Annotated in this window: 57 protein-coding genes (2 of these 57 cut by a window edge); 26 read left to right on the top strand and 31 right to left on the bottom strand. The window is 67.3% G+C overall.

The window, feature by feature from the left end; genetic code table 11:
- The 3 genes in view from A5760_RS02085 to A5760_RS02075 are tightly spaced (at most 15 nt apart) and all read left to right on the top strand, a layout consistent with a single transcriptional unit that may run on beyond the window.
- On the top strand, positions 1-493 hold the final stretch of the coding sequence (locus A5760_RS02085) for a glycoside hydrolase family 57 protein (RefSeq protein ID WP_064877430.1). 1100 nt of this gene lie to the left of the window's left edge; the window shows 493 of its 1593 coding nt (coding positions 1101-1593); its start codon lies beyond the left edge, outside the window; its stop codon occupies positions 491-493.
- A gap of 13 nt (positions 494-506) precedes the next feature.
- The gene (locus tag A5760_RS02080) at positions 507-1751 is read left to right on the top strand and encodes a glycosyltransferase family 4 protein (RefSeq protein WP_064877429.1); all 1245 of its coding nucleotides are present in this window, start codon (positions 507-509) and stop codon (positions 1749-1751) included.
- 15 nt (positions 1752-1766) lie between these two features.
- Positions 1767-3122 carry a TIGR01777 family oxidoreductase gene (locus A5760_RS02075; protein ID WP_064877428.1) on the top strand — a complete coding sequence of 452 codons (1356 nt, stop codon included), beginning with the start codon at positions 1767-1769 and terminating at the stop codon, positions 3120-3122.
- A 7-nt stretch (positions 3123-3129) separates the two neighbouring features.
- On the opposite strand, the gene A5760_RS02070 is transcribed toward A5760_RS02075, so the two are convergent.
- From A5760_RS02070 to A5760_RS02060, 3 genes are read right to left on the bottom strand one after another with little or no spacing between them, the layout of a single operon-like run.
- Complete coding sequence (locus A5760_RS02070) at positions 3130-4209, bottom strand: NAD-dependent epimerase/dehydratase family protein (protein ID WP_064877427.1); 1080 nt, start codon at positions 4207-4209, stop codon at positions 3130-3132.
- A 24-nt stretch (positions 4210-4233) separates the two neighbouring features.
- Positions 4234-4917: a hypothetical protein gene (locus tag A5760_RS02065; RefSeq protein ID WP_064877425.1), complete on the bottom strand. Its 684-nt coding sequence runs from the start codon at positions 4915-4917 to the stop codon at positions 4234-4236.
- A gap of 46 nt (positions 4918-4963) precedes the next feature.
- A complete protein-coding gene (locus tag A5760_RS02060) occupies positions 4964-5680 on the bottom strand; it encodes a hypothetical protein (protein ID WP_064877424.1) in 717 nt (238 codons plus the stop codon).
- Between the two features lie 296 nt (positions 5681-5976).
- On the opposite strand from A5760_RS02060, the gene A5760_RS02055 reads away from it, so the two are divergent.
- Complete coding sequence (locus A5760_RS02055) at positions 5977-6468, top strand: STAS domain-containing protein (RefSeq protein WP_082279294.1); 492 nt, start codon at positions 5977-5979, stop codon at positions 6466-6468.
- A 157-nt stretch (positions 6469-6625) separates the two neighbouring features.
- Here the strand turns inward: A5760_RS02055 and A5760_RS27150 are convergent, their stop codons facing one another.
- Positions 6626-6793 carry a MarR family transcriptional regulator gene (locus A5760_RS27150; protein ID WP_231122519.1) on the bottom strand — a complete coding sequence of 56 codons (168 nt, stop codon included), beginning with the start codon at positions 6791-6793 and terminating at the stop codon, positions 6626-6628.
- Between the two features lie 186 nt (positions 6794-6979).
- On the opposite strand from A5760_RS27150, the gene A5760_RS02050 reads away from it, so the two are divergent.
- The 10 genes from A5760_RS02050 (at position 6980) to A5760_RS02005 (ending at position 15876) form a co-directional block, all read left to right on the top strand.
- Complete coding sequence (locus tag A5760_RS02050; protein ID WP_064877423.1) at positions 6980-8101, top strand: polyprenyl synthetase family protein; 1122 nt, start codon at positions 6980-6982, stop codon at positions 8099-8101.
- A gap of 28 nt (positions 8102-8129) precedes the next feature.
- Complete coding sequence (gene crtI, locus A5760_RS02045; RefSeq protein WP_064877422.1) at positions 8130-9650, top strand: phytoene desaturase family protein; 1521 nt, start codon at positions 8130-8132, stop codon at positions 9648-9650.
- The gene (locus A5760_RS02040) at positions 9647-10600 is read left to right on the top strand and encodes a phytoene/squalene synthase family protein (RefSeq protein ID WP_064877420.1); all 954 of its coding nucleotides are present in this window, start codon (positions 9647-9649) and stop codon (positions 10598-10600) included. The genes crtI and A5760_RS02040 overlap by 4 nt, the downstream gene beginning before the upstream one ends.
- A complete protein-coding gene (locus A5760_RS02035) occupies positions 10597-10920 on the top strand; it encodes a lycopene cyclase domain-containing protein (protein ID WP_064877419.1) in 324 nt (107 codons plus the stop codon). Before A5760_RS02040 ends, A5760_RS02035 begins: the two co-directional genes overlap by 4 nt.
- Positions 10917-11228 (top strand): lycopene cyclase domain-containing protein, encoded by a 312-nt coding sequence (locus A5760_RS02030; protein WP_064877417.1) that lies wholly within the window; start codon positions 10917-10919, stop codon positions 11226-11228. Before A5760_RS02035 ends, A5760_RS02030 begins: the two co-directional genes overlap by 4 nt.
- Complete coding sequence (locus A5760_RS02025) at positions 11215-11934, top strand: class I SAM-dependent methyltransferase (RefSeq protein ID WP_064877415.1); 720 nt, start codon at positions 11215-11217, stop codon at positions 11932-11934. Before A5760_RS02030 ends, A5760_RS02025 begins: the two co-directional genes overlap by 14 nt.
- Positions 11931-13457, top strand: a complete 1527-nt coding sequence (locus A5760_RS02020) for a hydroxysqualene dehydroxylase (RefSeq protein WP_064877413.1) — start codon at positions 11931-11933, stop codon at positions 13455-13457. Before A5760_RS02025 ends, A5760_RS02020 begins: the two co-directional genes overlap by 4 nt.
- Positions 13454-14464 carry a DUF5914 domain-containing protein gene (locus tag A5760_RS02015; protein ID WP_064877412.1) on the top strand — a complete coding sequence of 337 codons (1011 nt, stop codon included), beginning with the start codon at positions 13454-13456 and terminating at the stop codon, positions 14462-14464. Before A5760_RS02020 ends, A5760_RS02015 begins: the two co-directional genes overlap by 4 nt.
- Before the next feature lie 36 nt (positions 14465-14500).
- Positions 14501-14890: a DUF2784 domain-containing protein gene (locus tag A5760_RS02010; protein ID WP_064877411.1), complete on the top strand. Its 390-nt coding sequence runs from the start codon at positions 14501-14503 to the stop codon at positions 14888-14890.
- Between the two features lie 410 nt (positions 14891-15300).
- Complete coding sequence (locus tag A5760_RS02005; protein WP_064877410.1) at positions 15301-15876, top strand: MarR family winged helix-turn-helix transcriptional regulator; 576 nt, start codon at positions 15301-15303, stop codon at positions 15874-15876.
- 15 nt (positions 15877-15891) lie between these two features.
- On the opposite strand, the gene fni is transcribed toward A5760_RS02005, so the two are convergent.
- On the bottom strand, positions 15892-16938 hold the full coding sequence (fni, locus tag A5760_RS02000) for a type 2 isopentenyl-diphosphate Delta-isomerase (RefSeq protein ID WP_064877409.1): 1047 nt from the start codon (positions 16936-16938) through the stop codon (positions 15892-15894).
- Positions 16939-17081: 143 nt separating this feature from the next.
- Here fni and A5760_RS01995 point away from each other — a divergent pair, with 143 nt between their 5' ends.
- The 3 genes from A5760_RS01995 to A5760_RS01985 are packed head-to-tail and all read left to right on the top strand — an operon-like array spanning position 17082 to position 20995.
- Positions 17082-19187 (top strand): MMPL family transporter, encoded by a 2106-nt coding sequence (locus A5760_RS01995; protein ID WP_196771948.1) that lies wholly within the window; start codon positions 17082-17084, stop codon positions 19185-19187.
- Positions 19184-19663 (top strand): TspO/MBR family protein, encoded by a 480-nt coding sequence (locus tag A5760_RS01990; RefSeq protein WP_064877407.1) that lies wholly within the window; start codon positions 19184-19186, stop codon positions 19661-19663. Before A5760_RS01995 ends, A5760_RS01990 begins: the two co-directional genes overlap by 4 nt.
- Positions 19664-19666: 3 nt before the next feature.
- Positions 19667-20995 (top strand): cryptochrome/photolyase family protein, encoded by a 1329-nt coding sequence (locus tag A5760_RS01985; RefSeq protein ID WP_064877406.1) that lies wholly within the window; start codon positions 19667-19669, stop codon positions 20993-20995.
- 63 nt (positions 20996-21058) lie between these two features.
- Here A5760_RS01985 and A5760_RS01980 read toward each other — a convergent pair whose 3' ends face one another.
- Complete coding sequence (locus A5760_RS01980) at positions 21059-21796, bottom strand: acyltransferase (protein ID WP_064877405.1); 738 nt, start codon at positions 21794-21796, stop codon at positions 21059-21061.
- A 196-nt stretch (positions 21797-21992) separates the two neighbouring features.
- Between A5760_RS01980 and A5760_RS01975 the strand changes: the two genes are divergently transcribed.
- Positions 21993-23255: a PQQ-binding-like beta-propeller repeat protein gene (locus A5760_RS01975; protein ID WP_196771947.1), complete on the top strand. Its 1263-nt coding sequence runs from the start codon at positions 21993-21995 to the stop codon at positions 23253-23255.
- Between the two features lie 60 nt (positions 23256-23315).
- Positions 23316-23663, top strand: coding sequence for a hypothetical protein (locus tag A5760_RS01970; RefSeq protein WP_196771956.1), 348 nt, complete (start codon positions 23316-23318; stop codon positions 23661-23663).
- A gap of 4 nt (positions 23664-23667) precedes the next feature.
- Here A5760_RS01970 and A5760_RS01965 read toward each other — a convergent pair whose 3' ends face one another.
- From A5760_RS01965 to ctaD, 8 genes are all read right to left on the bottom strand, one after another.
- On the bottom strand, positions 23668-24351 hold the full coding sequence (locus A5760_RS01965; RefSeq protein ID WP_064877402.1) for an esterase: 684 nt from the start codon (positions 24349-24351) through the stop codon (positions 23668-23670).
- Positions 24352-24421: 70 nt separating this feature from the next.
- Positions 24422-25603, bottom strand: a complete 1182-nt coding sequence (locus A5760_RS01960) for a THUMP-like domain-containing protein (RefSeq protein WP_196771955.1) — start codon at positions 25601-25603, stop codon at positions 24422-24424.
- 8 nt (positions 25604-25611) lie between these two features.
- Positions 25612-26583, bottom strand: coding sequence for a class I SAM-dependent methyltransferase (locus A5760_RS01955; protein WP_064877400.1), 972 nt, complete (start codon positions 26581-26583; stop codon positions 25612-25614).
- 10 nt (positions 26584-26593) lie between these two features.
- Entirely contained in the window at positions 26594-27358 is a 765-nt protein-coding gene (locus A5760_RS01950) for an enoyl-CoA hydratase (RefSeq protein ID WP_155764169.1), read from the bottom strand.
- Entirely contained in the window at positions 27355-28173 is an 819-nt protein-coding gene (locus tag A5760_RS01945; protein ID WP_064877398.1) for an NUDIX hydrolase, read from the bottom strand. Before A5760_RS01945 ends, A5760_RS01950 begins: the two co-directional genes overlap by 4 nt.
- On the bottom strand, positions 28170-29012 hold the full coding sequence (locus tag A5760_RS01940) for an ABC transporter ATP-binding protein (RefSeq protein WP_064877397.1): 843 nt from the start codon (positions 29010-29012) through the stop codon (positions 28170-28172). The genes A5760_RS01945 and A5760_RS01940 overlap by 4 nt, the downstream gene beginning before the upstream one ends.
- A gap of 60 nt (positions 29013-29072) precedes the next feature.
- Positions 29073-30311, bottom strand: a complete 1239-nt coding sequence (gene serB, locus A5760_RS01935) for a phosphoserine phosphatase SerB (RefSeq protein WP_064877396.1) — start codon at positions 30309-30311, stop codon at positions 29073-29075.
- A 24-nt stretch (positions 30312-30335) separates the two neighbouring features.
- Positions 30336-32081: a cytochrome c oxidase subunit I gene (gene ctaD / locus A5760_RS01930; protein WP_064877469.1), complete on the bottom strand. Its 1746-nt coding sequence runs from the start codon at positions 32079-32081 to the stop codon at positions 30336-30338.
- Positions 32082-32258: 177 nt separating this feature from the next.
- On the opposite strand from ctaD, the gene A5760_RS01925 reads away from it, so the two are divergent.
- The gene (locus A5760_RS01925; protein WP_064877395.1) at positions 32259-33365 is read left to right on the top strand and encodes an iron-siderophore ABC transporter substrate-binding protein; all 1107 of its coding nucleotides are present in this window, start codon (positions 32259-32261) and stop codon (positions 33363-33365) included.
- Positions 33366-33484: 119 nt separating this feature from the next.
- Positions 33485-34525 (top strand): NAD(P)-dependent alcohol dehydrogenase, encoded by a 1041-nt coding sequence (locus A5760_RS01920; protein ID WP_064877394.1) that lies wholly within the window; start codon positions 33485-33487, stop codon positions 34523-34525.
- 12 nt (positions 34526-34537) lie between these two features.
- On the opposite strand, the gene A5760_RS01915 is transcribed toward A5760_RS01920, so the two are convergent.
- The gene (locus A5760_RS01915) at positions 34538-34963 is read right to left on the bottom strand and encodes a DUF3349 domain-containing protein (RefSeq protein ID WP_064877393.1); all 426 of its coding nucleotides are present in this window, start codon (positions 34961-34963) and stop codon (positions 34538-34540) included.
- Positions 34964-35846: 883 nt separating this feature from the next.
- The gene (gene nrdF, locus A5760_RS01910) at positions 35847-36821 is read right to left on the bottom strand and encodes a class 1b ribonucleoside-diphosphate reductase subunit beta (RefSeq protein WP_196771946.1); all 975 of its coding nucleotides are present in this window, start codon (positions 36819-36821) and stop codon (positions 35847-35849) included.
- Positions 36822-37001: 180 nt separating this feature from the next.
- Here nrdF and A5760_RS01905 point away from each other — a divergent pair, with 180 nt between their 5' ends.
- Positions 37002-37448 carry an SRPBCC family protein gene (locus tag A5760_RS01905; protein WP_064877392.1) on the top strand — a complete coding sequence of 149 codons (447 nt, stop codon included), beginning with the start codon at positions 37002-37004 and terminating at the stop codon, positions 37446-37448.
- Positions 37432-37977 carry a TetR/AcrR family transcriptional regulator gene (locus A5760_RS01900; RefSeq protein ID WP_064877391.1) on the top strand — a complete coding sequence of 182 codons (546 nt, stop codon included), beginning with the start codon at positions 37432-37434 and terminating at the stop codon, positions 37975-37977. The genes A5760_RS01905 and A5760_RS01900 overlap by 17 nt, the downstream gene beginning before the upstream one ends.
- Here the strand turns inward: A5760_RS01900 and A5760_RS01895 are convergent.
- Positions 37949-38521 (bottom strand): TetR/AcrR family transcriptional regulator, encoded by a 573-nt coding sequence (locus tag A5760_RS01895; protein ID WP_064877390.1) that lies wholly within the window; start codon positions 38519-38521, stop codon positions 37949-37951. The genes A5760_RS01900 and A5760_RS01895 overlap by 29 nt on opposite strands.
- Before the next feature lie 101 nt (positions 38522-38622).
- Between A5760_RS01895 and A5760_RS01890 the strand changes: the two genes are divergently transcribed.
- Positions 38623-39543, top strand: coding sequence for an SDR family NAD(P)-dependent oxidoreductase (locus tag A5760_RS01890; protein WP_064877467.1), 921 nt, complete (start codon positions 38623-38625; stop codon positions 39541-39543).
- Here the strand turns inward: A5760_RS01890 and A5760_RS01885 are convergent.
- From A5760_RS01885 to A5760_RS01825, 13 genes are all read right to left on the bottom strand, one after another.
- Complete coding sequence (locus tag A5760_RS01885) at positions 39540-41078, bottom strand: flavin-containing monooxygenase (RefSeq protein ID WP_064877389.1); 1539 nt, start codon at positions 41076-41078, stop codon at positions 39540-39542. The genes A5760_RS01890 and A5760_RS01885 overlap by 4 nt on opposite strands.
- 154 nt (positions 41079-41232) lie before the next feature.
- Positions 41233-41961: a TetR/AcrR family transcriptional regulator gene (locus A5760_RS01880; protein WP_155764163.1), complete on the bottom strand. Its 729-nt coding sequence runs from the start codon at positions 41959-41961 to the stop codon at positions 41233-41235.
- A 41-nt stretch (positions 41962-42002) separates the two neighbouring features.
- A complete protein-coding gene (locus A5760_RS01875) occupies positions 42003-42980 on the bottom strand; it encodes a helix-turn-helix transcriptional regulator (protein ID WP_064877387.1) in 978 nt (325 codons plus the stop codon).
- Entirely contained in the window at positions 42977-43933 is a 957-nt protein-coding gene (locus A5760_RS01870) for a TIGR03619 family F420-dependent LLM class oxidoreductase (protein WP_064877386.1), read from the bottom strand. Before A5760_RS01870 ends, A5760_RS01875 begins: the two co-directional genes overlap by 4 nt.
- 190 nt (positions 43934-44123) lie before the next feature.
- Positions 44124-45047 carry an NADP-dependent oxidoreductase gene (locus tag A5760_RS01865; RefSeq protein WP_064877385.1) on the bottom strand — a complete coding sequence of 308 codons (924 nt, stop codon included), beginning with the start codon at positions 45045-45047 and terminating at the stop codon, positions 44124-44126.
- A gap of 115 nt (positions 45048-45162) precedes the next feature.
- Entirely contained in the window at positions 45163-48021 is a 2859-nt protein-coding gene (locus A5760_RS01860) for an RND family transporter (RefSeq protein WP_419538207.1), read from the bottom strand.
- Positions 48018-48461 (bottom strand): MmpS family transport accessory protein, encoded by a 444-nt coding sequence (locus A5760_RS01855; protein WP_064877383.1) that lies wholly within the window; start codon positions 48459-48461, stop codon positions 48018-48020. The genes A5760_RS01860 and A5760_RS01855 overlap by 4 nt, the downstream gene beginning before the upstream one ends.
- Before the next feature lie 109 nt (positions 48462-48570).
- Entirely contained in the window at positions 48571-49473 is a 903-nt protein-coding gene (locus A5760_RS01850) for an SAM-dependent methyltransferase (RefSeq protein WP_064877382.1), read from the bottom strand.
- Positions 49474-49694: 221 nt separating this feature from the next.
- Positions 49695-51173 (bottom strand): FAD-binding oxidoreductase, encoded by a 1479-nt coding sequence (locus A5760_RS01845; protein ID WP_196771944.1) that lies wholly within the window; start codon positions 51171-51173, stop codon positions 49695-49697.
- A 394-nt stretch (positions 51174-51567) separates the two neighbouring features.
- Entirely contained in the window at positions 51568-53733 is a 2166-nt protein-coding gene (gene nrdE, locus A5760_RS01840) for a class 1b ribonucleoside-diphosphate reductase subunit alpha (RefSeq protein WP_082279292.1), read from the bottom strand.
- Entirely contained in the window at positions 53703-54149 is a 447-nt protein-coding gene (gene nrdI, locus A5760_RS01835) for a class Ib ribonucleoside-diphosphate reductase assembly flavoprotein NrdI (protein WP_064877379.1), read from the bottom strand. Before nrdI ends, nrdE begins: the two co-directional genes overlap by 31 nt.
- 27 nt (positions 54150-54176) lie before the next feature.
- Complete coding sequence (locus A5760_RS01830) at positions 54177-54416, bottom strand: redoxin NrdH (RefSeq protein WP_064877378.1); 240 nt, start codon at positions 54414-54416, stop codon at positions 54177-54179.
- 501 nt (positions 54417-54917) lie between these two features.
- Positions 54918-55472: an NAD(P)H-dependent oxidoreductase gene (locus tag A5760_RS01825; RefSeq protein ID WP_064877377.1), complete on the bottom strand. Its 555-nt coding sequence runs from the start codon at positions 55470-55472 to the stop codon at positions 54918-54920.
- Between the two features lie 91 nt (positions 55473-55563).
- Here A5760_RS01825 and A5760_RS01820 point away from each other — a divergent pair, with 91 nt between their 5' ends.
- Both A5760_RS01820 and A5760_RS01815 read left to right on the top strand, forming a co-directional pair.
- Complete coding sequence (locus A5760_RS01820) at positions 55564-56172, top strand: TetR/AcrR family transcriptional regulator (RefSeq protein ID WP_064877376.1); 609 nt, start codon at positions 55564-55566, stop codon at positions 56170-56172.
- Positions 56173-56177: 5 nt separating this feature from the next.
- On the top strand, positions 56178-57221 hold the full coding sequence (locus A5760_RS01815) for a DNA polymerase IV (RefSeq protein WP_196771953.1): 1044 nt from the start codon (positions 56178-56180) through the stop codon (positions 57219-57221).
- On the opposite strand, the gene A5760_RS01810 is transcribed toward A5760_RS01815, so the two are convergent.
- Positions 57156-57490 carry the 3' end of an SDR family oxidoreductase gene (locus A5760_RS01810; protein ID WP_064877374.1) on the bottom strand. Its footprint extends 655 nt past the window's final position, so the window shows 335 of its 990 coding nt (coding positions 656-990); its start codon lies beyond the right edge, outside the window; its stop codon occupies positions 57156-57158. The two genes, A5760_RS01815 and A5760_RS01810, sit on opposite strands and share 66 nt — an antisense overlap.

Below are 57490 nucleotides of genomic sequence, written 5' to 3'. Positions count from 1 at the left end.
GCGCGCCCTGCCCGAGGCCGGCGTGCGGGTGGGCACGCTGAACGACGCCATCGCCGACGGCTTCGTCGGCAACCCGGTGGCCCTGCCGCCCAGCTCGTGGGGCTCGGGCAAGGACTGGCAGGTGTGGGCCGGCGACCAGGTCGCCGATCTGGTCGCGCTGAACAGCGAAGTCGTCGACATGGCGCTGAGCACCGTCGACAAGGCGCTGTCCCAGACCGCGTCGCTGGACGGGCCCATCCCCCGCGACCATGTCGCCGATCAGATCCTGCGCGAAACGCTGCTCACCGTGTCCAGCGACTGGCCGTTCATGGTGAGCAAGGATTCGGCCACCGACTACGCCCGCTACCGCGCCCACCTGCATGCGCACGCCACCCGTGAAATCGCCGACGCGCTGGCGTCGGGCCGGCGCGACACCGCGCAGCGCCTGGCGGAGGGCTGGAACCGCGCCGACGGACTGTTCGGCGCCCTCGACGCCCGCAGGTTGCCCCGATGAGGCGGGCCGCGGCGTGAAAATCCTGATGGTGTCGTGGGAATACCCGCCGGTGGTGATCGGCGGGCTCGGCCGGCACGTGCACCACCTGTCGACCGCGCTGGCCGCCGCCGGTCACGACGTCGTCGTGCTCTCGCGCCGGCCCACCGGAACCGATCCCCGCAGCCACCCGTCGTCCGACCACATCAGCGAGGGTGTCCGGGTGATCGCGGCCGCCCAGGATCCGCACGAATTCACCTTCGGCACCGACATGATGGCGTGGACGCTCGCGATGGGCCACTCCATGATCCGCGCCGGGCTGCCCCTGACAAAGCCGGGCACCAACCGCGCGTGGCGGCCCGACGTCGTGCACGCCCACGACTGGCTGGTGGCCCACCCGGCGGTCGCTCTCGCCCAATTCTACGATGCGCCAATGGTTTCCACGATCCACGCCACCGAAGCCGGCCGGCATTCCGGCTGGGTCAGCGGCGCGATCAGCCGCCAGGTGCACGCGGTCGAATCCTGGCTGGTGCGCGAATCCGACTCGCTGATCACGTGTTCGGCGTCGATGGCCGACGAGATCACCGAACTGTTCGGTCCCGGTCTGGCCGAGATCACGGTGATCTGCAACGGTATCGAGACGGCGCGGTGGCCGTTCGCGGCGCGCCGGCCGCGCACCGGGCCGGCCGAACTGCTCTACCTGGGCCGGCTGGAATACGAAAAGGGTGTGCACGACGTCATCGCCGCGCTGCCGCGGATCAGGCGCAACCACCCCGGCACCACGCTGACCATTGCCGGTGAGGGCACCCAGCAGGGCTGGCTCATCGAGCAGGCCCGTAAACACCGGGTGCTCAAGGCGATCCGGTTCGTCGGGCACCTCGAACACACCGAGCTGCTGGCCGTCCTGCATCGTGCCGACGCCGCGGTGCTGCCCAGCCACTACGAGCCGTTCGGGATCGTCGCGCTGGAGGCGGCCGCGGCCGGCACTCCCCTGGTGACGTCGGACATCGGCGGCCTGGGTGAGGCGGTGATCAACGGCCAGACCGGGGTGTCGTGCCCGCCGCGCGACGTGACCCGGCTGGCCGCGGCGGTGCGCACCGTGCTCGACGACCCGCAGGCCGCGCAGCAGCGCGCCCACGCCGCCCGCGAGCGACTCACCTCGGATTTCGATTGGCACACGGTGGCCGACAAGACCGCGCAGGTTTACCTGTCGGCCAAGCGTGGCGTGCGGCAGCCGCAGGCCCGGCTACCTATCGTCGAACACGCCTTGCCGGACCGGTAGCACTAACGTCGAGGGATGGGGCTGGAGTTTTCGAGCGTCGTGGACGCTCCCATCACCGACGTTTTCGATTGGCATGCCAGGGCGGGCGCGTTCGCCCGGCTCTCGCCGCCGTGGCAGCCGATACGGCTGGTCACCGAGGCGGCCTCACTCAAGGACGGGCGGGCCACGCTGGCGCTGCCCGGGGGTCTGCGTTGGGTCGCCGTCCATCAGCCCGACGGCTACGACCCGCCGCGGCGTTTCGTCGACGCCATCGGTGGCGAAGGCCTGGCCACGCTGCCGGCACGAATCGCCCTGCGGTGGAAGCACACCCACGAATTCGAGGACCTCGGCGGCAACCGCACCAGGGTGATCGACCGGGTCGACACCCCGGTGCCCGGATCGCTGTTGCGGCCCATGTTCGACTACCGGCACCGGCAGCTGGCCGACGATCTGGCCGCGCACCGGCTGGCCGCCGAGAACGGGCTGCGGCCTTCGACGGTCGCCGTCACCGGGTCCTCGGGACTGGTCGGTTCGGCATTGACCGCCTTCCTGCGCACCGGTGGCCATCGGGTGATCCGGCTGGTCCGGCACACGCCACGCGGTGACGGCGAGCGACAATGGAACACAGACGATCCCGACCCGCGGCTGCTCGACGGGGTCGACGCGGTGATCCATCTGGCGGGAGCATCGATCGCCGGCCGGTTCACCGATGAACACCGGCAGGCCATCCGCGACAGCAGGATTGGGCCTACTCGGCGGCTGGCCGAACTGCTGGTCCGCACCGATCCCCGGCCGGCCGTGCTGATCTCGGCGTCGGCGATCGGCTACTACGGATACGACCGGGGCGACGACACCCTGACCGAGGACAGCGATCGCGGCGACGGGTTCCTGGCCGACGTGGTGACCGACTGGGAGGAGGCGACCACGCCCGCGCAGCAGGCCGGGGTGCGGGTGGTGCGGGTGCGCACCGGCATCGTGCAATCGCCGGCCGGCGGCACGCTGAAGCTGATGCGCCCGCTGTTCAGCGCCGGCCTCGGCGGCCGGCTCGGCGACGGGCGACAATGGCTGTCCTGGATCGGGATCGACGATCTGGTGGACGTCTATCACCGTGCGATGTGGGATGCCGCACTCTCCGGTCCGGTGAACGCCGTTGCGCCGCAACCGGTTCGCAATAGCGAATACACCGCCGTCCTGGCGCGGGTGCTACACCGACCGGCCGTGCTGCCGGTGCCGGCGCTGGGCCCGCGGCTACTGCTGGGCGACCAGGGCGCCCGCGAACTGGCGTGCGCGAGCCAGCGCGTGGCACCCGCCGCGCTCGCCGCCGCCGGACACCGGTTCCGTCAGCCGAGCCTCGACGGGGCGCTACGTCACCTGTTGGGGCGCACGGGCTGACGGATCTTCAGGGCACCCGACGAACGGTCAGCGGCCCGACGGTGACATCCCGGGTGATCGCCTCGACGAACGACCGGGAATGCAGCACCGGGCTCGGCGTCCCCGAGTCGTCAAGGAAGCCGTCGATGAGGTCGGCCAGCGCCGCGAGCGATTCCCACCGCGGCGACCACCCGAGCACGTCGCGCGCCCGGGCGGTGTCGAGCAGCGGCAGCGAAAACGCCATATCGAGCCAGCCGCGATCGATGGGCTGCAGCCTGGCCCGCCACGATGCCTCCACCGCCAGCCCGAGCACGGCCGAGGGCACATGAATCGGGTGCGCCCGCAATGCCTTTGCGATGTCATCGCGCGACACCGGCGGTTCGGCGGCAAGGTTGAACGGCCCCAGCACACAACCCTCGACCGCTTTCACGCAGGCGTCGGCGACATCGTCGGCGTGCACGACGGACACGCAGAGCGAGCGATCCAACGGCAGCACGGGCAGCCAGCGCAGCCAGTGCGGATCCAGGTAGGCGGGCAGGGTGTAGCGCCGCAGGCCCGGCGCGGCGTCGCGCTGCAAAATGAATCCGGGCCGCATCCGGGTGATGCCGACACCCTCGGGATTGCGGCCCTCGTACTCGTCGAGCATGCGTTCCACCGTGGACTTCGCCCTGCTGTAGGCCGACGTTCTGATGCCCCCCGTCGACCAGGACTCGTCGACGTGCTCCCCGTACCGCCCGGCGGCGTAAGTGCCCACAGACGACATGTGCACCAGCTGAGGCACTTTGGCGTCGTGAGCCGCGCTCAACACCGCGGCGCTGCCGTTCACGGCGACCGCGTCCAGGTAGCGTCTGTTGCGGGTGGGCTGGAATCCCCACGCCAGATGGATCACACATCGTGCACCGCGAAAAACGTTGAGCAGCTGGATCGCCACGCCCGGGTCCGCGAGGTCCAGCTCATGCCATTGGACGGATCGGTACACGCCGTCCGGCGGCGGTTGTCTGCGGGTGACGCCGACGATCTCGTAATCAGTGCCGTCTTGGGCCAGCCGGCGCAGCAGGGCGGTGCCGACGTTGCCGCTGGCCCCGGTGATGACGATCCGTTTAGACACCGGCTGGTTCCTCAGAACGAACGGCTACTCTTCGGCATCTCTGCCGTCGCGGCTGTGCTGATAGGCGCGGGCGCGCAGATCGGCCAACCACCGGGGGTGCAGACTCAGGCCGGGCGGCGTGTTGAGCACCGGGTCGAACGACACGTCGTGGTCGCGTTCGGGGTCGAGGGCGGTGGTCAGCGTGATGCGGGCCAACGGTGTGAAATCGCCGCTGCCGCAGGCTTGGTCGAGTGCCACCTCGATGTTGCTGCGCGCGAGCTTCGACCGGACACTGTCCAGGGACAAACCAGGGCCGCCGATCTCGTTCGAGGTCCCGGCCCGCAGCCACCAATTGTTGCCCTGAAAGTGCAACGGCATCAGCGTGGTCAGGGTCTGGCCGTTCCACGAGGTGGCCGGCCGGAGCGCCAGCGCGCGGGACAGCGCCCCCGACCCGGATGAGACAAGCAGGATGTCCCACGGCTGGTCCGCGGGCTGGGGTGTGCGCAGCCGGAAGGCGAACCCGATGAGGTCGGGCAGCGCCCCTGGTGTGCCGGTGGCCTTCGACACGCGCGCAACAATTTCCGAGGATGCGATCGGCAAGCCCTGCGCCGCAGGGGCAATGCGTTCGATGTAGCCCTGCGCCAGCACCCCGGTCGGATGGAAGAACCGTTTGCCCCGGATCGCGGAGCCCCACTGAAACGGCAATGCCACAAGTTCCAAAACTTTCACCGGCGGCGGATTCCCATTCTGCGGCCGGGGAAACCGGTCCGCGCGATCAGGTGCGCCAGCCGATCATTCGCAGGGTGGGCGGCTGGTGCTGCGGGTTGTAGGTGTGGCTGTCGATGTAGACCTGTGCCATGACCGCCTGCCAAGACTCGATCTGGGTCGAGGATCTCCAGGTGCCCTCGACCAATCCCACGATGACGGCATTGTTGTCGTCGGTCAGCGTGTACACCGGGCCGCCGAAGTCACGGCTGTCGGACACCATGTCGGTAATGGCGAAGCGGCCATTGGCCACCGAGCTGACCGAGCCGCATCGTTGACCGGTCGCGCTGCGTAGCTGGCACACGGGCATGCCCGGCTGCGCTCGCAGACCGGGATTGGACCCCAGGTGGCGCCCCGTCGGCAGCACATCGCTGGCCGTCACCTCCGGTGCGATCGCAATGACTTCATATTCCACGGGCAGCATCGAGGTGTCCGCGGTGGAGTCCGCGTCGAGTTGGCGACGCCCCAGTACCACGGACCCGATCGACTTGCGGTCACGGTCGGTCACCATCGACATTCCGCCATCGCACTGGCCACTGGTCACCGCGACCCGCAACCGCGGCTCAACCAGTCCCACCATGCAAATCGCGTTGCCTTGCCGGATCTCCATCCCGGGGAACACCGTGCCGCCCGGATCGGCTGCCGCCTGCCCCGGCGCGGCAAAGAGCATGGTCGTAAATGCGGATGCGATCGCTAGCCGGTACCACCGGCGCCCTAGCTCTTCCATTGGGACGCATCACCCCTCACGTCCTTCAGAGGGTCTATCGCGTTTGCCACTCGACACGCGTATACCCGCCGCAAATGGGGTCAAACCGCGCCCGGCTCTGGCCGGCAAGCGAACAAGTGTTGGTCGCCAAAAGGCCAGAAAACGAATGCTTCACCTGGGCGTTTCGGCATATCGATATCGAGCGGTCACGTCGGCGTAGGCTCCCGAACAGGTTGAGTTCACAGCTGCGTCTCCAGCGGGGGGCGGTGTGCTGAGCACTATCACTCCCTTCTCACCAATATTCGATAGGCGCTCTCATGGCTGCTATTCGCTCCGCAAATTCAGCGGACCCACACGACCCCGCACGGTGCCGGTACACGGCTCATTTCGACAGGGCGCATCTGTTCGTCTATGCGCGCAATCTCGGTACGGTGCTGCGCGTCGACGGCGAGATCGACGCTTCGAATGCGAAGGACCTCACCCAAGAGATCCGAAACTTCGCCCGGCTCAAGACCCCCTTGGTCCTCGACCTCAGTCATCTGCGTTTTGTCAGTGTGGAAGGTTTTCGATCCCTCCTATTCCTCAACGATGAGCTCCGCAAGGCGCGCGTGTACTGCGGCGTCGTCGGCGGAGCGGCGGTTCGGCCCCTCTTGCGGATCGTGCACGACAACGGCTTGCCGATCGCCGGTTCGGTGCCCGAGGCCTTCCAGAACGTCGAAGACATTCTGCGAGCGCGGCGACAATTCATGTCCGAGCTGGCGCGGCCGCGGCCACCCCGCCCCCGTGCCACGCACAGCGCCGCGTCGTGATCTTGGCCTGCCCATTGCCCGGGTCAAGGTTTCGGCCCCACACCCAATTCGTCTTGGAAGCACCGCAACCCTTCGAGCAGCGCGGAAAGTACCCGGTGGCCGGCGGTCGAGTCGGCATCGGGTGGGTCGGCGAGGGCGATGCGGGTATGCGGCGTGCTCAGCGGGCTGAAGAAAGACCGGGCGTGGCCAGGCCGGACTCGTCGTTGCGCAACACCGCCTTTCGGCGGTCTGCCGGATTTTTATCGCGACGGATATGGCCGCAGTCGATCAGCCGGTCGACCAGGTAGGTGGCCGCTGAACCCGACAGCCTCAGCTGGGCGCCCACCGGGTTAATTTCATTAAATTAATGTTTAAGTTATTGAACAAGATGGTATGTCGTAGCTGTCGGCGCAAGGGGGCGTCTGACGGTCAGCGCTGTGGTTTTGCCCGCCTCATCGGCGGGTATGACGCGGGTGTTTGGCCGGACAGGACTGGGCATGCCAAGCCGTCCGGGAGGGAGCGCTTGGGCACTATGGAAGCTTTGTCGTTTTCACCGGCCACGGCGTCGCCGGTGGCGATCGGTTGGCTGAGCGCTGACGATTTCGAAGCATGGCAATCGAACGTACGGCGCATGGTTTTGGGCGATGTCGTCGATTTCATCGTCGCGCGACGCGTCGGCGAACTGGATGATGCGCGCATCGATGCCGCCGGCGACATCCTGGTGCAGTTCGTCTCCGGCGGTAAATGCCTGCGGTCGACGTTCGTGTACCTGGGCTGGCTGTGCGGCGCGCCGCCCGACGACGCGGCCCTGCGGGCCGCGGCCAGTTTCGAGTTGGTGCACGCCTTTGCGTTGCTGCAAGACGATGTCATGGACGGTTCCGACCAACGGCGCGGCCGCCCGTCGGCGCATCGGCAATTCGGCCAATGGCATCGCGAGCGCGGATTGCGCGGCTCGTCGCGACGATTCGGTGAATCCGCTGCCATTCTGCTGGGCGACCTTTGCCTCATCTGGGCCGAACAAATGCTGCGCAACAGCGGCGTCGAGCCCCGGCGTCTGCAACGCGCGTGGCCACGCTATGACGCCATGCGCACCGAGCTTGCCGTCGGGCAATTCGCCGACCTGACCAACGATGCGCGCCAGATGCCCCGGCTGGAAGTCGTGCTCGACGTGGCGCGGCGTAAGTCGGGGAACTACACGGTGCGCCGGCCGCTGGAGATCGGCGCGGCCATGGGCGGGTGCGACGATCGGACGCTGTCCCAACTGGGCCGCTATGGCGCCGCCGTCGGCGAGGCGTTCCAGCTACGCGACGACGTGCTCGGCGTTTTCGGCTCGACGGCGATGACGGGCAAGCCCAGCGCCGGCGATCTGCTGGAGCGCAAGGCGACCAGCGTCGTGGTGGCCGCCCACCAGCTGGCCGATGCGCCGGCCCGGCGCGAACTCATCGAGATCGCGGAGCGTGAAACCCTCGACGACAACGCGATCAACCGGTGGAAAGCGCTGATCGTCGAGACGGGTGCGGTGCAGCTGATCGAGGAGATGATCGGCGATCGCGTCGCTTCCGCGCGCGACCACCTCAGCGAGCTGCCGATCGACGAGCCCGTTCGCACCGCACTGGCCGAAATGGCCGGCGTCTGCACGGATCGCGCCAAATGAGCAGCACCGACCGGGCAGCCTGTTGATCATGCGGACCATCGAGGGGCGCGGAGATCACGTGGTGGTGGTCGGCGCCGGGCTGGCCGGACTTTCCGCGGCGCTGCACCTGGCCGGCCGCGGGCGCGCGGTGACGGTGGTGGAGCGCGAGCCGTGGCCGGGCGGGCGGGCCGGTCGTCTCGACATCGACGGCTACCGGATCGACACCGGGCCGACGGTGCTCACCATGCCGGGCATCATCGACGAGACGTTCGCCGTCGTGGGCGAGCGACTGCGCGACCGCATGGAGCTGTTGACGATCGACCCGGCCTACCGCGCCTTGTTCGCCGACGGCAGTGCGCTGGACGTGCACAGTGACGAGGATCGGATGGCCGACGCCGTCGCAGAGTTCGCTGGCTTCGAGCAGGCAGCGGGCTACCGGCGGCTCCGGAAGTGGTTGACGCGGCTGTATCGCACCGAATTCGACGGCTTCATCGCCGCGAACTTCGATTCCCCGCTGTCGCTGCTCACCCCGCAATTGGCGCAGCTGACCGCGATCGGCGGCTTCCGCAAGTGGGACCGGATGGTCAAGCGGTACATCAGCGACCCACGGCTGCGGCGGATCTTCACCTTCCAGTCGCTGTACGCCGGTGTGGCGCCCCGCGACGCGCTGGCGGTGTACGCGGTGATCGCCTACATGGACACCATCTCGGGTGTGGTGTTTCCGCGCGGGGGCGTGCGCGCGCTGCCCGACGCACTGGCCGCGGCCGCCGCCGACGCCGGCGTCCGATTCTGTTACGGCGCAACCGTTACCGCGCTCGAGCGCACCGGCGGCCGGGTCAGCGCGGTGGTGACCGAGCAGGCGGGGCGCATCGCCTGCGACGCGGTGGTGCTGACCACCGAGCTGCCGCAGACCTACGCGCTGCTGGGCCGCAAACCGCGTCGCGCGCTGCGGCTGCGGCCGTCACCCTCGGCGGTCGTCGCGCACTTGGGTTGTCCCGCCGTCGCATCCGGGACGGCCCACCACACCATCCTGTTCGGCGAGGCATGGGATCAGACCTTCACCGACATCGTCGACGATGGACAACTCATGCGGGACCCGTCCCTGTTGGTCACCCGGCCGACGGCCAGCGACCCGACCCTGGCCCCCGAGGGACGCGACCTGCTCTACGTGCTCGCGCCGGCGCCGAACCTGGAGCGGGGCACCATCGATTGGGCTGGTACCGGCGGAGCCTACGTCGAGGACATGATCTCGCACGTCGCCGACCGGCTGCTGCCCGGCTTGCCGCACGACGCAACGGTTTTGGGTGTCGTCACGCCGGCCGACTGGGCGCGGCAGGGCATGGCGGCCGGCAGCCCGTTCGCGCTCGCCCACACGTTCGGTCAGACGGGCCCGTTCCGGCCGGGCAACATGGTGCGCGGCATCGACAATGCGGTGCTCGCCGGGTCCTCCACGGTGCCCGGCGTCGGCGTGCCGACCACGCTGATCTCCGGGCGGCTCGCCGCCGACCGCATCACCGGCACCGCCACGCGATCGGCCGCGCACATCGACATCAAAGCGGGGCTGCCGTGATGCGCGGCGAGCTGACCGCGGCCGGAATCGACGATCCGCGGCTGCGCGACGGGTACCGGCAGTGCCGCGAACTCAACGCCGCACATGGCCGCACCTTCTTCCTGGCCACCCGGCTGCTCGCGCCCGACCAGCGGCCGCCCGTGCACGCGCTGTACGGCTTCGCCCGTTACGCCGACGACATCCTCGACGACCTCGACCCGCGGGTCGGCGCCGACGCCCGCGAACGGCGGCTGCGGCAGCTCTCGGAGCGCTTCTTCTCCGACGGAGCCCAACTGGGGGATCCGCTGGTCGCCGCGGTCACCGACACCGTGCGGCGCTACCGGATCAGCGCGGATCTGTTCGAGGACTTCCTGGCTTCGATGCGGATGGACCTCACCGTCACCGACTATCCCGACCGCAACGCCCTCAACCACTACATGCGGGGCTCCGCGGAAGCCATTGGGCTGCAAGTGCTTCCGATACTGGGCACCGTGACGCCGGTGCAGGAGGCCGCGCCGTACGCCGCGGCACTGGGGCGGGCGTTTCAGCTGACCAATTTCCTGCGTGATGTCGACGAGGACCTGCAGCGCGGCCGGGTCTACCTGCCGGCCGACGAACTGGCCGCCGACGGCGTCGACCGAGAGCTGCTGATGTGGTGCCACGCGCAGCGCCGCACCGATCCGCGGGTGCGCCGGGCCCTGATCGCCCAGCACGAAATCGCCTGGCAGACCTACCGATTCGCCGCGAACGGAATCGCCACGCTCGCCCGCCGCTCGCGGCCGTGCGTGGCGACCGCGACGGCTCTGTATTCGGAGATCTTGGACTGCATCGAAAGAAGCGACTTCGCGGTGTTCGATCACCGGGCCACCGTCGGCACGGCGCGACGGCTTCGGGTCGCCGGCGCGGGGCTGATACGGTCGTGGCGGGCGCGGAACGGCGCGCGGGGCGTTCGTCAATCGGGGGCCGCATGAGCGATCGGTGGCAATACCTGGCGGTGCTCGCCGCATGCCTGGTGATCACCGCTCCGCTGGAAATCTTCGGCCCCGGCGTCTACCGGCAGTGGCGGCGGGTCGTCAAGGCGGTCGTGCCGGTGGCCGCGGTCTTTTTGGTCTGGGATGAGATCGCGGTGGCCGCCCATGTGTGGGCCTACGACCGCAACTATCTGTGCGGCCTGAGCATCCCGTTCCGGGTGCCGATCGAAGAGGTGCTGTTCTTCCTCGTCATCCCGGTGTGCGCGTTGCTGACCTACAACGCCGTGACCACCATCCTGGAGAAGGTGCATCGCCGATGACCGGCCTCGGCTACACCCTGCCGGCCACGCTGGCGGTATTGCTGGTCTGCGCACTGGAATTGGCGGTGCTGCGGACCGGGCTCTTCCGGCGGGCGGCGTACTGGCTGTCGATGCTGATCGTGCTCGGGTTCCAGATCCCGGTGGACGGCTGGTTGACCAAACTCAGCTCCCCCATCGTCAGCTACGACGATCGGCAGCTGAGCGGCGTGCGTTTCCCGTTCGACATCCCGGTCGAAGACTTTCTGTTCGGCTTCGCGTTGGTCACCGCGGTGCTGCTGCTGTGGGAGCGGCAACGTGCGCGTCGGTGATGCGGGGCCCGGCGAGTTGGCGGCCGCGTTCGACGCCGGTGCGCCGGCCTACGATCGCCTGGTCGGCGCCAGCCCCGGCTACCACGCGCAGCTGTCCCTGTCGGCCCGGCGGATGCGGATTCCGAATCGCGGCAAGGGATTACGGCTGCTCGATGCCGGATGCGGCACGGGTGCCTCGACGGCCGCGCTGCTCGCCGTCGCGCCCGAGGCCGACATCGTCGCCGTCGACGCGTCGCGGGGCATGCTCGATGCGGCGCGCGCGAAGGACTGGCCCACCTCGGTGCGCTTCGTCTACACCCCGGTCGAACGGCTGGCCGAGCACGGGATCACCGGACCGTTCGACGGCATCCTGGCCGCCTACCTGATTCGCAACGTCGCCGACCGCGACGCACAGCTGCGCAAGTTCCGTGAGCTGTTGTGCCCGGGCGGCACGCTGGCGGTGCACGAATATTCGGTGCGCGACTCCCCCGCGTCCACCCGCATCTGGCACGCCGTGTGCTGGGGCATCATCATCCCCGCCGGGTGGTGGCGCACCCGCGACACCGGGCTGTACCGCTACCTGTGGCGCAGCGTGCTGGCGTTCGACGGCGCCGCGCGATTTCGGGCTCGGCTCGCCGACGCCGGCTTCACCGCGGTGCACAGCGAGACGATGCCCGGCTGGGAAGCCAACATCGTGCACACCTTCCTGGCGGATGCGCCGCGATGAGCGCAGACCGGCGTCGCCGAACATTCGCCGCGCCAACGGGATTGCCAGACGCCGACGCGCTGGAGACGCGCCCGCGGGTGGCCGTCGTCGGCGGCGGGATCGCCGGGCTGAGCGCCGCCACCGGGCTGGCCGAGCGCGGGGTCGCCGTCCAGGTCATCGAAAGCGAGCATTACCTGGGCGGCCGGGCGGGCGGGTGGACCGAGCGGGACGGCGGCGTCGAGCTCGCGATGAACCGCGGCTTCCACGCGTTCTTCCGGCAGTACTACAACCTGCGCGCCCTGCTGGAGAGAATCGATCCCCGATTGCGGATGCTGACTCCCGTCGAGGATTACCCACTGATCGACGGGGCGGGCCGGCGCGACAGCTTCCGCGGGCTGCCGCGCACCCCACCGTGGAACGCCGTGGTCTTCGCGGCGCGCAGCCCCACGTTCCGGCTTCGTGACTTCACCCGCATCGACGCCCGCGCGGCCGCACCGCTGGCCGCCGTATCGGTGCCCGGCACCTACCAGCGCCTGGATCAAACCGACGCCGCGACGTTCCTCGAGGACATCCGATTCCCAGAGGCCGCAAGGCATCTGGCGTTCGAGGTGTTCTCCCGCAGCTTCTTCGCGGACCCCGACAAGCTTTCCGCGGCCGAGCTGGCGACCATGTTTCACATCTACTTCCTGGGGTCCTCCGAAGGCCTGATCTTCGACGTGCCGTCGGCGAACTACGACAGCGCGCTGTGGCAGCCGTTGCGCGGCTACCTCGAAGGTCGGGGCGTGCGGTTCCGGCTCGCTACCAAGGTCCTGCGCATCGACACGGCGCCGGCGAAGACCTTCCGGGTGCACACCGATTCCGACGAACACCCCGACGTCGACGCCGTCGTATTGGCCACCGACATCGCCGGTTTGCAGCGGATCGTTGCGGCGTCCATCGACCTGGGCACCGACGACTGGCGCGCCCAGATAGCGCGGCTGCGCACCGCGCCGCCGTTCGCCGTGCACCGGTTGTGGCTCGACCGCCCGGTCGCGGCGCACCGGCCGGCGTTCTTGGGCACGGCCGGTCACGAACCGCTCGACAACATCAGCGTGCTGGAGCGCTACGAACGCGAGGCACGCGGCTGGGCCGCCGCGCACCGCGGTTCGGTCGTCGAATTACATTCGTATGCATTGCATTCCGCGCCGCCACGCGCCGCCGCGCTGCGACAACTGCACAGGGTGTATCCCGAAACCGCCGCGGCACAGATCGTCCACGAGAAGCTGCTGCATCGCAGCGACTGCCCGCTGTTCTCGCCCGGCTCCTATCCCCACCGACCCCCGATCATCACGCCCACGCCGGGCCTGCTGCTGGCCGGCGACGCCATCCGCATCGACCTGCCGGTGGCACTGATGGAGCGGGCCGCCACCACCGGCTGGTGCGCCGCCAACCAACTCCTGCAACGATGGGGTTTAGCCGGACACCCGTTGGCCACGGTACCCACCCAAGGCCGGTCACCACTGCTGCGATGGCTTGCCGCCCGCGAAAGAGCCACCCGATCATGAGGATTCGCGAACAGCTTCAGCAACGCCTGTCCGCCGTTCGGGCCAAAGGCCGGCCGCTGCAGGTGATCCCGCGCACGTCATGGGCCGATCAGCGCCCGACATATCGCGACGCACAGCCCGCCATCATCGAGGGCGCGCTGCAACGCTCCCAGCGCCAACCCACCGGCAACTGGTACGCGTTCGCCGCCAGCGACCGGCTGCCCGGCGGGCGGCCCTTCGGCACCCGCGTCGCCGGTGTCGACGTCGTCGCCTGGCGTGACGAACAGGGCCGGCTGTGCGTGGGGCCGCGTACTTGTCCCCATTTGGGCGCCGACCTCGCGACCGGCGCCGTGCACCGGGGCGCGCTGATTTGCCGCTGGCACGGGCTGACGCTGGACGGCCACACTCGCGAGTTCGGCTGGAGCCCGCTGCCCAGTCACGACGACGGGGTGCTCGCGTGGGTGCGGCTCGACACGGTGGGCAAGGAGGAACCACTGGACCGGCCGGTACTTGGGCAACGACCGACCGGCGACACCCTGAGCGCGGTCGCCCGCATGGAGGGTGTGTGCGAGCCGAGCGATATCATCGCCAACCGGCTCGATCCCTGGCACGGTGCGTGGTATCACCCGTACTCGTTCACCCGGCTCGATGTGCTCACGACGCCCACCGAAGAGGTCGACCGATTCGTGGTGGCGGTGACATTCCGGATGGGACGCCTGGGGGTGCCCGTCGTCGCGGAATTCAGTTGCCCCGAGGCACGCACCGTCGTCATGCGCATCGTGGACGGGGAGGGCACCGGCAGTGTCGTCGAAACCCACGCGACGCCAATGGGTTCGGGCCCCGACGGCCGGCCGCGCACCGCCGTCCTGGAAGCCACCATCGCGCATTCGGACCGCCCCGGCTTCGCGCTCGCCTCCCGGGTGGCGCGGATGATCACACCCTTCATGCGCTATGCGGCCACCAAACTGTGGCGCGACGACCTCGCCTACGCCGAACGCCGCTACCAGGTCCGCGCCGGACCCGGGTAACCCGGCGCGGGGCGCCGGGCGTGGAAGAATTCAACCGTGCGCAAGCCCTACGTCGCCGTCGTCGCGGTGACCGTCGGCGCTCACCTGGCGTACCTGCTGTACGTGCCAAGCGGGGGCTTCCTCGCGTTGCGCTGGCCGAGGACCATCGTGCTGCACGTGCCGGCGGTGGCCTGGGGCGTCGCGGTCGTGGCGCTCAGGCTGCGCTGCCCGCTGACGTCGGTGGAATCATGGGCGCGCCGCCGCGCGGAGATGGATCCGCTGCCCACGTCCGGATTCATCGACCGTTACGTGACGGGATACTTCGTGCCGCCCGGCCGCGCCGGCGCCGCACAGGCGCTCGCGTTCACCGCCGCCGCCATCTCATGGGGTGTATTCGCCCGCCGGGGCATTCGTCGCGGGAGCCGCGGCATGCCGACCACCGGTTGACCTCCGCCGCACCAACCACAGCACACCACCCACGAGCAGAACCGCCAGAACGATCGCGGTGGGCCACATGGCCAGCTGCGCGAGCCACAAACGTCGTTGCAGGCGCAGCACTTTGCGCTCAGCGCGCCCGAGGCGCCGGGAAGTCTCAATCACAGTCATCGTCAGACCAGATACCCGGGGCGCACTCGTTCAAACCGCCTCGCGGCGCGATGAACTGGGGCCACGATCCGCGAAGTCCCGATAGCGCACGCCGGCCGCGGCTGAGCCGCCGTGGGTGCCGTAGGCTGATGGCCACCGATTGCACCGGGAACGCTGCGGGGGCGTGTTTGCAAACGCCCGAGCGTTTCGCGGCCGCGATCAGCGGGCGGCGATAGGCTGGCCGGCGTATCTTGCGAGAAGGATGCGGGTAAGTGACCAAGCGCGCCGCTGCTGACCGGCGATTAGACCGGTCCGAACTCGAGAAATTGATGTCGGCCGACATGCGCGCGATCACTGCGCAGTCTGACCGCATCGGCCGGCACTTCGCCCGTCAGAACGACATCAGCAGCACCGACTTCCACGCGTTGCTGCACATCATGGTCGCCGAAACCGCCGGAGAACCGTTGACCGCGGCACAGCTGCGCCGGTGCATGGACGTGTCACCGGCCGCTATCACCTATCTGGTCGATCGCATGATCGACGCCGGCCACGTCCGGCGCGAGCCTGATCCCGAGGACCGGCGCAAGACCCTGCTCCGCTACGAGAAACCGGGGATGGCCCTGGCCCGGTCGTTTTTCACTCCCCTTGGCGCCGAACTGCATACCGCGCTGGCCGACCTGCCCGATCGCGACCTGGCGGCGGCACATCGGGTGTTCACGTCGATGATCGAGGCGATGGCGAGCTTCGAATCCCGACTCGTCGCACCGAGTCCGAAAGCGCCCGCGACCGAACCGAAGCGCGCGACGGCGAAAGGCCGCCGCAGCCCGGTGAAACGCGGCGTTCAGTGAACCGGCAGCGCGGGCCTAGGCCACGCCGATCAGGTCGACCTCGCGCAGGTCCGCCAGCTTCGCGGCGCCACAGCCGTGCAGGCAGACCCTGAGCTCGTCGATGAACGGCTGCAGCCAATCGACCACGGCCGCAGCCGATTCGATCGCGGCGGCCAGCAGCGGCCGCGCCACCGCCACCACATCGGCGCCCAGCGCGATCGCCTTGGCCGCATCCATGCCGGTGCGGATGCCGCCGGATGCCACCAACGGGATCGCCGGCAGCACCTCACGCACCTCCACGATCGCGCGGGCGGTGGGGACGCCCCAATCGGCCAGGTGCGGATAGCGCAGTTCGCCGTACCGCACGAACTGCTCGACCCGCGACCACGACGTCCCACCGGCGCCCGCGACGTCGATTCCGGCGACCGGCAATTCGCCCTCTCTCCCAACGAGTTCCGCGGCAGCCGCGCCACCGATCCCGTGCCCCACCTCCTTGAGCAGTACCGGATAGCCGATGCTGTCGGCCGCCTCGCGCAGCCTGCTCAGTGAGCCGGAGAAATCGGTGTCCCCATTGTGCTGCATGGCTTCCTGGAGCGGATTGGTATGCACGGCAAGCGCATCGGCGCCCACCCGGTCGAGGGCCCTGGCCAGATCCGGCACGGCGCTCTTCGTCAGTTGAGCCAGCCCGATGTTGCCGAACAGCAACACATCCGGGGCGACGTCGCGCACCGTGAAGCTGTCCGCGGCGCGCTCCCCCAGCGCACTGTCCAGCATGATCCGCTGCGAGCCCAGCATCATGCCCAGACCCAGCTGTTGGGCGGCCGCCGCCAGGTTGCGATTGATCGTCCCGGACAGCTCGGCGCCCCCGGTCATCGCGCCGATCAGTATCGGAGACCGCAGGTTGGCGCCGAAAAAGCCGGTGGACAAGTCGATGTCGCCCAGGTTCGTCTGAGTCAGCGCGTTGTACGGCAATGCGTAGCGGTCCAGCCCGGTGGTGACGCCGTCGTAGCCGACCGGCTCGTTCAGGCAGACGTCGATGTGGCGCCGCTTGCGGGTGGTCATGTCCCCCGGGTCAGCGGTCATCGCAGGTTCTCCCTCGCGTCCCACACTGCCCTAACCGCGTTCATAATGTCCATAGTGCCCCCTCCTGCGTACCGCCGGCGCTGCCGCGTGGCGATGCGTCATTTCAGTTGATTAATGTTTAAGAAACTGAAAGGGTTGTGTTCGTGCTGTGGGATTTTCTGGCCGGCGCCGTGACGGGCCGGCGTTCATGGCTGCTCGCGCTGGTCACGGCCCTGCTGGGTGTCGCATTCATGGTTCTGGTCGGCGGCAACGCCGCCGCGGGCCAGTCCCCGCAGTCGGTTCCGGTAGCGGCGCAATCCGCGCAGGTCGACGCGCTGGCAAAGCAATTTCCCGGGGGTGACAAAGCCCCGATGATCGTGGTGGTCAGCCGCAGCGATGGCCGGGTCCTCAGCCCGTCCGATATCGCCGCCGCCCAGGCCGCACGCGATCGGGTGCAGGCGGCAGCGCAGCCCGGCGCGAATCAGGTCGCATCTCTGATGCCCTCGCAGGATTCCAAGGCCGCCCTCGGCGTCGTGCCGATCACCACCGACCTGTCCGGGCTCGCCCTGGGCCACGCCGTCGCCACGCTGCGCACGGCCGCGGCCAGCGGTCTGCCCTCGGACCTGCAGGCGCACGTCACGGGCGGCCCGGCATTCGGCGCCGACATCGCAAGCGCCTTCGCAGGCGCAAATGTCACCCTGCTCGCGGTGACGACGGCGGTGGTGGCGCTGCTGCTGATCGCCACCTACCGCTCCCCGGTGCTGTGGCTGGTCCCGCTGCTCGTGGTCGGATTCGCCGATCGGGTGGCCGCCGCGGCCGGCACGTCCGTGGCGTCGCTGACCGGGCTGAGCTTCGACGGCGCCACCTCCGGGATCACCAGCGTGCTGGTCTTCGGCGCCGGCACCAACTACGCGCTGTTGCTGATCTCCCGATATCGCCAGGAGCTCCGGCGCCGGTCCGCACACCGCGCCGCGCTGCGTCAGGCGGTGCGCAGCGCGGGGCCGGCCATCGTCGCCAGCAACGCCACCGTGGTGCTGGCGCTGCTCACCCTGCTGTTCGCGTCCACCCCGAGCACCCGCAGCCTGGGCGCCCTGGCGGCGTGCGGCCTTGTGGTTGCCGCGATTTCGGTGCTGGTGATCCTGCCCCCGTTGCTGGCCGTGTGCGGCCGGAGTTTGTTCTGGCCGTTCATCCCGCACGCCGACGACGACGAAAACCTGGACTCCGGCGGGTGGCACCGCGTCGCCGAATGGGTGGGCGGGCGCCCCGCACTGATCGCCGCGGTCGCGATCGCCGTGCTGGCGGCCCTTGGCGCGGGCCTGCTCGGAACTCGGATCGGTTTGTCGCAGACCGAGCAGTTCCGGGTCAGCGCCGACTCGGTAACCGGTTACACCGTTGTGGCCGAACATTTTCCGGCCGGCCTGGCCAACCCGACGCTGGTCGTCAGCCCTACCGATCACGCCGCACCCGTACAGCGGGCGATCAGGTCCACCCCTGGCGTCGTCTCGGCGACCGAGTCCGGCCGATCCGGATCGGGGCTGACGAAGTGGTCGGTGGTGACCGACGCACCGCCGTCGTCAACGCGCGCATTCGGAATCGTTGCCGCGCTGCGGGATTCGACACGGGCCGCCGACCCGCACGCGCTGGTGGGCGGGGCGGACGCACAGGCTCTGGACATTCGCGACGCGGCCGCGCATGACCGGATGTTGCTGATCCCGGCGATCCTGGCCGTCATCCTGATCGTCCTCTACGTGCTGCTGCGGTCGGCCCTCGCGCCACCGACGCTGCTGGCCGCGACGATTCTGGGCGCGCTGGCCGCGCTGGGCATGGGCGGCTGGGCGAGCCTGCACGTCTTCGGCTTCCCGGCGCTGGACAACACCACCCCGCTGTTCGCCTTTCTGTTCCTGGCGGCCCTCGGCGTGGACTACACCATCTTCTTGGTCACCCGGGCCCGCGAGGAAGCCGCGCAGCACGGTGCCCGTGCGGGGATGGTGCGGGCGGTGTCGGCCACCGGGGGCGTGATCACCAGCGCGGGAATCGTTTTGGCCGCCGTGTTCTGCGTGCTCGGGGTGTTGCCCCTGATCGTCCTGACCCAGCTCGGGATCATCGTCGGCCTGGGCATCCTGCTCGACACCTTCGTGGTGCGCACGCTGGTCATCCCGGCCCTGTTCGCCCTCATCGGCGACCGGATCTGGTGGCCCACCAACCCTGCCCACACCAAAGCCGTTGAGCGACAAGCGGACCGGAAACAACCAGAACGGAGCACACCGTGAACAGGTCGATTCTGGCCGCGACCGGCCTGGCCGTCGCCGCAGCCGCCGGCACCGGAAGCATCGCCAGCAGCAACGCCATTCCCCGGTGGTACTCGCGGCTTCGCAAGCCCTCCTACCAGCCGCCCCGCGCCGCCTTTCCCACCGTGTGGACGACGCTCTACGCTGACATCGCGGGTACGTCGGCGGTGGCCATCGACCGGTTTCGCGCGGCCGCGCAGCACGACAAGGCACGCAACTACGCCGTGGCGCTGGCGGTCAACCTGCTCCTGAATGCCGGATGGAGTTGGCTGTTCTTCGGGTATCACAAACTCGGCGCGAGCGCGGTCGGCGCCGCGGCGCTGACGGCCAGCAGCGCAGATCTGGTCAGGCGCACGGCCCAAGCCACGCCACGCGGCGGGCTGGCGTTGCTGCCCTACCCGCTGTGGTGTGGCTTCGCGACCATCCTGTCCACCCACATCTGGCGACTGAACCGCTAGATCATGCCGGCACTGCTGTGGTTTCGCCGCGATCTGCGGTTGCGCGACCATCCGGCGCTGATCGCCGCGGCCGAGAACGACGAGGTGCTCGCCTGCTTCGTGCTCGATCCACCCCTGGAAAAGTCGTCGGGACAACGCCGGCTGCAGTACCTGGGTGACTCGCTGCGCCGGCTGCGCGACGATCTCGACGGCCGGCTCCTCGTCACCCGCGGGCAGCCCCACACGCAGATTCCGCGCATCGCCAAGGAAATCGATGCGTCGTCGGTGCACGTCTCCGAGGACTACGCGCCGTTCGGTAAGTGCCGCGACGAGAAGGTCGGCGCGGCACTGGATTCGGTGCCGCTGGTGGCGACGGGGTCGCCGTATCTGGTCTCGCCCGGCCGCGTCACCAAGCCGGACGGCTCGTCTTACAAGGTGTTCACCCCGTTCCTGCGTCAGTGGCAAAAGACCGGCTGGCGCGAACCGGCGAAGTCGGACGCGGAGTCCGCACGCTGGCTGGATCCGGCGCAGCTGCGGATCGAGCAATGCGAGATCCCCGATCCCGGACCGGCCCTCGAGGTGGCAGCCGGCGAGGCGGCGGCGCGAAAGCAGTGGAAGTCGTTTGTGGACAAGGGATTACAGAGCTACGCCGAGGACCGCAACAGGCCGGACCTGACGGGGACCAGCCGCATGTCGGCGCACCTGAAGTTCGGCACCATTCATCCCCGCACCCTGGTCGCCGACCTGGACCTGCGCAGCGGCGGGGCACAAGCCTTCATGCGGGAGTTGGCTTTTCGTGACTTCTACGCCGACGTGCTGCACCACTGGCCGGACAGCGCCTGGCGCAACTGGAACAGCGACTTCGACGGCATCCAGACCGACACCGGCGCCGAGGCCAAACGCCGCTTCGAGGCGTGGAAAGCCGGCGAGACCGGATTTCCCTTCGTCGACGCCGGCATGCGTCAGCTGCGCGAGACCGGCTTCATGCACAACCGGGTGCGGATGATCGTGGCGTCGTTTCTGGTCAAGGACCTGCACCTGCCGTGGCAGTGGGGTGCCGAATGGTTCCTGGACCAGCTGGTGGACGGCGACATGGCGAACAACCAGCACGGCTGGCAGTGGTGTGCGGGTTGCGGTACCGATGCCGCACCCTACTTCCGGGTGTTCAACCCGATCACCCAGGGCGAGAAGTTCGACCCGTCCGGCGATTACGTTCGGCGCTGGGTACCCGAACTGCGCTCGGCCGACGACGTGCACCTGCGCAAGGGTGAGCGGCCGGACGGCTACCCGGCGCCCATCGTTGACCACGCCGCCGAGCGCACCGAGGCGCTGCGGCGATATCAGAGCATCTGATCACGATTCGCCACTTCGGCGCCGCTGCCGCCCTAAGGTGGACGAGCAGCCGCAAGCGGAAGGCTAGCGCGCGGCCTTCTTGCGTTCGATGTCGGCCAGCGCGGCCGCCAGTTCGGCGCGCTGCGCGGCCGAGCTCTCCCAGGCGAGCTGGCGGTTCTTGACCACCTTGGCCGGTGCGCCGACCGCGATCGAGTAGTCCGGGATCACCCCGCGGACCACCGCGTGAGACCCCAGCACGCAACCGCGTCCGACGGACGTGCCCCGTAGCACCGAGACCTTTACGCCCACCCAGGTGTCCGGGCCGATCCGCACCGGGGACTTGACGATGCCCTGGTCCTTGATCGGCATGTCGATGTTGTCCATCCGATGGTCGAAATCGCAGACGTAGCACCAGTCGGCCATCAACACCGAATCGCCGAGCTCGATGTCGAGGTAGGCGTTGATGACGTTGTCGCGACCCAGCACCACCTTGTCGCCGAACCGCAGCGAGCCTTCATGCGCGCGGATGGTGTTCTTGTCGCCGATGTGCACCCAGCGGCCGATCTCGAGCTGCGCGAGCTCGGGCGTCGCATGGATTTCGACGCCCTTGCCGAGGAACACCATGCCGCGGGTGATGATGTGCGGGTTGGCCAGCTTGAACTTCAGCAGCCGCCAATAGCGCACCAGGTACCACGGGGTGTATGCGCGGTTGCGCAGCATCCATTTCAGCGAGGCCAGCGTGAGGAACTTGGCCTGACGCGGGTCCCGCAGGTTCGATCCCCGCCAACGGCGATGGACCGGTGCACCCCACATGCTCGTCATGGCCGGACAGCCTAACTCGGTCAATCGTAAGCCCGCGAACCGCCACGGGTTACCCTCACCTGTACTCGATTGCCGCCCAACGGCCGGGTCCGCCAGCGCGCGGCCTGCCACGCGAAAAGGATTGGGAAAACCGAAGGTGCTTGCCCGACAACTCGTCAGTGGGCTCCGGCGTTCGTCATCCGTCGTGTTGGCGGCGATGATCACCATCGGGGCCGGTGCATGCGGCAACACCGATTCCTGGGTCGACGCCTCGGCCGCGCAGGGCTGGCCGGCGCAGTACGCCGACGCCGCCAACAGCAGCTACACCGCCACTGACGGGGCCTCCAAACTCTCGCTGCAATGGACCCGGTCGGTCAAGGGAAGCCTGGCCGCCGGACCGGCGCTGAGCGCGCGGGGCTACCTCGCCCTCAACGCCCAAACCTCGGCGGGATGCTCGCTGATGGAATGGGAGAACAACAACAACGGCCGGCAGCGCTGGTGTGTGCGTCTGGCCCAGGGCGGCGGCTTCGGCGGGCCGCTGCTCGACGGCTTCGACAACCTCTACGTCGGCCAGCCCGGAGCGCTCCTGTCTTTCCCGGTGACCCAGTGGACGCGGTGGCGCCAACCGGTGATCGGCATGCCCACCACGCCGCGATTCGTCGGGCAGGGCGCGCTGCTGGTGGCCACGCACCTGGGACAGGTGCTGGTCTTCGACTCCCATCGCGGCCAGGTGACGGGGAGCCCGCTCGACCTGGTCGACGGCGTCGACCCCACCGACGCCGCGCGCGGGCTGGCCGACTGCGCGCCGGCCCGCCAGGGCTGTCCCGTCGCGGCCCCGCCCGCCTTCTCGGCGGCCAACGGGATGGCGGTGCTCGGTGTCTGGCAGCCCGGCGCTCCCGCCGCGGGTCTGGTGGGGCTCAAGTACCACCCCGGGCAGGCGCCGCTGCTGACCCGCGAGTGGACCAGCGACGCAGTGGGTGCCGGTGTCATCGCCAGCCCGGTGCTGTCGGCGGACGGGTCGACCGTCTACGTCAACGGCCGCGACCAACGACTGTGGGCACTGCGCGCCGCCGACGCGAAGGTGAAATGGTCGGCGCCGCTGGGCTTCTTGGCGCAGACGCCGCCCGCGGTCACCCCCCAGGGGTTGATCGTGAGCGGCGGCGGGCCCGACACGAAGCTGGCGGCGTTCAAGGACGCCGGCGATCACGCCGATCAGGTGTGGCGCCGCGACGACGTGCTGCCCCTGTCGACGTCGAGCCTGGCCGGCACCGGCGTCGGCTACACGGTGGCCAGCGGGCCCCCGGCGAACGGCGCCCCCGGCATGTCGCTGCTGATCTTCGATCCGGGCAGCGGCCGCACGCTGGGCAGCTACCCGATGCCGGCGGCGACCGGGTATCCGGTCGGGGTGTCGGTCGGCACCGATCGCCGCGTGGTGGCCGCCACCAGCGACGGCCAGGTTTACGGTTTTGCCCCGGCCTGACCGGGACATCCTCCTGTAGTGCCGATCGATGAACCCGCGGCCACAGGCGCCGCGACCACCATGACCACCGCCAGCCCGCGCGGCAGTACCGCCGACATCGTGGCGACGTCCGTCCTGCTGGTCATCCACGGCGGCCTCTACGCGGCGAGCTTTGTGCTGCTGGGCCTGCTGGTGATGACCACCGATCCGTGCGGGTCCCGAAAATGCGGCGATCCCGCCTGGATCGACCGGGCCATGAACCTGGGCACCTGGGGCGGCGCCGCCCTCCTGGTCGTCGACATCGTCGTCGCCGTGTATTTCCTGGTGCGGCAGAGGCGGGCGTTCTTCGTCCCGCTCATCGGTTGCGTCGCGCAGGTGGCGCTGGCGCTCGGCGCCGTGGCCATGGAGCTGCAGGCCGGCCCGGTCTGAGCCCTTAGATCGCCAGCGGCGGGATGGCGTTGCGCGGCACCTGGGCCTGCAACGGCCCGCCGAACGCCGGCAGCATCTCGCCCGGGGCGAAGTAGAAGATCAGCTGGTCGTCGGTGATGGCGAAGTTCTGATAGTGCGTCGGGTCATGTCCCGTCGACGGCAGAATCGCGGCGCCCAAAGGGGTTTGGCGTTCCAGGTCGCGCTGCACGATCGGGAAGATGGCGTCCAGCGGCGTAGCGCCCGGAGGGAACAGGTTGTCGAAGGTGATGGGCTGCTTGGTCCCCAGGTTGTAGTTGAAAGCCTTGTACCAGATCGACGAGTGCGCTCCCCCGACATCCTGGAAGAACTTGAGCACGACGCTGCGGGTGTTGTGCGGCGGCTGCCCGGCGAAGCGCTGCTCGGTGGTGGCCTCGAGCTGGTAGGGCTGGTCGCGCCCCCCGGAACTCTGCGCGACGGCGACGAAGCCGTCGCGGTTCTGGGTGATGTAGTCGGTCAGCGCCTGTTCGTCCGGATAGTCGGCGGGAAAGGCCATGTTGAGCATGTAGTTGGGGCCGGTGGCGCGCAGGCGGCACATCTGGCCGTCCTCGACGCTGCCGCCCAGGCTGGCGCACGACGGTGGGTCGGCCGCGGCCGGCCATCCCACCAAGATCGCCGCCGCGAGCAGCGCGGCGGCTATCAGGTAACGCATCGTGGAATTGTCCTCGCAAACTGGCCAGGGCCGGTGACCCGGAGAAGTGACGCCGCCAGCGTACCCGGCGCTATCGGGAGGGTTGGCAAACGAACGCCATCGCCCGGCCGGCGCTGCGCGCACCGATGCGGGCGATGACCACCGACAGCGATCGGCGCCCGCGCAATCGCATCCGTTTGCGCAGCGCGTCCGGATCCACCCGCACCCCGCGGACCAGGATCTCCAGCGAACCGCAGTCCAGCGCCGACAGGGCCTGGCGAAGCCGGCGTTCGTCGAAGACCAGCTGCTCGAGCACCTCGAACCCGCGGTCCGCCGCGGGCAGCCGATCGCCGGAGAGGTAGGCGATGTCGGGATCGAGCTGCCACAGCCCGTGCCGCGCGCCGTAGTGGCGCACCAGCCCGGCCCGCACCACCGCGCCGTCCGGGTCGACGATCCAGCGCCCGACCGGCGCCACCGGGCAGTCGTCCGGGTCGTCGTCGGTGAGCTGCTCACCGCGATCCAGGAGGCTCGCCCGCCGGCGCACACCGGGCCGCGCCAGCCCCGCCGACCACAGGCAGGCTTCCCGCACGGAGCCGCGATACGACGTCACCTCGATCTCACCGTCGAAGCCCAGGCGTCGCACCTCATCGAAATCGATTCCGGGAGCGCACTTTACGACGAATTCTCGGCCGCGGTAGGCGTCGAGCAGCGAGCCCAGGCCGGGCCGGTAGTCGTCGATGCGCAATCGCCGCCGACCCTCCACGCGCCGGGCCGGATCCGCCACGAGCACGGCGTCGCGGGTGACCGGGCGCAGCGCGTCGGCGCGGCAGATCCAGGCCGACTCCCCCACGTTGTGGCGTGCCATCGCCAGCCGCACCGGATCGATATCGCTGCCAAGCGCGGCGATCCCGCAGGCGCTCAGCGCGGCGAGCTCGGTGCCGATCGAACAGGTCGCGTCGTGCACGACGACGCCGCCGTCACCGGCCAGCCGCCCGGCCCGGTGCAACGCCACCGGCGCCGCGGTGGCCTGCTGCAGCGCCTCGTCGGTGAAGAGCCAATCCGACACTCCCAGCTCGCCCAGTTTTTCCAGGGCGCGGCGGCGCAACAGCACCGTCTCCACCAGCACCGCGGCACGGTCGCCGAATTCGGCGCGCGCCGCGGCGACATCGGCCACCAGGGTGGCGTCGGTCAGTTCGAGTTGGGCGACCGCCTCCAGCGCCGCGGTACCCGCGCGCGACCGCAGATAGCCGAGGTCGTCGGTGCCGAAGCGCAGACCACCGCTCAGGAGGGTTTGACCCCGGTCACCATCACGTTGTAGAACCAGCCCTTCGGGACCACGCGGCGCCACACGTTGGCGTCCACCCAGCTCAGCGTCTTCCAGCCGTTGAAGGCGAATTTCGCCCAGCCCCAGCCCAGGAGCCCGGGCGGCACCGACGCCTCGAAGGTGCGCACCGGCCAGCCGAACATCGCGGCGGTGAACTCTTCGCTGACGGTCCGCACCTCGGTGGCGCCGGCGCTGGCGGCCATCCGCTCCAGGTCACCCGGCGTGAAGGTGTGCAGGTCGACGATCGCCTCCAGCGCGGCGGCCCGAGAGGACTCGTCCAGCTCGGCCTGCGGGCGCCGCCAGCTCCCCAGGCCGGGCAGCTTGGTGACGTTGGTGGCGATGCGCCAGGTCAGGGTGGACAGCTCGCGGGCATAGACGTCGCCGGCACTGGTCGGCTCGCCGGCGAAGACGAACCGGCCACCCGGGCGCAGCACCCGGATCACCTCGCGCAGCGAGAGCTCCACGTCGGGGATGTGGTGCAGCACCGCGTGCCCGACGACCAGGTCGAAGGTGTTGTCCTCGTACGGGATGCCCTCGGCGTCGGCGACCCGGCCGTCGATCTCGAGGCCCAGCGACTGGCCGTTGCGGGTGGCGACCTTGACCATGCCCGGCGACAGGTCGGTCACCGATCCGCGACGGGCGACCCCGGACTGGATCAGGTTGAGCAGGAAAAACCCTGTGCCGCAGCCTAATTCGAGGGCGCGATCGTAGGGCAGCTCCCGCAGCACCTCGTCGGGCACGATGGCGTCGAAGCGGCCGCGCGCGTAGTCGATGCAGCGCTGGTCATAGGAGATCGACCATTTGTCGTCGTAAGTCTCGGCTTCCCAGTCGTGGTAGAGCACCTGGGCCAGCTTGCTGTCGTGCCGGGCGGCTTCCACCTGCTCGGCGGTGGCGTGGGGCGTCGGGACGGCGTCGGTCGAACTGGTCATGCAGGGCAGCCTAACGGCCGACGGGATCCGCCTGATCGCCACCGCCCTGACCAGCGGTGAATACCTCGACGTAGCGGCGGCGTTCGGCGGCGAGCCGCTCGGGGGCTGCCAAATCGAACACGTCGTTGATACCGGCCTTGGCGGCGGCCAGCGCGTGCCGCGGCCCGTCGAGGAAACGGCGCGCCCACCCGGCGGCGGCGTCGTACACGTCGTCGGGGGCCACCATGTCGTCGATCAGGCCCAGCGCCAGGGCCTCCTCGGCGTCGAAGAAGCGGCCGCTGAACACCAGCTCCTTGGCCTTGCTCGCGCCGGCCACCCGGGTCAGGCGGGCCATCGCGTCGCCGCCGGGCACCAGGCCGGCCAGGATCTCGGTCGCACCGAACTTCACGTTGTCGCCGCTGATCCGCCAATCGGCGGCCAGGGCCAGGGTGAGCCCGGCGCCCAGCGCGTAGCCGGTGATCGCGGCGACGGTCGGCTTGGGGATCGCGGCCACCGCGTCGACGGCCTCCTGCCGCACCCGCGCCACGCTCTCGGCCTCGGCGCCCCGCAGCGTCCGCAGCTCGGACATGTCGTCGCCCGCGGAAAAGATCTCGTGGCCGCCGAACAGGATCACCACGGCGACGTCGTCGCGCCGGCCCAATTCCTCGGCTGCCGCGATGACCTCCCGATAGACCTGGCGGGTCATCGCGTTGGTCGGTGGGCGCGACAGCAGCAACATGGCAAGCCCGGCGTCCTGCGAGCCGTCGCTGACCACGACGCTGACGAACTCGCTCAATGCCGCCATCCCAGGCCGCCCGCTTCCCGCGCCTGGTGGTAGCGGTCGGAATCGAAGAACTCGAACACCCAGTTGTCGCCCTGGATCTCCAGGTGCGGCTGCACCGGCACGATCTGGCGTTCGACGGCCAGCACCTCGGTCACGGTCCGCCCGGCCAACGAGTCCAGCTGCGTCCACGTCGGCGGCAGCAGGAAGCAGCGACCGGCCTCGAACTCGTCGATGGCGGCCCGGGGCGCCATCCAGCCGGCGAGGTCGGATTCGGTGTTCTCGCCGTCGGCGCGCTGTCCGTGCGGCAGCGCGCCCACGAAGAAATAGGTGTCGTAGCGGCGGGTGCGCTCGGCCTCCGGGGTGACCCAGTTGGCCCACGGCCGCAGCAGATCGGACCGCAGCACCAGGTCTTCCTGACGCAGAAAGTCCGCGAAGGACAGCGACCGTTCGGCCAGCGCCCGGCGGGCCTCGCCGTACACCGAGGCGTCGCCGACGATGCCGTCCGGGTCGCCCACCGGCCCGGCGAACAGCACCCCCGACTCCTCGAACGTCTCGCGGGCGGCGGCGCACACCAGCGCCTCGGCCAGGTCGGGTTCGATGCCGAACCGCTGCGCCCACCACTGCGGTGGCGGGCCGGCCCACGCGATGTCGGCGTTGCGGTCGCGGTCGTCGACGCCGCCGCCGGGGAACACCACAGTGCCCGCGGCGAACTCCATCTTGGCGTGCCTGCGCATCAGGAAGACTTTGATGCCGCCCGGGTCGTCGCGGACCAGCATCACCGTGGCGGCGGGCCGTGCGACCAGCGGGATTTCGTCGGGTGTCGTCATAACGGCCTCCGGTGGGCTGCGTGGGTGCGGACTCGCCGCGCGAAATAACGCCCGTCGGCGACGTCGAGGGCGATCGCTTGGCCGAACGCGGTGGACAGGTTCTCGGCGGTCAGCACGTCGGTCAGCAATCCCGCGGCGACCACCTCGGCCTCCGAGAGCAGCATGCAGTGGCTGAACCCGGGCGGAATCTCCTCGACGTGGTGGGTGACCAGCACCAGGGCCGGCGCGTCGGGGTCGGCGGCCAGGTCGGCCAGCCGGGCGACCAATTCCTCGCGGCCGCCCAGGTCCAGGCCGGCGGCGGGCTCGTCGAGCAGCAGCAGCTCGGGGTCGGTCATCAGTGCGCGGGCGATCAGCACCCGCTTGCGCTCGCCCTCGGACAGCGTGCCGTAGGTACGGTCCGCGAGGTGCTCGGCGCCCAGGCTCTCCAGCATGTCGATGGCCTGTTGGTAGTCGACGTCCTCATAGCGCTCCCGCCACCGGCCCAGCACCGCGTAGCCGGCCGAGACGACGAGATCGCGCACCACCTCGTCGGTGGGAATCCGCTGCGCCAAAGCCGAGGAGCTGAGCCCGATCCGGGACCGCAACTCGGTCACGTCGACGCGGCCCAGCCGCTCGCCGAGCACGAAAGCCACGCCGGACGAGGGGTGTTCGGCCGCCGCGGCGATCCGCAGCAGCGAGGTCTTGCCGGCGCCGTTGGGCCCGACGATCACCCAGCGTTCGTCGAGTTCGACCGCCCAGTCAACCGGCCCGACCAAGACGTTGCCGCCGCGCCGCAGCGACACCTGCCTGAAGTCGAGCAGCAGATCGGGGTCGGCTGACTCGCTTCCGTTTTCGGGCACCCGACCATCGTGCCGTACCGCGGCGCTCGAATACCTGCCGGGTCGCCGCGCTTGCGATCGCTACGCGTTGGGCGGGATCTCAACCCGGCGGACCTCGCCGTCGACCGCGTCGGCGGCCTCGATTTCGCCGCGGGTCACACCCAACAAAAACAGCACCGTGTCCAGGTAGGGGTGGCTCAGCGACGCGTCGGCGACCTCGCGCAGCGCCGGCTTGGCGTTGAACGCGATGCCCAGTCCGGCCGCGGCCAGCATGTCGATGTCGTTGGCGCCGTCACCCACGGCGACGGTCTGCGCCATCGGCACCCCGACCTGGTTCGCGAATTCCCTTAGCGCCGTGGCCTTTCCGGCCCGGTCGACGATGGGGCCGATGACCCGTCCGGTGAGCGTGCCGTCGACGATCTCCAGCTCGTTGGCCGCGACGTAGTCCAGCATCAGCTCCTCGGCCAACGGCTCGATGATCCGGCGGAAGCCCCCGGACACGACGCCGCAGGCGTAACCCAGGCGCCGCAGGGTTCGCAGCGTGGTGCGGGCGCCGGGCATCAGTTCCAGCTGGTCGGCGACCTCGTCGATCACGCTGGCGGGCAGGCCCGCCAGCGTCGCCACCCGCTGCTCGAGCGACTGCGCGAAGTCCAGCTCGCCGCGCATCGCGGCGTCGGTGATCGCGGCGACCTTGCCCTCGGCACCGGCCCGGGCCGCCAGCATCTCGATGACCTCGCCCTGCACCAGCGTCGAGTCGACGTCGAACACGATGAGCCGCTTGGCCCGTCGTTCCAGGCTGTAGTCCTCGACCGCGATGTCGACCTGTTCCTCGCTGGACACTCGGTTCAGGGCGGTCCGCAGCGCGCCGTCCGCACCCGGCGGCACCGACACGCGCAGCTCCAGGCCGATCACCGGATAGTCGGAGACGCCGCGAATCAGGTCGATGTTGACGCCCAGGCCGGCCACCTCGCGCGCCACCGCGCCGAACGCGCCGGCGGTGATGGGCCGGCCCAGCACGAAAATGGTGTGGGTGGAGGGCTCCCGCATGATCGGCACGTCGTCGCTGCGCTCGATGCTGACATCGAGACCCACCTTGCGGATGGCCGATTCGACGTCGTCGCGCAACTGCGCGCTGTCGGCGACGTCGGCCGGGCAGCACACCAGCACGCCCAGCGTCAGGCGGTGCCGGATCACCACCTGTTCTACATTGAGCAGCTCGACGCCGTGCCGCGACAGCGCCTCGAACAGGGTCGCCGTCACGCCCGGTTGATCCACGCCGGTGACGGTGATCAGCACCGACACCTTGGCTGGTGAGTTCACGCCCGACAGCCGCCCGTCAGGCCATCAGCTGCGAACCTGGACGTCGTCCAGTCTGGTGACGTCCTTGTCCCCGGGCCCGTGCGCGCGACCCACATGCGCCTCGGCGCGCAGCCGCTCCACCATGTGCGGGTAGTGCAGCTCGAATGCCGGGCGCTCCGAACGGATTCGGGGCAGCTCGGTGAAGTTGTGCCGCGGCGGCGGGCAACTGGTGGCCCATTCCAGGGAGTTGCCGTAGCCCCACGGGTCGTCGACCGTGACGACCTCGCCGTACCGCCAGCTCTTGAAGACGTTCCAGACGAACGGGAACATCGACGCACCCAGGATGAAGGCGCCCACCGTCGAGACGACGTTGTAGGGCTGGAAGCCGTCGCTGGGCAGGTAGTCCGCGTACCGGCGCGGCATGCCCAGGTCGCCCAGCCAGTGCTGCACCAGGAAGGTGGTGTGGAACCCGATGAACGTCAACCAGAAGTGCAGCTTGCCCAGCCGCTCGTCGAGCAGCCGGCCGGTCATCTTCGGGAACCAGAAGTAGACCCCGCCGAAGGTGGCGAACACGATGGTGCCGAACAGCACGTAGTGGAAGTGCGCGACCACGAAGTAGCTGTCGGTGACGTGGAAGTCCAGCGGCGGGCTGGCCAGGATCACGCCGGTCAGACCGCCCAGCAGGAAGGTGAGTAGGAAGCCGACACAGAACAGCATCGGCGTTTCAAAGGTGATCTGTCCCTTCCACATCGTGCCGATCCAGTTGAAGAACTTGATCCCGGTCGGCACCGCGATCAGGTACGTCATGAACGAGAAGAAGGGCAGCAGAACGGCTCCGGTGGCGAACATGTGGTGCGCCCACACCGCGACCGACAGGGCGGCGATCGACAGGGTGGCGTACACCAGCGTGGTGTAACCGAAGACCGGCTTGCGCGAGAACACCGGAATGATCTCGGTGATGATGCCGAAGAACGGCAACGCGATGATGTACACCTCGGGATGGCCGAAGAACCAGAACAGGTGTTGCCACAACAAGACTCCGCCGTTGGCGGCGTCGTAGACATGGGCGCCCAGATGTCGGTCGGCGGCCAGCCCGAACAGCGCCGCGGTCAGGATCGGGAACGCGATCAGGATCAGGATCGAGGTCACCAGGATGTTCCAGGTGAAGATCGGCATGCGGAACATGGTCATGCCGGGTGCGCGCATGCACACCACGGTGGTGATCATGTTGACCGCACCCAGGATGGTGCCCAGACCGGCGACGATCAGGCCGGTGATCCACAGGTCTCCGCCGACGCCGGGTGAGTGAACGGCGTCGGACAGCGGCGTGTAGGCGGTCCAGCCGAAGTCGGCGGCCCCGCCGGGGACGATGAAGCCGGAAGCCGCGATCAACCCGCCGAACAGGAACAGCCAGAACGAGAACGCGTTCAGCCGCGGGAACGCCACGTCGGGCGCGCCGATCTGCAGCGGCAGCACCAGGTTGGCGAAACCGAAGACCACCGGCGTGGCATACAGCAGCAGCATGATCGTGCCGTGCATGGTGAACAGCTGGTTGAACTGCTCGTTCGACAGGAACTGCAGCCCGGGAGCGGCCAGCTCGGTGCGCATCAGCAACGCCATCAGCCCGCCCATGAAGAAGAAGGCGAAGCAGGTGACGGTGTACATGATGCCGATCATCTTGTGATCGGTCGTGGTGATCAGTTTGTAGACGAGGTTCCCTTTGGGGCCCATGCGGTCCGGGTACGGACGAACGGCCTCGAGTTCTCCCAAGGGGGGCGCTTCGGCTGTCAACAGCTTCTCCAAACATCCAGATCGGACACTGGCCCAAAAATCGGTATTGAGACGAATCTTAGCCGTCGATTCTGGCGACGTCAGGGCTGGTCCTACAAACTGTCGTAAATGGCTCCCCGGTGCGGCGCGTCCGTCGGCGCGGCGTCGCCGAACTGGCCGGATGTTAGCGTCTGACGCGTGTTGTTCGGCGTGATCAGACCCGCCCGGCTGGCCGCGGCGACCGCGGTGACGGCGACGCTCGTGCTGGCGTCCAGCGGCTGCGGGGCCGACAAGCCCGCCGGCCAGACGCCGGCCCGTTCCCTGGTCACCCCGACGACCCAGATCGCGGGCGCCGGCGTCCTCGGAAACGACCGCCGTCCCGACGACTCGTGCGCACGCGACGCCGCCGAAGCCGATGCGGGTTCGGCGAAACGGCAAGTCCACAACGCCGCGGGCGTCAACCCGGATGTCGTGCAGGTGCCCGCCGACCCGCAGCGCATCGTGGTGCTCTCCGGCGACCAGCTCGACACGCTGTGCGCGCTGGGCCTGCAGTCGCGGGTGGTCGGCGCGGCGTTGCCGGACGGGTCCTCGACTCAGCCCGCCTACCTGGGCGGCGCGGTGCACGGCCTGCCCGGGGTCGGCACCCGCGCACACCCGGACCTCAAGGCGATCGCGAGCGCCCACCCCGACCTGATCCTGGGGTCACAGGGGTTGACGCCGACGCTGTATCCGCAGCTGACCGCGATCGCCCCGACGGTGTTCACGGCCGCACCGGGCGCGGCGTGGCAGGCCAACCTGCGCGCGGTCGGCGCCGCCACCGGCCGCACCGCCGCGGTGGACGGGTTGATCAGCGGCTTTTCCCAGCGAACGACCGACATCGGCGCGCGGCATGACGCGTCGCACTATCAGGCGTCGATCGTGCAGCTGACCACCGGCACCATCCGGGTGTACGGCGCCAACAACTTCCCGGCCAGCGTGCTCGGGGCGGTCGGCGTGGACCGGCCGGCGTCCCAGCGGTTCACCGACAAGCCCTACATCGAGATCGGCAGCAGCGACGCGGACCTGGCGAAGAGTCCGGACCTCTCGATCGCGGACGCCGACGTGGTGTACGTGTCCTGCGCCTCCCCGGCCGCCGCCGATCGGGCCGCCACGATCCTGGACAGCAACCCGTGGCGCAAGCTGTCCGCCAACAGGGACAACCGGGTCTACATCGTCAACGACGAGATCTGGCAAACCGGCGAGGGCCTGATCGCGGCCCGCGGCATCGTCGACGACCTGCGCCTGGTGAACGCGCCGATCAACTGACGGCGGTCCGGCAAAACCGCATCCATCGTCACAACGTGATGTTCGCCGCGTCCGATGGCGAAAGAACTTTTACCTTAGCTAAACTTCTTGACGACGCATCGAATCGAAGAGGGATTCTCATGAGCACAGTTTCGGCGTACGCGGCCACCTCGCCGACGGCACCGCTGACCAAGACCACCATCGAGCGGCGCGACCCGGGTCCGCACGACGTGGCCATCGACATCAAGTTCGCCGGAATCTGCCACTCCGACATCCACACCGCCAAAGGCGAATGGGGCACACCGGATTACCCGCTGGTCGTGGGCCACGAGATCGCCGGCGTCGTGACCGCCGTCGGGTCCGAGGTCACCAAGCACAAGGTCGGCGACCACGTCGGCGTCGGCTGCATGGTGAACTCCTGCGGCCAGTGCAACAGCTGCAAGGCCGGCCTCGAGCAGTACTGCAGCCGGGGCACCACCTTCACCTACAACGCCACCGACAGGGACGGCACGACGACGCAGGGCGGCTACAGCCAGGCGATCGTCGTCGACGAGAACTTCGTCCTGCGTATCCCCGACTCGCTGCCGCTGGACAAGGCAGCCCCACTGCTGTGCGCGGGCATCACGCTGTTCTCGCCGCTGCGGCACTGGAAGGCCGGCAAGGACACCCGCTTGGCGATCATCGGCCTGGGCGGGCTGGGCCACATGGGCGTCAAGCTCGGCGCGGCGATGGGCGCCGAGGTGACGGTGCTGTCGCAGTCACTGAAGAAGATGGAAGACGGGCTGCGGCTGGGCGCCAAGCATTACTACGCCACCGCCGAGCGCGAGACCTTCAAGAAGCTGCGCAACAGCTTCGACCTGATCCTCAACACCGTCTCGGCCAACCTGAACCTCGACGACTATCTGAGCCTGCTCGACGTCGACGGCACGCTCGTCGAGTTGGGCATACCCGAGCACCCCATGGAGGTGGGCGCGTTCTCGCTGGCGCTGGCGCGCCGCAGCCTGTCCGGGTCAAACATCGGCGGCATCGCCGAGACCCAGGAGATGCTGGACTTCTGCGCCGAGCACAACGTGACGCCGGAAATCGAGCTCATCGAGCCCGACTACATCAACGAAGCCTACGAGCGCGTCCTGGCCAGCGACGTGCGCTACCGCTTCGTCATCGACATCTCGAAGCTATAGGGCGCCAACGCTTTACAGCGCTGCGCCCGGAGCGCGTTCGGGTACCGCGCTGCGCGCGGCGATCTCCGCGGCCTCTCCCCACTCGTCGCCGGGGATGACCTCGCTGACGTCGATGCCGGCCAGCGGCCACCCGACGGCGGCCAGGGTGGCGGCCACCCGGATGACGTTCTCCGGCCCGGCGTCATAGTGCGTCATGTCGGAGATGAAATGGGCGATCTCGTCGCGGTCGATCACACCGTCAGCGAGCGCCGGGGATCCGTCCGCGGTGATGTTGCGCACCACCTCGGCGATCTGCTCTTCGGTCAGCGGCGTGCTGCGCAGCAGCGCCAGCAGCGGCACGCGGTCGGGCCCGGGCACGCCCTCGGGGTAGCCGGCGCGCAGCCAGCGCAGCACTGAACGCAGGAAATTGGTGGTATGCGGGGCGGCGGTATTCGTCACCCCAACAGTGTCAGGGCAGCCGTATCACCCGCGCCAGCGGGCGGTCGCGCCATACCGACAATTCATGCGTCGTTCACGAACCGCTTAGCTCGATGCGCTGCTAGAAGTCCCAGTCCTCATCTTTTGATGAAAGGCATGAAAGTGCCGATGGAAAACAAGCCGAGCATGTCGCCAATGCCGGGCATGTCGTCGGCGCCGAACATGCCAACGCCCGCTCCTAGCCGCTGATACGGCGTTAACCGGCGACTGAGCACTCAGCCGCGGCCGGCGCGACAACGCGGTTTTCAAGATTCGACAAGAAGCGACTGCGTCAGCGTTTTCATGAGATCACGCAACGCCAATTCCCGAATGCATTGCGCCGACTTTATTGGCGGTCGAGTCAATAATTGGATGGCACCCACAACCTTGCGAAAGCACCTGCGGGAAACACATCGCGCATTTGCCAGCCGCTCGTACATGCTCCAAATAGGCAATATTGATCGGCCGAGCTAGCTAACACCTTCCGAGCTTTGTTCCTTCGCGCAGTGGACCATCCGCTCACTGAGGTGGATGAGTGGGTTTTCGTACCCGCCAGGCATGGTATAGGCCAATCTGCGCAATTCGAGGGCAAACTCGTACAGATGCTGGGTCAGCAACGCGGCGGTCATAAGACGGTAGTGACCACGTTTGCCGTGACGCGAGCCGCACGGAACAACATACTTCCCAAACCTCCCCGTTTGGCGACCCTGATATTTGGCGACGTGTCCCGATTCGTCGATGGCAGCGTAATCGCTTCTACGTCTAGTCACAACTGGATTTGTAGAAACTCCTGCGCGGGTTTTGGAGCAGCCCGGTGAGCCCCCCAGACGCTCATCGGACTATCCATGAGAGCCCTGACGCGCTGCTAGAAGTCCCAGTCCTCGTCCTCGGTGTTGACGGCCTTACCGATCACGTAGCTCGACCCCGAGCCGGAGAAGAAGTCGTGGTTCTCGTCGGCGTTGGGTGACAGCGCGGACAGGATGGCCGGGTTCACGTCGGTCTCGTCGCGCGGGAACAGCGCCTCGTAGCCGAGGTTCATCAGCGCCTTGTTGGCGTTGTAGCGCAGGAACTTCTTGACGTCCTCGGTCAGCCCGACCTCGTCGTAGAGGTCCTGGGTGTATTCCACCTCGTTGTCGTAGAGCTCGAAGAGCAGCTCGTAGGTGTAGTCCTTGAGCTCCTGCCTGCGGGCGTCGTCGACCAGCGCCAGGCCGCGCTGGTATTTGTAGCCGATGTAGTAGCCGTGCACGGCCTCGTCGCGGATGATCAGCCGGATCATGTCGGCCGTGTTGGTCAGCTTCGCGCGGCTCGACCAGTACATCGGCAGGTAGAAGCCGGAGTAGAACAGGAAGCTCTCCAGCAGCGTGGAGGCGACCTTGCGCTTCAGCGGCTCGTCGCCCTTGTAGTACTGCATGACGATCTCGGCCTTGCGCTGCAGGTTGGGGTTCTCCTCGGACCAGCGGAAGGCGTCGTCGATCTCGGCGGTCGAGCACAGCGTGGAGAAGATGTTGCTGTAGCTGCGCGCGTGCACCGACTCCATGAACGCGATGTTGGTGTAGACGGCCTCTTCGTGCGGCGTCAGGGCGTCGGGGATCAGGCTGACCGCCCCGACGGTGCCCTGGATGGTGTCCAGCAGCGTCAGGCCGGTGAATACCCGCATGGTCATCTGCTTCTCGTGGGCGGTCAGGGTCCCCCACGACGGCAGGTCGTTGGACACCGGCACCTTCTCGGGCAGCCAGAAATTGCCGGTCAGGCGGTCCCAGACCTCGGCATCCTTTTCGTCTTGCAGCCGGTTCCAGTTGATCGCCGAAACGCGGTCGATCAGCTTCATGTTTTCGCTCACCAGAACCCCACTTCACACACCGTTTTGCCGGATGAATCCCAGGCTCCAGACACTACCCCTGGGGTGCGACAAGCAACGGCAACACAACAACTTGTGTTTACGTGTCGCCGACGTGTCCCGGCCCCCACCGGATTCAATCCAATCTCCAGTATTGCGCGTTGACGATGTACCATTTGGTACATGTTTACCGAAGACGGCGTCGAGATCGACACAGCACCCCAACTCGTCTGGGAGGTCTTCACCGACGTCGAGCACTGGCCCGAGTGGACCGCGTCGGTCACTTCCCTTGTCGGCCTTGATGGTTCGGGCCTTGCGGCCGGCAGGCGGTTCGCCATCAAGCAGCCCGGCATGTCGAAGCTGGTCTGGAAGGTCACCGAGATCGCCCCCGGTAGGTCATGGACCTGGGTGCAGAGCTCCCCGGGGGTGCGGGTGACCGCCCGGCATGAGGTCATCGCCCAGCCCGGCGGCCGCACGCTGGTGCGCCAGCAACTCGACCAGGGCGGCGCACTGGGTGCTTTGGTCGGGCGGCTGATGGCCAAGAAGACCAGGCGCTTCCTGCAACTCGAGGCCCAAGGCCTCAAGGCCCGATCAGAGCAGCTCAGCCGCGCCGATGGCGCGCACTCCTGACACCGAGCGGCGCCGGCAGCTCCTCGATGCGCTGGTGGCCGAGTTCGCCACCGGCGGCATCGGCGACCGGTCGCTGCGCGAGGTGGCCGCCGCGGTCGGCACCAGCCACCGGATGCTGTTGCACCACTTCGGTTCTCGCGAAGATCTGCTCGTGGCGATCGTCGAAGACGTCGAGCGACGCCAGATGGGGCTGCTGCCCGGATTGCCGGCCGACCCGGCCGAGGGCTTTGCGGCGATGTGGGCCGACCTGTGTCGGCCCGAGCTGCGTGAATCCGAGCGACTGTTCTTCGAGTGCTACGCTCGCGCGGCTGCGGGTGAAAAGCCTTTTGCCCGAATGATTCCCGGCGCCGTCGAGAGCTGGCTCGCCGAGGTCGAGGCGGTCACCGACGGTCCGGTGGACCCCGCGCTCGCCCGGCTGGGGCTGGCGGTCACCCGCGGCCTGCTGCTGGATCTCGTTGCGACCAATGACGACACCGGCGTGGACGCGGCCGCGCAGGCTTTTATCCGACTCTTGGCAACACCGAGATGAGCGTGTCGACGAGTTCCTCGGCGCTGGTGTGCCACTTATCCAGATCCATGTGGCCGCTCAAGTCCAGGCCCGTGATCCCGTGCGCACTCGTCAAAATGAGCGCCCCATAGCGGGGGGCTTGCCGTGGACCGGTGATGCGACCAACCATCTCCAGAAATAGCCCCTGCGTGCGTTCGGCCACCCGCATCGCGGCGGTCGGATCGCCCGCCGGCGGAGTGAACATCAGGCGATAGAGATGAGGCCGGGTGCGGCCGATGGCGATCAGCGACAGCAGGGCCGATCGCAAACATTCCTCGGGTGAGTCTTCGCTACCGGCCAATGTCTCGAGTGCGTCACCCAATTCGCGCAATGCGTTGGTGGCCAGCTCGGCGAGCAGAGATTCCTTGTCGGCGAAGTGGCGATACGCCGCCGAGCGCGACACGCCGGCGCGCGCACCCACCTCGCGAAGCGTCACCGCCTCGACGCCTCCGAGGTCGAGCAGTACCCCCGCTGCCTCGACCAACGAACGACGCGTGGCCGCCGCGCTCTCGGATCGTGTCGTCACCCGCAGAGCATAAGCCGGTCTTTGGGTTGACAATGTCAACTCAACTGTTAGTTTGAGATGACAGCGTCAACTCAAGCTAACCCACTCGATTGGAGACCACCATGATGTCGTCGAATCGCGCCGCCCGTAATGAGCTGATCGTTGTGACCGGTGCCTCGACGGGCATTGGCGCGGCCAGCGCTCGAGAACTGGCCCACAAGGGTTTTCACGTGCTGGCCGGTGTGCGCCGCGAGGTGGACGCCGACGCACTGCGCGCAGCTGGCATCGAGCCGTACATCCTGGACATCACGATGCAATCAGACGTGGCCGCGATCGCCGACCGCATCGCGCGCGATCCACAGCGCCGCACCCTGCGCGCGCTGATCAACAATGCCGGAATCGCGGTCAATTCTCCGGTCGAAACACTGCCGATAGACCAGTGGCGCAGGCAGTTCGAGGTAAATCTGTTCGGCCACATCGCGATGACCCAGGCGCTGTTGCCGGCCCTGCTGCTCAGCTCGGGCACCGTCGTCAATATCAGCTCCGTCGGAGGCAAGGTGGTGTTGCCGACGTATGGCGCATATGCCGGTTCGAAGTTCGCCCTGGAGGCCGCCAGTGACGCGTTGCGGCGTGAGGTCGCCGAGCTCGGCATCAAGGTGGTCGTCGTCGAGCCCGGCGCGGTCAAAACCGAAATGGCCGAGCGCGGAATCACCACCGCGGAGGGACTGATGGCGAACCTGACCGATGCCCAACTCGCCCGCTACGGCGACCTCATCGCGGCCGTCACGGCACAAGCGCGGTCGTTCGGCGAGGATGGCGTTTCGGCCGAACACGCGGCGAAAGTGATCGCCAAGGCCGCGACCGCATCGCGTCCCCGCACTCGCTACACCATCGGACGCGATGCCGCGATCCTGGTGCGGATCAACCGCTTGGTGTCCGACCGGGTCCTGGACCGCATCATGCGACAGAACCTGCGATCCTTCGCCAAACAGTCGCAATTGAGCGAAGATCGCAGCGCCGCAACGGCTTCGCTCGGCAGCTAGGCCGTCGCGCGCCTGCCCATGTTCACGCCATAGAACTGGTATTCGTCCGGCTTGACCGAACGGGTCGCCCGCCAGTACTCCCAGGTGTAGCCGCCCCAGAGCACGGTGTTCTTGCCGTGCTCGTCCAGATACCAGCTGCTGCAGCCGCCGCTGTTCCACACCGACGGGCCCAGCCTGCGCTGCAGCTCGTCATTGAACTTGTCCTGGGCGGCGCGCGTCGGCGCCAGCGCCTGTGCGCCGAGCTTGTCACAGGTCGCGATCGCGTCTGCGACATAACGGATCTGGGATTCGATCATGAACACCACCGAGTTGTGCCCCAGCCCGGTGTTGGGTCCCAGCAAAAAGAACAGGTTGGGCACGTCGGCGATGGTGATCCCACGGTGTGCCCCGATGCCCTCGCGGTTCCAGCGGTCCACCAGGTCCTCGCCGTGCAGTCCCTTGATCTGGACGTAGGTGTAGGAGTCGGTGACGTGAAATCCGGTGGCGTACACGATCACGTCGGCCTGCCGGTTTGTGCCGTCGACGGTGACGATGCCGTCAGCGGTGATCCGCGAGATGTGGTCGGTGATCAGTTCGGTCTTCGGGTCGGCGACCGCGCCGTAATAGGTGGAGGAGTTCAGGATCCGCTTGCACCCGATGCGGTAGTTGGGGATCAGCTTGCGCCGCAGCTCCCGGTCCTTGACGGCCCGCCACATGTTGTACTTGCAGTAGGCCTCGATGAACTTCAACAATTTCGGCCGCTTGGTCATGCCGATGGCCAGCGCTTCCTGCCCCCAGTAGATGACGAGACGGACCAGCGCGCGCAGGCCGGGCACGTTCTCCATGGCCCGGCGCACCGCCGGCGGGATTTCGGGGTTGGAGCGCGGCACCACCCACGGCGGGGTGCGCTGATAGAGCTGAAGTTCGGCGACCTGCTCGATGATCTCCGGCACGATCTGGATCGCGCTGGCTCCGGTCCCGATCACCGCCACCCGCTTGCCGGTCAGGTCGACGCTGTGGTCCCACTCCGCGGAATGGAAAGCGGCGCCACGGAATTCGTCGCGGCCCTCGATCTCAGGCATGGACGGGATGTGCAGCGCGCCGGCACCCGAGATCAGAAACTGCGCGACGTACTCGCGCCCGTCGGCGGTGAACACGTGCCAGCGGTTCTCGTCATCGTCCCAGTGCGCACGATCCACCAGCGAGTTGAACTCGACGTAGCCGCGCAGCCCGTACTTCTCGGTGACCCCTTTGAGGTAGTCCCAGATCTCGGGCTGATAGGAGAACGGGTTCTTCCAGTCGGGCTTGGGCTCGAACGAGAACGAGTACAGGTGCGACGGGATGTCGCACGCGCAGCCTGGATAGCTGTTGTCTCGCCAGGTGCCGCCGATGTCGTCGGCCTTTTCCAGCATGACGAAGCCGACGCCCTGCTTCTGCAGCGCGATCGCCATGCCCAGGCCGGAGAACCCGGTCCCGATGATGACGGCGCGCGTGTGCACCGGCTTGTGGGCGTTGGTCCCCGGCAGTGTCTCGGTTTGTGTCACGACGTCGGTCACGGTCGATCGGTCCTTCTATCCAGGCCTGTCTCGGGTCGGCGTTAGCTGGCGTCTTCGGCTGCGGCCCCCGGCTGACGCAGATACCTAGTACCCAGGGTATCGGTTTGGACGAGTGTTATCGATGGCCGCGGCGATTGTCAACGCCGCGGCCCGCTCACCCCGCGGCCGGCTTAACGGTCACCATGTCGTGAATCGGCAGGTCAGGGTCCATCGTGATGCCCAGCGCCTCGGCGGTGCCGACGATTACCCCCATCATGATGGTCGTCAGGTGCGCAACGAACTGCTCGCGCGACATCAGGCGGGGGCTTTCCGGCTCGGGGCCCAGCCACCACTCGGTGGCCGACGCGGCACAGCCGAACGCCGCGTTCCCGGCCAGCTCGACCGCCGCGTGGTCGAGCTCCATCTCGCGCAGCTCGTTGTCGAACATGTCGGCCACGGCCAGGGTGATGCCGCGTCCCTCGTCCAGGATCTGGGGGCTGGCGGCCGAGCGGCCCTGGATGAACACCCGCAGCACGTTGGGGTGCTTGTCGACCAGGACCACGTACTCCTCGACGCTGCGCCGGATCACCTCGCGGGCCGAGTCTGTTTTCAGGTCGATGGACGCGAAGATCGCCGCCCACAGCATGTCGCGCAGCCGCTCCCCGATCGCCTGGAACAGGTCGGACTTGTCGTGAAAATGCCGGTAGATCTTGGGTTTGGCGGTGCCGGCCTCCTCGGCGATCTCCCGCACGGACAGCTCGGGGCCGAGGCGGTCGATGGCGCGGAAGGCCGCGTCGACGATTTCGCTGCGCACTTTCTTGCGGTGCTCGCGCCAGCGTTCGCTGCGCGCGTCGACCTTGGCCCCAGGCTTGACGCTGGGGTGGGGCCGGGGAATTCTCACCACAATTAGCACCATACCGCGGTCCCACTCGTGACCTGCGCATATCAGCGTGACGCATGCAATACCTGGCTTGGCAAGCTGCCGAACTCGCGCCGGTAGTCGGCCGCGAACCGCCCGAGGTTGGCGAACCCCCAGCGGTACGCGACGGCTGCAACGGTCGTCCCCTCCTCGACGGAAGACCGCCGCAGGTCCGCGTGGGCCCGAGCGAGGCGGATCGACTTCAGGTATGCCATCGGAGTCGTGTCCAGGTGCTTACGGAAGGCTTCCTGAAGGGCGCGCGGGCTCAACCGCGCGGCAGCCGCCACGTCGCTGATCCGGACGTCCTCGGCCACCGAATCCTCGAGGTAGGCGATCGCACGCCGCACCGCCGGCGGCCGAACGGCACCACTGGGGCCCGCGTCGGCCATGTGAATAAACCCGGGGTAGGCCTCGCCGATGCTCGCTACCAACATCCGAGACATCTGCGCCGATACCAATGACTTCGACGCCAGCAGCCCGTTCGGCCCGGCATTGCGGAGCAAGAATTTCATCACGTTCGCAACAGCCAACATTCCCGGCTTGGACGGCTGCCAGCTGGTCGGGACTCGGACCGGCGTCGGCTCAGTCGCACCGGTGAACTCGGCAACCGTCGCTTCGAATTCGGTACGCGGAATTCGAATGTGGAAAAGGTTACAGTTTTCTTCCCAGCGCAGCCGATACGCCGTGTGCGCGTCCAGCACCACGTGTTCGCCGGGCAACACGACCCGCTCCCCGTTATCCGCCCCGGCCACGAATCGCCCGCTGATCTGCTGGGACACCAAGACGAAGTCGTCGAATGTCGACGACTCGAGCACCGTGGTGGCCGAACCGTACGACAGGGAGTAAACGCCGAGCCCGCTGCCACCGCCTTCGGCATGCCGCGCACGAAACGCCGACACGCGGTCCCGGACGGTGAGGCGGTGGGGACAGTAGACAGACCCGATCTGGGTGCGCGCGTCTTCCGGATCCGTGGTGTCGGTCCGGATGCGCAATCCGTCGATCATGAGGCCGTTGCTCGTTCGCGGATCTGCACCGCCGTCTCCAGCATTTGCGCAGTGCTGGTGAACCAGTCCTGCAGATTGAGATCCACGATGAGCTCGTCGGCGCCCGCCTCCGCGGCGGTCCGGACATCGTCGAGAACCTGGTCCAGCGTGCCGACGAACGCGGATCGCTCAGGTCCGGCCGGCCGGTGGGTGAAGGTGACATTGCCGACCACGATCATCTCCATCCGGCTCGTGTCACGCCCGTATTCGCAAGCCATGCCCCGGATGCGGTCCCAGTCGGCCCGCAATTCCGCAGCTCCCGCCGGGCCCGGCGTAGCCAGCAGCGGCAGCCAGCCGTCGGCGCGTTTGGCGATGCGCTGCAACGCTTTCGAACTGGTGCCACGGCCCGGGTTATGGCCGCCGCCGCCCAGCAGGACGGGGATTTTCGCCACCGGCTTGGGCAGGACTGCTGCGTTGTCGACGACCACCCGCGGTCCCCGGAAGCTCACCGGGTCGGGGCCCCACACCGCATCGAAGACATCGAGCGTCTCGTCGAGGAAGCGGCCGCGATCGGCTCGGGTGGCGCCGGTGGCCTGCAGTTCGTCGGTGGCCCAGCCGGTGCCCAGGCCCGCGATCACGCGGCCGCCGCTGATCTGATCGATCGTGGCGAGAGCCTTGGCGAGCTGGACCGGAGTGTGCAGTGCCGCGACGAGGACGGAGGTACCGAGGCGGACGCTTTCGGTCGCGACCGCCGCGGCGGTCAGGACGGCCAACGGGTCGGCGGCCTGGCGCGAGTGTTCCGGCCACGGCGCGTTGGATCCGGCATAGGGCTCGACGGGCGTCTGCGGGAAGAGCAGTCGCTCGTACGTCCACACACTGGAATATCCGGCCGCCTCGGCCGCCCGTGCCGCTTCGACCAGATCGTGTTGCAGGTCGACTCCCAATCTCTGGGGCAGGCGAAGTCCAAGTCTCATTCGGTACCTTCCATCGAGTCGTGACGCTCGCGAAAAAGAACAACCATTCCGCGCCGCCGATGCCGTTGATGGCCAGAGCCGTCCTTTTCTGTGGAGCGGATGGCGCATTGTGAGTGGTATGCGGCTGCTACCAGAGTGGTTCGCAGTCAACGGATTGGGGCATGGCAGTCTCTGTGGGTAACGCGCTCGGCTAGCCCGCGTCGGCAACCGTGATGATGGTCTTGCCGCCGCCACGACGCGCCGGGTCGAATGCCGACGCGGCTTCGGCCAGTGCACATACCGTTTTGACGACTGGGCGCAGTCGGCCGTCGCGAACCCTGCGTTCCAGCACGGTAAGGGCTTGCCGGTCGGGTTCGACGACGAAAAAGACAGCGCGTCCGTGCTCGGGTTGAACCCGCGGCGGCTCGGCGATGGTGATCAGCGCGCCGCCCGGACGCACCAATTGCGCTGAGCGATCGAGGATTTCACCACCGATTACGTCGAATACCACGTCGACCGTGCCGGCCTCCTCGAGGCGATCGGATCGCAGGTCCAGGAAACTGTCGGCGCCGAGGCCCAGCACTGCGTCCCGGTGCTCGGCACGCCCGCTCCCGATGACGCAAGCGCCGGCGTCGCGAGCAAGTTGCACCACCAGGGAACCGACGGCACCGGCGGCGCCATGAACCAGAACGGTCTGGCCGGCGAGAAGGTGCGCATGCGCGAACAGCCCCTGCCATGCGGTCAATCCGGGCAACGCCAACGCGGCGGCCACCACGTGGTCGATGTCTGCCGATAACGGCGCGAGGTTGCGGGCCTCTACCGCGACGTACTCCGCGAGCGAGCCGTCACGGGCCCAGTCGGTAATCCCAAAAACCCGCTGTCCGACGGTCAGTCCGGTTGTGCCGTAACCTAATTCGGCAACAACTCCGGAGACTTCATGCCCTGGAATGACGGGCGTGCGATCGCGCCCGGAGCGGTCGGTCCACGTGGCCGGCCAGTTGAGCTCGTCCGGGGTGAAGCTGGCGGCATGCACGCGGACAACGACGTCGTTTTCGGCGGCATGCGGATAGGGCACCTCGGCCAGAGCGAGTCCACGGAAACCGGCGGCGCGGTCGCGCGCGGTGATCGCTTGCATGGTCGTGTCACTTCCTATCCACTTTGTCGGTTCGCGCTAATAACGTTTGCACCTCCGCGGTGCGATCACCAGGGCCATCGAGCCGTGCGGTCCACAAAACGCGACACGGCGCCGGTCACCGGACGCCCGCGTATTCGGCCGGCGCTACCCGCCCGGCGGCACGCGCCGGTCGGGCGCGAATCAGGCGGGGCCACCAGAAGAATGGCCCGAGCAGACGAGCGAGGGCGGGCGTGATGAACGAACGCACAATCAGCGTGTCGAGCAGCAGGCCGATTCCGATCGTGGATCCCATTTCACCGACCGAGACCAGCTTGCCGGAGACCATGGCCATCATCGTGACGGCGAACACCAGACCGGCGGTGGTGACCACTTTGCCGGAGTTGGCGACCGCTCTGATCAGGCCGGTGTTCAGGCCCGCCTTGCTTTCCTCCAGGTAGCGGGCTACGAGCAGCAGGTTGTAGTCCGAGCCGACCGCCACCAGGATGATGAAGGTGAGCGGCAGACCCAGCCAGCTGATCGGGATGCCGAGCAGGTGCTGCCAGATCAGGACCGACAGGCCGAACGCTCCCGAATACGAAAACGCTACGGTTCCGATTATGACCAGCGCCGCGATCATGCTGCGGGTGATGAGCAGCATCACCAGGAAAATCAACGCGAATGCCGCGGTGGCCGCGATGATCAGGTCGGTTGCGGCCGCATCCTGGATATCCCAGTACGTCGTCGCGGCGCCGCCGAGGTAGACATGGGCGCCGGCGAGCGTGGTGCCTTTCAACGCCTCCTCGGCGGCGGGCAGATAGGCCTGGTCGTGGTGGATTCCGTCTTCCGTGAGTGCTTCGCCGTCGTGGTAGACCATGTATCGAGCGGCTTTGCCGTCGGGGGACATGAAGAATTTCAGATCGATGCGAAACGACGGATTGTTGAACGCATCTGGTGGTAGATAGAAGAATTCGTCGTTCTTCGCACTGTCGAACGCATAGCCCAGATCCATCATCTGCCGGCTCAGCTCGTCCAACTGGGCCAGCTGGGGCGCAATCGTACTGTGCTCGGCCATGATCACCTGGTGTAGCTGCTCGAGCTGGCCGACGTTGCGGCCGAGGAGTTCGACCAGCTGCGGCATCACCGAGTCCTGAATCATCGCAGCCTTGAGGTTCTTGTCCATTTGCTCGTCCAGCTGGTCGAACTTGTCAGTCAGGTCGAATAGCGAACGCAGCGACCAGCAGAGCGGGATGTCGAAACAGTGCTTCTCCCAATAGAAGTAGCTGCGGATCGGCCGCCAGACATCGTCGAAGTCGGCGATGTTGTCGCGCATCGCGTCGGTGACGTCCTTCATGCCCTTGGCCGCTTCGGCGGCGATATGAGCCGCGCCGGCCTGTTGAGACGTCAATTCCTGTTGATGCCGCATCAGCCCCGTCATGCGCTCGGTGATGTCGGCCATCTCGGTGAGCCGCGTGTTGAGGTCGGTGAGGAACGGCAGGATTTCCTTGATCTTCGTTCCCGTCGAGCCCATGGTGTATGTGAACGACGAATGTTCGAGCGGAGTCCCCAACGGCCTGGTGACGCTCTGGATCAATCCCACACCGGGAGTGTGAAACACACTGCGGGCCACTCGGTCCAGCGCGATCATGTCCGTGCTGTTACGCATATCGTGGTCGGATTCGACCATGAGCATGTCGCCGTTCAGCCTGCTGACCGGAAAATGCCGGTCGCTCGCCGCATATCCCTGTTTGGACGGACTGTCATCGGCGATATAGATGCGGTCGTCATAATTGGGGTGGTAGGTGGGCAGGGTGAGCGATCCCACCAACACCACCACGCAACTCGCCAGCAGGACCCGGCCGGGCCACCGGACCGCCAGAGTGCCCACTTTGCGCCAAATACCCGCCCCGGCACGGTGTTTCGGCTCGAATATCCCCATCCGGCTGCCCAGCGCCAACACCGCCGGACCGAAGGTGAGGGCGGCCGCGACTGCGGTGAGCATGGCCACCGCGCACGGAATACCGCAGGTGTTGAAGTAGTTGAGTCGAGTGAATTTCAGACAAAACGTGGCGCCGGCGACGGCGAGACCCGAGCCCAGGATGACGTGGGAGACGCCGTTGACGGCGGAATAGTAGGCGGTTTCCCGGTCTTCGCCCGCGTGCCGCGCTTCGTGGTAGCGGCCGATCAAGAAGATCGCGTAATCGGTACCCGCTCCGAGGATCAACGACACCAATAGGTTCGACGCGAACTCGGATATGCCAATGAGCTTGTGGAAGGCGAGAAGGGACACGATCCCCCGCCCGCAGTTCAACTCGAGCATCACCATGAACAACACGAGGAATGCCGTCTTCATCGAGCGGTAGACGACGAGGAGCATCACCGTGATCAGGACGATGGTGACGAACATGATCATGACCAGGCTCTCGTTACCCGCCTGCAGCATGTCCGCTGACAGCGGAGCCGATCCCGAGACGTACACCTTCAGTCCGGGCGGAGTCTTGGCCTGCGAGACCAGATCTCGAACTGCCTTGATCGACTCGTCCGAGACCGCCGAGCCGAGGTCGCCGGCGGTCCGTACCAGCGTGTAGGACGCCCTCCCGTCGTTGCTTTGCACACCGGCGGCCGTTGTCCCTTGGCCCCACAGATTCATAACATATTGAACATGCTTGTCTCGCTGCAGTTTTGCGATCAGGTCGTCGTAGAAGTGGTGGTCGGCCTCGTCGAGCTTGTGATCACCTTCCAACACGACCATCACCAGACTGTTGCTGTCCGACTCGTGGAACACTTCTCCGATGTGGATGAGCGCCTGCGACGAGGGCGCATCGACCGGGACCAGCGGTCCCCGGTTCGCTTCGGTGACGGGTTCCAGCTGCGGGACGGTCACGTTGAGCACGACCATGAGCCCTATCCACGCCACAACCACGGGCACGGCGAACTTGCGGATGGTCCGCGCAAGGAAGGGTTTGCGCACCTTGATGTCGACGTTGTTGTGCCTCACGCGGACAGCACCTGGCACCAGACCCCGGCGTGCTCACCCGTGGCGGTGTGTTCGGAACGCACCTGGCCGTCGACGATGATGCGGCAGCCGACATTGCCTCCGGCGACCTGCGCGGTGATATCGGCCGTCGCTGTCGTCAACACCGTGACTTCGGCATGCGTCCAGGGCAACGTCGCCAGGTCGACGGCGATTGCGTGCGAGTTCACGTCCCAATAGCTGACCCGCCCCCACCCGCCCAACTCGCCGAAGACGTCGTATTCGATGTGTTTGGGATTGAACTGAGCTATCGAAAATTTGTTGCCCGGGCTCCGGGTTCGGTCCTGGGAACCGAAGATCCTGTGCGCGGAATCGATGACGCACCCCGCCAAGACGGCGACGACGACCACCAGGGTAGGCAGCCACAGCTTGTTGACCAGTCGCCGGCGTAGAGACGCGACCATGACGATGACCCTCCTCGGGCACTCACAACGAAAATCGAAACACGTGGACCATCGTGGCCACACGAGCGATGGGTGTCGGGACGATGGAGTTCAGCCGCCGCAGGACGCGCTAAATGCGCACTCCGCTCAGCATCCGCGTGAAACTCGCCAGCTCGACCAAGCCGTCGGCCGTGGGGGCGGGCCGTCCGGCCGCGTTGAAGACGTTAGCGATCTCAGCACTGCGCGTCGTCCAGTCCCGCTCGGCCAGATACCCGGCGGCGTCTGTGTGCTGGCCGGCGAAAATCACACTGCGCAGGTCGATCTCGGGGTCCAACTGATTCCATACCGCGTGGCGTTTTCTCAGATTTTCGCCGAGGGCATCGGTTCTGGGGGTGTCGACGTAATCCGCCCCGAGTTGGCTGCCGGAAGCACTCAAATTGGTGATCGCGTCGAGAATCTGGTCGTGTGCCTCCGGCGGGAGACATCCGATGAGAAGTCCCTCGACGATCCAGACGGTCGGCTGCGTGTCGTCGAAACCGTTTTGCCGCAACGCTGTCGACCAGTCCTGACGCAGATCGACGCCCAAGCAATGGTGCCCTTCGGCAGGTGCCCAGCCCAAGCCGGTCAAGACGCGCCGCTTCCACTCGATGACCTGGGGTTGATCGATCTCGAAGATGGCCGTCGCCGGCGGCCAGTCCAATCGGTAAGCCCGACAATCCAGTCCAGGGGCCAGAAGCACCGCTTGGCGGATGCCGGCTCGGCACGCGTCGCGGGCAAAGTCATCGAGGGTTCTCGTCCGCACGCCGACGTAGTCCGGCATCCAGTCGATTCCGAGGTCCGAGAAATCGATTGCGCCGTCGACGATTTGGGTGAACAGTTTCAGTCCGACCGCCCTGACCAACACTTCGGCGAACGGGTCGCGGATCACCGGATCGGGTTGTCTACTGGCGACCGCCCGCGCCGCAGCGACCAGTGTGGCGGTCGCGCCCACCCCCGCCTTGAGGTCCCAACTATCATCATGGGTCCGTGGCATTGTTCGCCCCCTTGAATCACCTTGCACCTGAACGAGTCACCCTCGTTCAGGCCGCCTTCCTGGTGCAAAGTTAGGGCTACGCCGACGGCCGGTCTACCCGTATGGCGCGGTCGATAGCCGGAAAGCGCGGAGAGCTCGGTTCGACGCTCACAGCGCGTGATACCGCGCAGGGAAAGTCGATGCAGATGCATCGCGATCCAGGCAGCCAATTGACGCCCAAATCACGAACCAAAGTCCCGGTGAAACACGTTGGGATAGTTTGAGTATGGACGAGCCTGGTGCAGCTGACTGTCGGTCCGGGCGGCCGGCACCACGTTGTGGTTGAAGCGGAACATGTTGGTCGGGTCGTAGATCTTCTTAACGTGCGCCAGGCGCTCGTAGCATTCCGGACCGTAGATCGCGACGGCGTCGGCCGCTTCTTCAGGAGCAAGGTTGTTCACCAGCCGCCGGTCGGCTTGCCAGGCCGCCATCCCGTCGAGCAACGCACCGACCGACTCCTTGAGCCGCCGTTCCTCTGACAGCGGACCGACCTCGACGCCCAACAAGACGTACGGCAGACCTCTGGTCGCTACGGCGTTGGGCACCAACGGCTCTCGGTCCCAGGCTCCGCCAAGGGCACGCAGTTCGGCGATCCACATGGTGGTTCGAGAGTTCGGGCCGATGAGTTCCACCAGCCTGTCCTGCGATTCTGTGGGGAATTCCCGCAGCATGATGCTGCGCTCGTAGTAGGGCAATGGTTCGGTCGGCTCGGCGTGGATCGATGCGACTGCCGTGTACGGCATCTCCGCTACGGTGTCCAGGATTGTCGGCGCGACTGCCCGGAGCGGCGCGATCATCCGTTCGCCGTCCTCGGCCGTGCCGTTGTAGGCGATCCGCAGCGCCACCGTGAACACGCCGCGCAGCGGCTCGGGGATTTCGGGCAGCGGCGGTAGTCGCAGGGCCGCGAACGACGAGATCATGGATTCCGGGGTGTCCGGGTGCCAAGCAGTCCAGGCGCGCAGCACGTCGGTCATGTGCTCCCCCGGGAAGTAGATGGCGCCGCCGTAGATGTGGGAAACCGGGAACAACGCAAACTCCAGCCTGGTGACCACGCCGAAGTTGCCTTTGCCACCGCGTAGCGCCCAAAACAGCTCCGGATCGGATTCGGCGTCGACATGCCGCAATTCGCCGTCTGCCGCCACCACGTCGAGCGAGCGCACGTGGTCCGCGGCGTAGCCGTGGGAGCGACCGAGGGTCGGGCTGAGACCGCCGCCCAGGGTGTAACCGGCCACCCCTACCGTGGGGTTGGACCCGTTCAACGGTGCCAGCCCAGCCTCGGCTGCCTTCTGGACCACCTCTTCCCATATCGCCCCGGCGCCGACCTCGGCCGTGCGGCCGGCGGCGTCGATCTCGACGTCGTTCATCCGGCGGGTATTGATCAGAACGGCGCCCTCTGCCGTGCCGACGATCTGGTGGCCGGTGGCCTTCACCGCAACCGGGCGATGCTGTCTCGCCGCGAATGCAACGGCCGCCTCGACATCGGTCGGACACTGCGCCACCACGATCACGGCGGGCTTGAGTTCGTGGTTGAGGTTAAAGACGGCGCGTTCGTCGTCATATCCAACGTCACCCGGCAGCAGAACCGAACCCGACACCGCCGCAACCAGGGCTGCGACATCCTCTGGCTGGACGGGCGAGAGACGGGAAGAACCGAAAATCACGGCGTACATCCTCTTTTCGTAGTGCGTTCGGGGGGCGGATACCACGCAAGGGACCGTCGAGCCGAAGGTGTTCGGGGCGGTCACCTGACGCTGGTGTTCCGGTCGAACGACTGTCGATCGGTCCAAATGGGCTTGCGGGCTTACGAGCCGCCGTTTTGCAGCAGCCACCTTCTGCTGCAAAGTTAGGGATACCGCCACCACCGGTCTACCCAGATAGCGCGGCGCTTGTCCGCTGAGCGCGGACAACCAAGGTCCACGCCGCTTCTGGTACGACGACGAAACCATCGGGGCGACGAGAAACATCGAGCCGCACCGGCGGTGTGACTCGGGCAGCAGGTATCCGCGGGGAGGTGTTATCCCGCGATCAGCCTCGGCGGTGCGAAGCCCGCGTGTCCTACAGCATGCAGGACACGCAGCCCTCGACCTCTGTTCCCTCCAAAGCCATCTGACGCAACCGGATGTAGTACAGCGTCTTGATTCCCTTGCGCCAGGCGTAGATCTGCGCCTTGTTCACATCGCGGGTGGTGGCGGTGTCCTTGAAGAACAATGTCAGCGAAAGCCCTTGGTCCACATGCTGGGTGGCCGCGGCATAGGTGTCGATGATCTTCTCGTACCCGATCTCATACGCGTCCTGGTAGTACTCGAGGTTGTCGTTAGTCAGGTAGGGCGCCGGGTAGTACACGCGCCCGATCTTGCCTTCCTTGCGGATCTCGATCTTGCTCGCCACCGGGTGGATCGAGCTGGTCGAGTAGTTGATGTAGCTGATCGACCCCGTCGGCGGGACGGCCTGCAGGTTCTGGTTGTAGATGCCGTGTTGCTGTACCGACTCCTTGAGTCGCTGCCAATCCTCTTGCGTCGGAATGCGGATGCCCGCCTCAGCGAAGAGCTCCTTGATCCGCGCGGTCGCCGGCTCCCACACCTGCTCGGTGTACTTGTCGAAGAACTCACCCGAGGCGTACTTCGACTTCTCGAAGCCGCCGAATTTGCTTCCCCGCTCGATCGCGATGCGATTCGACGCCCGCAGGGCGTGGTAGAGGACGGTGTAGAAGTAGATGTTGGTGAAGTCGATACCTTCTTCGGAGCCGTACAGAATCCGCTCGCGGGCCAGGTAGCCGTGCAGGTTCATCTGACCGAGCCCGATCGCGTGAGACTCGTTGTTGCCCTGCTCGATTGAAGGCACCGACCAGATGTGCGTCTGATCGCTCACCGCCGTCAGTGCCCGGATCGCCACCTCGATGGTCTGGGCGAAGTCCGGCGAGTCCATCGTCTTGGCGATGTTCAGCGAACCCAGGTTGCACGAAATGTCCTTGCCCACCTTGGCATACGACAAGTCGTCGTTGAATACCGAGGGCGTGGACACCTGCAGGATCTCCGAGCACAGGTTCGAATGGGTGATCTTGCCGTCAATAGGGTTGGCCCGGTTCACCGTGTCCTCGAACATGATGTAGGGGTAACCGGACTCGAACTGCAGCTCGGCCAGCGTCTGGAAGAACTCCCGCGCCTTGATCTTCGTCTTGTGGATGCGCGCATCGTCGACCATCTCGTAGTACTTCTCGGTCACCGAGATGTCGGCGAACGGCAGGCCGTAGACCCGCTCGACGTCGTAGGGCGAGAACAGGTACATGTCCTCGTTCTTCTTGGCCAGCTCGAAGGTGATGTCGGGAATCACCACACCCAGGCTCAGCGTCTTGATGCGGATCTTCTCGTCGGCGTTCTCGCGCTTGGTGTCGAGGAACCGGTAGATGTCCGGGTGGTGCGCGTGCAGGTACACCGCGCCCGCGCCCTGACGGGCCCCGAGCTGGTTGGCGTAGGAGAACGAGTCCTCGAGCAGCTTCATGATCGGGATGACTCCCGAACTCTGGTTCTCGATGTTCTTGATCGGGGCGCCGTGCTCGCGAATGTTGCTCAGCAGCAACGCGACTCCCCCGCCACGCTTGGACAGTTGCAGCGCCGAGTTGATGGAGCGTCCGATCGACTCCATGTTGTCCTCGATGCGCAGCAGGAAGCAACTCACCGGCTCGCCGCGCTGCTTTTTGCCCGAGTTCAGAAAGGTCGGGGTGGCCGGCTGGAACCGGCCGTCGATGATCTCGTCGACGAGCTTCTCGGCCAGGATGGTGTCACCGGCGGCCAACGTCAGCGCGACCATGACGACGCGGTCCTCGAAGCGCTCCAGGTAGCGCTTGCCGTCAAACGTCTTCAGCGTGTACGAGGTGTAGTACTTGAACGCGCCCAGGAACGTCGGGAACCGGAACTTCTTCGCGTAGGCGCGGTCCAGCAGCGTCTTGACGAAGTTGCGGCTGTACTCGTCGAGAACCTCACGCTCGTAATAGTTCTCCTTGATCAGGTAGTCGAGCTTCTCGTCCTGGTTGTGGAAGAACACCGTGTTCTGGTTGACGTGCTGCAGGAAGTACTGATGCGCGGCCTCGCGGTCCTTGTCGAACTGAATTTTGCCGTCCGCGTCGTACAGATTCAGCATCGCGTTGAGCGCGTGGTAATCCGTCTCCCCCGGTAACGCGTGGGCTCCGGTGGTTACAGGCTCTGCAGCGACGGTTGGTGACACGTCTGTTCCTTCCAGAAATTGGCTAAGCCCGCGCGGACGGCATCCACGTCGTCCTGGGTTCCCATTAGTTCGAAGCGGTAGAGGTACGGAACGCCGCACTTGCGCGAGATCACGTTGCCCGCGTAGGCGAATTCGGCGCCGAAGTTGTTGTTGCCCGCGGCGATGACGCCGCGGATCAACGACCGGTTGTGCTCATTGTTCAAGAAGGCGATGACCTGCTTGGGGACGTAACCGCCGGCGTTGAGGTCGGGTGTGGCCCGGCCGCCGCCATAGGTGGGCAGGACCAGGACGTAGGGCTGGTCTACCTCGATGCGGCCATGCAGCGGGATCCGCGTGGCGGGGATCCCCAGCTTCTCCACGAAGCGGTGGGTGTTCTCCGACACCGAAGAGAAATAGACCAGGTTGCGCGACGGCACCGCAACCTCCTTACCTAACGTCTCGCCTTACGCGCTGAGTTCCGCCGCGGACAGCGCCTTGATGCGGTCGGGCCGGAAACCCGACCAGTGGTCGTTGCCCGCCACCACCACGGGAGCCTGCAGGTATCCCAGGGCCATCACGTAGTCACGCGCCTCGGCGTCCAGCGAGATGTCGACCTTCTCGTAGGCGATGCCCTGCTTGTCCAGCGCCTTGTAGGTCGCGCTGCACTGCACACATGCCGGCTTGGTGTACACGGTGATGCTCATAGAATGCCGCTCCTTTGCGGAAGAGGGGACCCACGACTGGCAACTACTTTTGGACTGCGTCTTTGCTATGTTCAGCGATCCGTCAGGCCTCCTGATTCCCGTCGTGCGGCGGTCAAGGTCGAGCGACCTGTGAGTGCCGATTTCGGGGATTCACCGAGTCTGGCTTGCTTGGTGGCCCTGGGATCTGCTGGTGCTCGAAACACTACACCTAGTGGCTGACAAGATGTCGAGATACAAGATGTTCTGAATAACAATTTTGAAATTCCCTGGTCGTGAGCCCTGTCGCGAAAAAATCTGACCGCCCGCTCGGCGTGTCGCAGATCACATGCCGAGGCGCGGGCGCCTCTATATATGGGTATAGCAGCGACCACCGACATCACCGCCGACGATGACGGGCCCACCCACAGCTAGCAAAGCCGCCAGGCAGGCCTGGCGGCTTCTGCTATTCGGTTGTGCCAACCGCGCTGGTCGCCCGGCGAGCGGCTTGTTGACTTCTGCCAATCAGCCGACTTCGGCGGCCAGCTTGCCCACCACATCACGCACGTTCGCGGACAGCTCGGCATGGTCTGCGGGCGCCTTGCCCTCCAGGGTCTTGAACGGCACCGACAGTTTGATCGCCTCCACGACCCGCGCGCCGGCGATGCCGAAGGACTTGCGTGTGTCGTCGTGCGCCCACACCCCGCCGTACTGGCCGAAGGATCCCCCGATGACCGCCAGCGGCTTGCCCTTCAGCGCGCTGTCACCGAAGGGCCGGGACAGCCAGTCGATCGCGTTCTTGATGACGGCCGGGTAGCTGCCGTTGTATTCGGGAGTCACCACCAGAGCGGCGTCCGCGTCGGCCGCCGCGGCGCGCAGCGCGGTCACCGGGGCCAGTGGCGGCGCGCCGGTGTTCATCGCGTCGTCGATCTCCTCGTTATAGAACGGCAGCTCGCCGAGCCCTTCGAAGATCGTGACCGTCACATCGTCGGCGGCGACCGCCCCCGCCAACTCGGCGATCTGGCGGTTGATCGACGCCGCCCGCAGGCTTCCCACCAAGGCCAAGATTTTGGTTGCCACTATCGCAGTTTCCCTTCGATCGTTGTGTACATCCTCGCACCGTTTAAACGGACTATAGTCCGCTTTATTCCGGCAGCGTTAAAGTGCAGGTGTGAGCGAGCGGTCGGGTGAGTTGCACGTGTTCGCCCCCCAGGTGGTGCACCACGAGCGGGGCGACGCGGCGCGCAACCGCGCCCTACTCCTCCAGGCTGCCCGAAACCTGGTCGCCGAGCGCGGCGCCGACGCCGTCACCACCGATGACATCGCCGCCGCGGCCGGGGTCGGCAAAGGCACGCTGTTCCGCCGCTTCGGCAGCCGGGCCGGGCTGATGATGGTGCTGCTGGATGAGGACGAACAAGCCGTCCAGCAGGCGTTCCTGTTCGGTCCGCCACCCCTGGGCCCCGGCGCGCCGGCGGCCGACCGGCTGGTCGCGTTCGGGCGGGAGCGGATCCGTTTCGCTCACGATCATTGCGAACTGCTTTCCGCGGCCAACCGCGATCCGCAGAACCGGCACAACGCGCCGGCCATGGTGCTGCGCACGCACGTGCGGGTCCTGCTCAAGGCGGCCGACTCCACCGGCGACCTCGACGCCCAGACCGACGCGTTGCTCGCGCTGCTGGATGTGGACTACGTCGAGCACCAACTAGCCGAGGGCGGTCACACCTTGGCGACGCTGGGCGACGCGTGGGAAAGCCTGGCGCGCAAGCTCTGCGGGCGATGAACGCCGTGCCCGCGGCGGCACCGGATTGGGTCCTGCACGTGGACCTCGACCAGTTCCTGGCGTCGGTCGAATTGCGCCGCCACCCCGAACTGGCCGGGCTGCCGGTGATTGTCGGCGGCAGCGGCGATCCGAACGAACCGCGCAAGGTCGTCACCTGCGCCTCCTACGAGGCCCGCGAGTTCGGCGTGCGTGCGGGCATGCCCCTGCGGGCCGCCGCCCGCCGCTGCCCCGAGGCCAGCTTCCTGCCTTCGGATCCGGCCGCCTACGACGAGGCGTCCGATCAGGTGATGGGGGCGCTGCGCGACCTGGGCCATCCGGTCGAAGTCTGGGGTTGGGACGAGGCCTATGTCGCGGTGACTGCACAGGACCCGGGCGAGATCGCGCAGCAGATCCGCAGCGTCATCTCCTCGGAAACCGGGCTGTCCTGCTCGGTCGGCATCAGCGACAACAAGCAGCGCGCCAAGGTCGCCACCGGCTTCGCCAAACCGGGCGGCATTTTCATGCTCACCGACGCGAACTGGATGCCGCTGATGGCCGACCGCCCGGTGGACGCGCTCTGGAGCGTGGGCCCCAAGACGGCGAAAAAGCTTGCCGATCTTGAGATTACGACGGTATGGCAGTTGGCCCACTGCGACACGGAGCTGCTGACGGCCGCGTTCGGCCCGCGCACCGGGCTGTGGCTGCTGCTGTTGGCCAAAGGCGGTGGCGACAGCCAGGTCAGCGCGGAACCATGGGTGCCGCGCTCGCGCAGCCACATGGTCACCTTTCCGCGCGATCTCACCGATCGATCCGAAATGGACGCGGCCGTAACGGATTTAGCCGATCGGGCGCTGACGGATGTGCTGAAGGAGGGCCGGGTCGTGGCCAGGGTGGCGGTCACCGTACGAACGGCGACCTTCTACACGCGCACCAAGATTCGCAAGCTCGATGCGCCCAGCACCGATCGCGACGTCATCGTGGCCGCGGCCCTTCGCGTTCTCGACCTATTCGAGCTCGACCGGCCGGTCCGCCTGCTCGGCGTGCGCCTTGAGTTGGTCATGCCGGACTAGGGTCGCCGGGCTGGGCTGATGGCCCGCCTCCTCCTCAGCCCGCTGCACGGCCTGCATCGTCACCGGGCTGGGCCGTAGCGCGCGGGTGAAGATGACGTTGACCTGGCGCATGGCCACGCTATAGGGCCACCACGCAAGCCTTTTGAAGGCGTACAGCGCCCGGATGTCGGCTGACGTGTAGATCAGGTACCGGTTCTTGGCCACTCCGGCCAGGATCTTGTCGGCGGCCTTTTCCGGCGACACGGCATGGCCGGCGAACCGCCTGATCC

The organism is Mycobacterium colombiense (genome assembly GCF_001665835.1).
Classification (GTDB): domain Bacteria; phylum Actinomycetota; class Actinomycetes; order Mycobacteriales; family Mycobacteriaceae; genus Mycobacterium; species Mycobacterium colombiense_A.
This window is presented reverse-complemented; position numbering and strand designations above follow the sequence as displayed.

Coding starts and splice junctions, on each gene's coding strand:
- A5760_RS02015 (WP_064877412.1), top strand. CDS start 13,454: ATGAGGATTCGCGAACAGCTTCAGCAACGCCTGTCCGCCGTTCGGGCC.
- A5760_RS01855 (WP_064877383.1), bottom strand. CDS start 48,461: ATGGTCGCGTCTCTACGCCGGCGACTGGTCAACAAGCTGTGGCTGCCT.
- A5760_RS02035 (WP_064877419.1), top strand. CDS start 10,597: ATGAGCGATCGGTGGCAATACCTGGCGGTGCTCGCCGCATGCCTGGTG.
- A5760_RS01905 (WP_064877392.1), top strand. CDS start 37,002: ATGTTTACCGAAGACGGCGTCGAGATCGACACAGCACCCCAACTCGTC.
- A5760_RS02055 (WP_082279294.1), top strand. CDS start 5,977: ATGGCTGCTATTCGCTCCGCAAATTCAGCGGACCCACACGACCCCGCA.
- A5760_RS01865 (WP_064877385.1), bottom strand. CDS start 45,047: ATGCAAGCGATCACCGCGCGCGACCGCGCCGCCGGTTTCCGTGGACTC.
- A5760_RS01920 (WP_064877394.1), top strand. CDS start 33,485: ATGAGCACAGTTTCGGCGTACGCGGCCACCTCGCCGACGGCACCGCTG.
- A5760_RS01985 (WP_064877406.1), top strand. CDS start 19,667: ATGCCGGCACTGCTGTGGTTTCGCCGCGATCTGCGGTTGCGCGACCAT.
- A5760_RS02050 (WP_064877423.1), top strand. CDS start 6,980: ATGGAAGCTTTGTCGTTTTCACCGGCCACGGCGTCGCCGGTGGCGATC.
- A5760_RS01965 (WP_064877402.1), bottom strand. CDS start 24,351: ATGCGTTACCTGATAGCCGCCGCGCTGCTCGCGGCGGCGATCTTGGTG.
- A5760_RS01900 (WP_064877391.1), top strand. CDS start 37,432: ATGGCGCGCACTCCTGACACCGAGCGGCGCCGGCAGCTCCTCGATGCG.
- A5760_RS02075 (WP_064877428.1), top strand. CDS start 1,767: ATGGGGCTGGAGTTTTCGAGCGTCGTGGACGCTCCCATCACCGACGTT.
- A5760_RS02030 (WP_064877417.1), top strand. CDS start 10,917: ATGACCGGCCTCGGCTACACCCTGCCGGCCACGCTGGCGGTATTGCTG.
- A5760_RS02020 (WP_064877413.1), top strand. CDS start 11,931: ATGAGCGCAGACCGGCGTCGCCGAACATTCGCCGCGCCAACGGGATTG.
- A5760_RS01975 (WP_196771947.1), top strand. CDS start 21,993: ATGATCACCATCGGGGCCGGTGCATGCGGCAACACCGATTCCTGGGTC.
- A5760_RS01955 (WP_064877400.1), bottom strand. CDS start 26,583: ATGACCAGTTCGACCGACGCCGTCCCGACGCCCCACGCCACCGCCGAG.
- A5760_RS01850 (WP_064877382.1), bottom strand. CDS start 49,473: ATGCCACGGACCCATGATGATAGTTGGGACCTCAAGGCGGGGGTGGGC.
- A5760_RS01970 (WP_196771956.1), top strand. CDS start 23,316: ATGACCACCGCCAGCCCGCGCGGCAGTACCGCCGACATCGTGGCGACG.
- A5760_RS01875 (WP_064877387.1), bottom strand. CDS start 42,980: ATGATCGACGGATTGCGCATCCGGACCGACACCACGGATCCGGAAGAC.
- A5760_RS02060 (WP_064877424.1), bottom strand. CDS start 5,680: ATGGAAGAGCTAGGGCGCCGGTGGTACCGGCTAGCGATCGCATCCGCA.
- A5760_RS01870 (WP_064877386.1), bottom strand. CDS start 43,933: ATGAGACTTGGACTTCGCCTGCCCCAGAGATTGGGAGTCGACCTGCAA.
- A5760_RS01980 (WP_064877405.1), bottom strand. CDS start 21,796: ATGACGAGCATGTGGGGTGCACCGGTCCATCGCCGTTGGCGGGGATCG.
- A5760_RS01830 (WP_064877378.1), bottom strand. CDS start 54,416: ATGAGCATCACCGTGTACACCAAGCCGGCATGTGTGCAGTGCAGCGCG.
- crtI (WP_064877422.1), top strand. CDS start 8,130: ATGCGGACCATCGAGGGGCGCGGAGATCACGTGGTGGTGGTCGGCGCC.
- fni (WP_064877409.1), bottom strand. CDS start 16,938: ATGACCGCTGACCCGGGGGACATGACCACCCGCAAGCGGCGCCACATC.
- A5760_RS01890 (WP_064877467.1), top strand. CDS start 38,623: ATGATGTCGTCGAATCGCGCCGCCCGTAATGAGCTGATCGTTGTGACC.
- A5760_RS01945 (WP_064877398.1), bottom strand. CDS start 28,173: ATGACGACACCCGACGAAATCCCGCTGGTCGCACGGCCCGCCGCCACG.